Annotated in this window: 53 protein-coding genes, 1 tRNA gene and 2 rRNA genes (2 of these 56 cut by a window edge); 34 read left to right on the forward strand and 22 right to left on the reverse strand. The window is 66.4% G+C overall.

Translation table 11 applies throughout. The annotated features are described in order from the left end of the window. Positions 1 to 330: the 5' end (the start) of a hypothetical protein gene (locus tag IEV87_RS13385; RefSeq protein WP_188478157.1), read on the reverse strand. It extends 795 nt beyond the left edge of the window; the window shows 330 of its 1,125 coding nt (coding positions 1–330); it begins with the start codon at positions 328 to 330; its stop codon lies off the left edge, out of view. An 89-nt stretch (positions 331 to 419) separates the two neighbouring features. Then, on the reverse strand, positions 420 to 1,493 hold the full coding sequence (locus IEV87_RS13390; protein WP_188478158.1) for a hypothetical protein: 1,074 nt from the start codon (positions 1,491 to 1,493) through the stop codon (positions 420 to 422). Between the two features lie 172 nt (positions 1,494 to 1,665). On the opposite strand from IEV87_RS13390, the gene IEV87_RS13395 reads away from it, so the two are divergent. From IEV87_RS13395 to IEV87_RS13405, 3 genes are read left to right on the forward strand one after another with little or no spacing between them, the layout of a single operon-like run. Then, positions 1,666 to 2,223 carry a hypothetical protein gene (locus tag IEV87_RS13395; RefSeq protein ID WP_188478159.1) on the forward strand — a complete coding sequence of 186 codons (558 nt, stop codon included), beginning with the start codon at positions 1,666 to 1,668 and terminating at the stop codon, positions 2,221 to 2,223. Positions 2,224 to 2,227: 4 nt separating this feature from the next. Continuing rightward, the gene (locus tag IEV87_RS13400; protein WP_188478160.1) at positions 2,228 to 2,563 is read left to right on the forward strand and encodes a cupin domain-containing protein; all 336 of its coding nucleotides are present in this window, start codon (positions 2,228 to 2,230) and stop codon (positions 2,561 to 2,563) included. Beyond that, a complete protein-coding gene (locus IEV87_RS13405) occupies positions 2,560 to 3,042 on the forward strand; it encodes a GNAT family N-acetyltransferase (protein WP_188478161.1) in 483 nt (160 codons plus the stop codon). Before IEV87_RS13400 ends, IEV87_RS13405 begins: the two co-directional genes overlap by 4 nt. Before the next feature lie 64 nt (positions 3,043 to 3,106). Here IEV87_RS13405 and IEV87_RS13410 read toward each other — a convergent pair whose 3' ends face one another. Both IEV87_RS13410 and IEV87_RS13415 read right to left on the reverse strand, forming a co-directional pair. After that, on the reverse strand, positions 3,107 to 3,853 hold the full coding sequence (locus IEV87_RS13410; RefSeq protein ID WP_188478162.1) for a hypothetical protein: 747 nt from the start codon (positions 3,851 to 3,853) through the stop codon (positions 3,107 to 3,109). 180 nt (positions 3,854 to 4,033) lie between these two features. Then, complete coding sequence (locus IEV87_RS13415; protein WP_188478163.1) at positions 4,034 to 5,242, reverse strand: aminopeptidase P family protein; 1,209 nt, start codon at positions 5,240 to 5,242, stop codon at positions 4,034 to 4,036. A 196-nt stretch (positions 5,243 to 5,438) separates the two neighbouring features. On the opposite strand from IEV87_RS13415, the gene IEV87_RS13420 reads away from it, so the two are divergent. The 3 genes from IEV87_RS13420 to IEV87_RS13430 all read left to right on the forward strand — a co-directional run bounded on the left by IEV87_RS13420 (position 5,439) and on the right by IEV87_RS13430 (position 8,413). Continuing rightward, entirely contained in the window at positions 5,439 to 5,801 is a 363-nt protein-coding gene (locus IEV87_RS13420; protein WP_373284043.1) for a cupin domain-containing protein, read from the forward strand. Positions 5,802 to 5,881: 80 nt separating this feature from the next. Beyond that, positions 5,882 to 6,871: a P1 family peptidase gene (locus IEV87_RS13425; protein ID WP_188478164.1), complete on the forward strand. Its 990-nt coding sequence runs from the start codon at positions 5,882 to 5,884 to the stop codon at positions 6,869 to 6,871. A gap of 63 nt (positions 6,872 to 6,934) precedes the next feature. Beyond that, on the forward strand, positions 6,935 to 8,413 hold the full coding sequence (locus tag IEV87_RS13430; RefSeq protein WP_188478165.1) for an NAD-dependent succinate-semialdehyde dehydrogenase: 1,479 nt from the start codon (positions 6,935 to 6,937) through the stop codon (positions 8,411 to 8,413). A gap of 96 nt (positions 8,414 to 8,509) precedes the next feature. Here IEV87_RS13430 and IEV87_RS13435 read toward each other — a convergent pair whose 3' ends face one another. Next, a complete protein-coding gene (locus tag IEV87_RS13435) occupies positions 8,510 to 9,676 on the reverse strand; it encodes an MFS transporter (protein WP_188478166.1) in 1,167 nt (388 codons plus the stop codon). A gap of 94 nt (positions 9,677 to 9,770) precedes the next feature. On the opposite strand from IEV87_RS13435, the gene IEV87_RS13440 reads away from it, so the two are divergent. Continuing rightward, positions 9,771 to 10,424, forward strand: a complete 654-nt coding sequence (locus IEV87_RS13440; RefSeq protein WP_188478167.1) for an SGNH/GDSL hydrolase family protein — start codon at positions 9,771 to 9,773, stop codon at positions 10,422 to 10,424. Positions 10,425 to 10,433: 9 nt separating this feature from the next. Here IEV87_RS13440 and IEV87_RS13445 read toward each other — a convergent pair whose 3' ends face one another. After that, on the reverse strand, positions 10,434 to 11,519 hold the full coding sequence (locus IEV87_RS13445) for a CaiB/BaiF CoA transferase family protein (protein WP_188478168.1): 1,086 nt from the start codon (positions 11,517 to 11,519) through the stop codon (positions 10,434 to 10,436). Between the two features lie 132 nt (positions 11,520 to 11,651). On the opposite strand from IEV87_RS13445, the gene IEV87_RS13450 reads away from it, so the two are divergent. The 6 genes from IEV87_RS13450 (at position 11,652) to polA (ending at position 18,921) form a co-directional block, all read left to right on the forward strand. Further along, positions 11,652 to 12,125: a DUF1203 domain-containing protein gene (locus IEV87_RS13450; protein WP_188478169.1), complete on the forward strand. Its 474-nt coding sequence runs from the start codon at positions 11,652 to 11,654 to the stop codon at positions 12,123 to 12,125. A 148-nt stretch (positions 12,126 to 12,273) separates the two neighbouring features. Beyond that, positions 12,274 to 12,462: a zinc-finger domain-containing protein gene (locus IEV87_RS13455; protein WP_188478170.1), complete on the forward strand. Its 189-nt coding sequence runs from the start codon at positions 12,274 to 12,276 to the stop codon at positions 12,460 to 12,462. A gap of 113 nt (positions 12,463 to 12,575) precedes the next feature. After that, positions 12,576 to 13,205, forward strand: a complete 630-nt coding sequence (locus tag IEV87_RS13460; RefSeq protein WP_188478171.1) for a TetR/AcrR family transcriptional regulator — start codon at positions 12,576 to 12,578, stop codon at positions 13,203 to 13,205. Further along, positions 13,202 to 14,707 carry an MFS transporter gene (locus tag IEV87_RS13465; RefSeq protein WP_188478172.1) on the forward strand — a complete coding sequence of 502 codons (1,506 nt, stop codon included), beginning with the start codon at positions 13,202 to 13,204 and terminating at the stop codon, positions 14,705 to 14,707. The genes IEV87_RS13460 and IEV87_RS13465 overlap by 4 nt, the downstream gene beginning before the upstream one ends. Before the next feature lie 146 nt (positions 14,708 to 14,853). Beyond that, the gene (locus tag IEV87_RS13470; RefSeq protein WP_188478173.1) at positions 14,854 to 16,038 is read left to right on the forward strand and encodes an MFS transporter; all 1,185 of its coding nucleotides are present in this window, start codon (positions 14,854 to 14,856) and stop codon (positions 16,036 to 16,038) included. A 78-nt stretch (positions 16,039 to 16,116) separates the two neighbouring features. Next, positions 16,117 to 18,921 carry a DNA polymerase I gene (gene polA / locus IEV87_RS13475; RefSeq protein WP_188478174.1) on the forward strand — a complete coding sequence of 935 codons (2,805 nt, stop codon included), beginning with the start codon at positions 16,117 to 16,119 and terminating at the stop codon, positions 18,919 to 18,921. 178 nt (positions 18,922 to 19,099) lie between these two features. On the opposite strand, the gene IEV87_RS13480 is transcribed toward polA, so the two are convergent. Both IEV87_RS13480 and deoC read right to left on the reverse strand, forming a co-directional pair. Then, entirely contained in the window at positions 19,100 to 21,442 is a 2,343-nt protein-coding gene (locus IEV87_RS13480) for an aldehyde dehydrogenase family protein (protein ID WP_188478175.1), read from the reverse strand. 39 nt (positions 21,443 to 21,481) lie between these two features. Further along, on the reverse strand, positions 21,482 to 22,471 hold the full coding sequence (gene deoC, locus IEV87_RS13485; protein WP_188478176.1) for a deoxyribose-phosphate aldolase: 990 nt from the start codon (positions 22,469 to 22,471) through the stop codon (positions 21,482 to 21,484). Between the two features lie 441 nt (positions 22,472 to 22,912). Here deoC and IEV87_RS13490 point away from each other — a divergent pair, with 441 nt between their 5' ends. Genes IEV87_RS13490 through IEV87_RS13505 form a run of 4 tightly spaced genes read left to right on the forward strand, consistent with a single transcriptional unit; the run spans position 22,913 to position 26,790 of the window. Continuing rightward, the gene (locus IEV87_RS13490) at positions 22,913 to 23,872 is read left to right on the forward strand and encodes a metal ABC transporter solute-binding protein, Zn/Mn family (protein WP_188478177.1); all 960 of its coding nucleotides are present in this window, start codon (positions 22,913 to 22,915) and stop codon (positions 23,870 to 23,872) included. Beyond that, entirely contained in the window at positions 23,872 to 24,687 is an 816-nt protein-coding gene (locus IEV87_RS13495) for a metal ABC transporter ATP-binding protein (protein ID WP_188478178.1), read from the forward strand. The genes IEV87_RS13490 and IEV87_RS13495 overlap by 1 nt, the downstream gene beginning before the upstream one ends. 10 nt (positions 24,688 to 24,697) lie before the next feature. After that, on the forward strand, positions 24,698 to 25,882 hold the full coding sequence (locus IEV87_RS13500) for a metal ABC transporter permease (RefSeq protein WP_188478179.1): 1,185 nt from the start codon (positions 24,698 to 24,700) through the stop codon (positions 25,880 to 25,882). Continuing rightward, positions 25,879 to 26,790, forward strand: a complete 912-nt coding sequence (locus IEV87_RS13505) for a metal ABC transporter permease (RefSeq protein ID WP_188478180.1) — start codon at positions 25,879 to 25,881, stop codon at positions 26,788 to 26,790. The genes IEV87_RS13500 and IEV87_RS13505 overlap by 4 nt, the downstream gene beginning before the upstream one ends. Here IEV87_RS13505 and IEV87_RS13510 read toward each other — a convergent pair. From IEV87_RS13510 to serB, 7 genes are all read right to left on the reverse strand, one after another. Beyond that, a complete protein-coding gene (locus IEV87_RS13510) occupies positions 26,778 to 27,434 on the reverse strand; it encodes a 2-dehydro-3-deoxygalactonokinase (RefSeq protein WP_188478181.1) in 657 nt (218 codons plus the stop codon). The genes IEV87_RS13505 and IEV87_RS13510 overlap by 13 nt on opposite strands. 19 nt (positions 27,435 to 27,453) lie before the next feature. Further along, positions 27,454 to 29,226 carry a SulP family inorganic anion transporter gene (locus IEV87_RS13515; protein WP_229737563.1) on the reverse strand — a complete coding sequence of 591 codons (1,773 nt, stop codon included), beginning with the start codon at positions 29,224 to 29,226 and terminating at the stop codon, positions 27,454 to 27,456. Positions 29,227 to 29,334: 108 nt separating this feature from the next. After that, on the reverse strand, positions 29,335 to 30,420 hold the full coding sequence (locus IEV87_RS13520) for a transglutaminase-like domain-containing protein (RefSeq protein WP_188478182.1): 1,086 nt from the start codon (positions 30,418 to 30,420) through the stop codon (positions 29,335 to 29,337). Positions 30,421 to 30,560: 140 nt separating this feature from the next. Beyond that, a complete protein-coding gene (locus tag IEV87_RS13525) occupies positions 30,561 to 30,878 on the reverse strand; it encodes a hypothetical protein (protein ID WP_188478183.1) in 318 nt (105 codons plus the stop codon). Between the two features lie 34 nt (positions 30,879 to 30,912). Next, the gene (locus IEV87_RS13530; protein ID WP_188478184.1) at positions 30,913 to 31,392 is read right to left on the reverse strand and encodes an SRPBCC family protein; all 480 of its coding nucleotides are present in this window, start codon (positions 31,390 to 31,392) and stop codon (positions 30,913 to 30,915) included. Then, positions 31,389 to 31,721 carry an ArsR/SmtB family transcription factor gene (locus tag IEV87_RS13535; RefSeq protein ID WP_188478185.1) on the reverse strand — a complete coding sequence of 111 codons (333 nt, stop codon included), beginning with the start codon at positions 31,719 to 31,721 and terminating at the stop codon, positions 31,389 to 31,391. Before IEV87_RS13535 ends, IEV87_RS13530 begins: the two co-directional genes overlap by 4 nt. Positions 31,722 to 31,759: 38 nt before the next feature. Next, a complete protein-coding gene (gene serB / locus IEV87_RS13540) occupies positions 31,760 to 32,638 on the reverse strand; it encodes a phosphoserine phosphatase SerB (protein WP_188478186.1) in 879 nt (292 codons plus the stop codon). 211 nt (positions 32,639 to 32,849) lie between these two features. Between serB and IEV87_RS13545 the strand changes: the two genes are divergently transcribed. Beyond that, the gene (locus tag IEV87_RS13545; RefSeq protein ID WP_188478187.1) at positions 32,850 to 34,835 is read left to right on the forward strand and encodes a polysaccharide biosynthesis protein; all 1,986 of its coding nucleotides are present in this window, start codon (positions 32,850 to 32,852) and stop codon (positions 34,833 to 34,835) included. Positions 34,836 to 34,853: 18 nt separating this feature from the next. Here IEV87_RS13545 and hemP read toward each other — a convergent pair whose 3' ends face one another. Together hemP and IEV87_RS13555 are read right to left on the reverse strand one after the other, a co-directional pair. Continuing rightward, positions 34,854 to 35,012 carry a hemin uptake protein HemP gene (hemP, locus tag IEV87_RS13550; protein ID WP_229737638.1) on the reverse strand — a complete coding sequence of 53 codons (159 nt, stop codon included), beginning with the start codon at positions 35,010 to 35,012 and terminating at the stop codon, positions 34,854 to 34,856. Further along, on the reverse strand, positions 35,009 to 35,293 hold the full coding sequence (locus tag IEV87_RS13555) for a DUF2218 domain-containing protein (protein ID WP_188478189.1): 285 nt from the start codon (positions 35,291 to 35,293) through the stop codon (positions 35,009 to 35,011). Before IEV87_RS13555 ends, hemP begins: the two co-directional genes overlap by 4 nt. Positions 35,294 to 35,419: 126 nt before the next feature. Between IEV87_RS13555 and IEV87_RS13560 the strand changes: the two genes are divergently transcribed. The 5 genes from IEV87_RS13560 to IEV87_RS13580 all read left to right on the forward strand — a co-directional run bounded on the left by IEV87_RS13560 (position 35,420) and on the right by IEV87_RS13580 (position 41,074). Beyond that, positions 35,420 to 36,328: a siderophore ABC transporter substrate-binding protein gene (locus IEV87_RS13560; protein ID WP_229737569.1), complete on the forward strand. Its 909-nt coding sequence runs from the start codon at positions 35,420 to 35,422 to the stop codon at positions 36,326 to 36,328. After that, a complete protein-coding gene (locus IEV87_RS13565; RefSeq protein WP_188478190.1) occupies positions 36,329 to 37,273 on the forward strand; it encodes an iron chelate uptake ABC transporter family permease subunit in 945 nt (314 codons plus the stop codon). A 1-nt stretch (position 37,274) separates the two neighbouring features. Continuing rightward, entirely contained in the window at positions 37,275 to 38,240 is a 966-nt protein-coding gene (locus IEV87_RS13570; RefSeq protein WP_188478191.1) for an iron chelate uptake ABC transporter family permease subunit, read from the forward strand. After that, complete coding sequence (locus tag IEV87_RS13575) at positions 38,237 to 38,989, forward strand: iron ABC transporter ATP-binding protein (RefSeq protein ID WP_188478192.1); 753 nt, start codon at positions 38,237 to 38,239, stop codon at positions 38,987 to 38,989. The genes IEV87_RS13570 and IEV87_RS13575 overlap by 4 nt, the downstream gene beginning before the upstream one ends. Before the next feature lie 114 nt (positions 38,990 to 39,103). Next, positions 39,104 to 41,074, forward strand: a complete 1,971-nt coding sequence (locus tag IEV87_RS13580) for a TonB-dependent receptor domain-containing protein (protein WP_188478193.1) — start codon at positions 39,104 to 39,106, stop codon at positions 41,072 to 41,074. 51 nt (positions 41,075 to 41,125) lie between these two features. Here the strand turns inward: IEV87_RS13580 and IEV87_RS13585 are convergent, their stop codons facing one another. After that, entirely contained in the window at positions 41,126 to 41,596 is a 471-nt protein-coding gene (locus IEV87_RS13585; RefSeq protein ID WP_229737571.1) for an Lrp/AsnC family transcriptional regulator, read from the reverse strand. A 129-nt stretch (positions 41,597 to 41,725) separates the two neighbouring features. Between IEV87_RS13585 and IEV87_RS13590 the strand changes: the two genes are divergently transcribed. The 10 genes from IEV87_RS13590 (at position 41,726) to IEV87_RS13635 (ending at position 48,373) form a co-directional block, all read left to right on the forward strand. Continuing rightward, positions 41,726 to 42,229, forward strand: a complete 504-nt coding sequence (locus IEV87_RS13590) for an RrF2 family transcriptional regulator (protein ID WP_188478194.1) — start codon at positions 41,726 to 41,728, stop codon at positions 42,227 to 42,229. Between the two features lie 112 nt (positions 42,230 to 42,341). After that, positions 42,342 to 42,551: a hypothetical protein gene (locus tag IEV87_RS13595; RefSeq protein WP_188478195.1), complete on the forward strand. Its 210-nt coding sequence runs from the start codon at positions 42,342 to 42,344 to the stop codon at positions 42,549 to 42,551. Between the two features lie 19 nt (positions 42,552 to 42,570). Beyond that, positions 42,571 to 43,593, forward strand: a complete 1,023-nt coding sequence (locus IEV87_RS13600; protein WP_188478196.1) for a sulfate ABC transporter substrate-binding protein — start codon at positions 42,571 to 42,573, stop codon at positions 43,591 to 43,593. Next, complete coding sequence (gene cysT / locus IEV87_RS13605) at positions 43,593 to 44,426, forward strand: sulfate ABC transporter permease subunit CysT (RefSeq protein WP_188478450.1); 834 nt, start codon at positions 43,593 to 43,595, stop codon at positions 44,424 to 44,426. Before IEV87_RS13600 ends, cysT begins: the two co-directional genes overlap by 1 nt. Further along, complete coding sequence (locus IEV87_RS13610; RefSeq protein ID WP_188478197.1) at positions 44,419 to 44,688, forward strand: hypothetical protein; 270 nt, start codon at positions 44,419 to 44,421, stop codon at positions 44,686 to 44,688. The genes cysT and IEV87_RS13610 overlap by 8 nt, the downstream gene beginning before the upstream one ends. After that, positions 44,681 to 45,535, forward strand: coding sequence for a sulfate ABC transporter permease subunit CysW (cysW, locus tag IEV87_RS13615; RefSeq protein WP_188478198.1), 855 nt, complete (start codon positions 44,681 to 44,683; stop codon positions 45,533 to 45,535). The genes IEV87_RS13610 and cysW overlap by 8 nt, the downstream gene beginning before the upstream one ends. A gap of 15 nt (positions 45,536 to 45,550) precedes the next feature. Further along, a complete protein-coding gene (locus IEV87_RS13620; protein WP_188478199.1) occupies positions 45,551 to 46,282 on the forward strand; it encodes a sulfate/molybdate ABC transporter ATP-binding protein in 732 nt (243 codons plus the stop codon). Between the two features lie 91 nt (positions 46,283 to 46,373). Continuing rightward, the gene (locus IEV87_RS13625) at positions 46,374 to 46,715 is read left to right on the forward strand and encodes a hypothetical protein (RefSeq protein WP_188478200.1); all 342 of its coding nucleotides are present in this window, start codon (positions 46,374 to 46,376) and stop codon (positions 46,713 to 46,715) included. A gap of 97 nt (positions 46,716 to 46,812) precedes the next feature. After that, positions 46,813 to 47,766 carry a copper chaperone PCu(A)C gene (locus tag IEV87_RS13630; protein WP_229737572.1) on the forward strand — a complete coding sequence of 318 codons (954 nt, stop codon included), beginning with the start codon at positions 46,813 to 46,815 and terminating at the stop codon, positions 47,764 to 47,766. A gap of 10 nt (positions 47,767 to 47,776) precedes the next feature. Continuing rightward, positions 47,777 to 48,373: an SCO family protein gene (locus IEV87_RS13635; protein WP_188478202.1), complete on the forward strand. Its 597-nt coding sequence runs from the start codon at positions 47,777 to 47,779 to the stop codon at positions 48,371 to 48,373. Positions 48,374 to 48,434: 61 nt separating this feature from the next. Here IEV87_RS13635 and IEV87_RS13640 read toward each other — a convergent pair. After that, positions 48,435 to 48,511 (reverse strand) — tRNA-Met (locus IEV87_RS13640). A gap of 110 nt (positions 48,512 to 48,621) precedes the next feature. After that, positions 48,622 to 49,275, reverse strand: coding sequence for a glutathione S-transferase family protein (locus IEV87_RS13645; RefSeq protein WP_188478203.1), 654 nt, complete (start codon positions 49,273 to 49,275; stop codon positions 48,622 to 48,624). A 128-nt stretch (positions 49,276 to 49,403) separates the two neighbouring features. On the opposite strand from IEV87_RS13645, the gene IEV87_RS13650 reads away from it, so the two are divergent. Further along, positions 49,404 to 50,615 (forward strand): polyhydroxyalkanoate depolymerase, encoded by a 1,212-nt coding sequence (locus tag IEV87_RS13650; protein ID WP_188478204.1) that lies wholly within the window; start codon positions 49,404 to 49,406, stop codon positions 50,613 to 50,615. A gap of 104 nt (positions 50,616 to 50,719) precedes the next feature. Here IEV87_RS13650 and rrf read toward each other — a convergent pair. Together rrf and IEV87_RS13660 are read right to left on the reverse strand one after the other, a co-directional pair. Beyond that, positions 50,720 to 50,834: ribosomal RNA gene (gene rrf, locus IEV87_RS13655) — 5S ribosomal RNA — on the reverse strand. Positions 50,835 to 50,934: 100 nt separating this feature from the next. Beyond that, positions 50,935 to 53,453: ribosomal RNA gene (locus tag IEV87_RS13660) — 23S ribosomal RNA — on the reverse strand (it continues 927 nt past the right edge of the window).

The following is a 53,453-nucleotide window of genomic DNA, read 5'->3' on the forward strand; positions in this document are numbered from 1 at the left end:
GGCCTGCTGCGCGTCGTTGGCCATGACCATCAGCTCCTGCGCCGCCGGAAACCCGCTTTCGTGGTTATCGATGGTGAGCGATCCGAAGAAGCGTCCGGTGTCGCGCCCGGTCAGCAGATACTTCATCGACAGGGCGCGGAAGGTGAAGGTCAGCGCGGTGAGGTGGCGGGTCAGCACCTCGGTCTCGCGGCGGGAGAGCGATTTTTCCGCCTCCATCACTCCGGCGACGCGGGCGAGATGGGCCATGATGCCCTCGAACTTCCGGAAATACCGGCGCGAAGAATAGGTATCGGAGAGGCCGACGTGATCGTTGGCGGGGGCGTCAGGCATGGGCGGACACTAGCGTAGCAAGGTACAGAGACGGCCCTCTCGCGGTTGCCTTGGCAACCGCTGCCGGGCGCAGATTGCTGTGCAATCTGCTATCCATACAAATTCTTGTCGTGCTTCTCGACGATCTGTTGGAACCGCCGGGCAAAGCGTTCGTCGGCCTTGGCCTTTTCCTCGAGAATTTTGCGGGCGAAGACCATGTGGCCCTCGTGCGCCTCCAGCATGTCGGCCATCCGGGCGTTGGTGGCCGCGCCGATCTGGGCCATGGCCTGCTGTGCCTGCTTGTCCGTCTCGGTCCCGATCTCGTTGATCTTGTGGGCGATGTCCTGCTGCTGCGCAGTCTTCAGCGACTTGGTCAGCGCGTCGTACAGCACGACCCGCTGCTTGGTATCGGTCTGCAGCTTGTTGATCAGGACCATCTGCGTCGCCGCCTGGTTCTGAAGGCTGTCGACCCAGCTCTTGCCCTTCTCGATATAGCGCTCCAGCGTCTGGGATTTGGCCAGCTTGACCTGTTCGTCCTGCACGAGTGCGTTGTATGTCTTGTTGAGGTCGGCCAGCTGCGTTTCCAGCTTGGTGCGCGCGGCGGCGTCCTGTTCGACACTGATCCTGTTCTCCAGCTCGATGATCTTCGGGTCCATCGCGAGGATCTCCGCGCGCACGGCCTCAAGCTCTCCGACGGTGAATTCGCGTTCGTCCAGGGTGCCGGTGAGGTTGGTTTCCACCTTCTCCTTCTGGTCGTTCAGCACGGCGAGCTGGCCTTCCAGCAGCCGGGTGATGACGTCGGACTTGGCGATCAGGTCCTGAAGCTTGTCGTCGATGGAGGCGGTGCGGATGCGCTCCTGCCGCATCGAATCCGCCTTGGCCGAGGCGAAGATCCCGACGAAGCTTTCCCAGCCCGTCTTGGAGCGCATCTCGTCGAAATCCTTGGAGAACGCGGCGGTCACGTCGTCCAGGCCCATGATGAGTTCGGCGATGTTGGCGTTCATCACCTCGGTATGAGCGTGCACGTCCTGGAGCGTGGCGTTTTCGATGTCGATCGTCGCGTCCTCGCCGGCGGCCATCTTGGCCCGCGCGGTCTCGATCCGGCTGGTCAGTTCGGCGATCTTGCTCTGGGCCTCGGCGACCTGCGCCTGGCTTTCCCGAACCTGGGTTTCGAAATCGGACATCGCTGTCTCCGTGTTGAAATGCCTCACCGATATGGGGGCAGTTAACGCGATTTGCACGGTTTCGTCATCGGTTTTCGCAGTCATGATATCCGGACTTTCAAGATCCGGGACCTTGCGGCACTGTTGCCGCGATTGACTCCGGATGAATTTCCGGCCGGAAGGGAGAGCATTGATGAGAAAAGAGATTTTTGCGGTTGCCGTGACATTGTCCGCCATAGGCCTGTCGGCAAGCGCCGATGAGGTGACGGATACGCTGCAGAGTTCGCTCAAGGCCTATGAGGAAGGCGACCTGCAGTATGCGCTGGAGGAACTGGAATACGCCAAGCAGCTGATGCTGTCGATGAAGACGGAAGCGCTGACCGTCTTCCTGCCAGAGGCACCCGACGGCTGGACCCGCGAGGTGAACACGGAAATGAACGCCGGGCTTGCCATGATGGGCGGCGGCGTCGGGGCGGAGGCGGAGTATTCCGGCGGCGGCGACAGCTTCACGATCACCATCCTTGCCGACAATCCAATGGTCGGTGCCATGGGCGCGATGATCACCAACGCCGCCGCTTACGGAGCAAAGGTGGAACGCGTGGGCCGCGAGAAGTTCATGGTGCAGGACGGCACGGTGCAGGGCCTGATCGACAACCGCATCCTCGTGAAGGCCGAGGGCGGGGATGTGGCAGAGATGCTGAAGGTCGTGGAGACCATCGACTTCCGCGAACTCGGCAGGTTCGGGAACTGATCCGGTGGCGCTGATCCCCGTCAATCCCTCGGGCGCGCCGGAAACGGAACGGCCAGACCCCGCGAAGGTGCTGGCGGGCGACCCCGTATTCACGACCTGGAACCTCGAGGACCGCGACGGACTTTACTGCGGCATCTGGGAATCGGCGCCGGGCAAATGGCGGATTTCCTACGACGAATGGGAATACTGCCGCATCCTCTCGGGCCGGTCCGTGATCGCGGAGGACGGCGGCGCGGCAGTGACCGTGACGGCGGGAGACAGTTTCGTCATCCCTCCGGGGTTCCGCGGGACGTGGGAGGTGCTGGAAACCACCCGGAAGGACTATGTGATCCGGCTATGACCGAGGTGTTCCGGCAGGCAGAGGAACGGGATGCAGCGGCCATTGCCGCGCTCTGGCATTCCGGGTGGATCGACGGGCACGGGCATTTTGCGCCGCCGTCGCTCTGGGCCGTGCGGACGGAGGAGTCGTTTCTCCTGCGGACCAACCGGCATCTGAGTCAGTTCCGGGTCGTCACCGGCGGCGACCGGCTGCTTGGCTTTCACCTGTGCAAGGGGGACGAGGTCAACCAGTTCTACCTTGCGCCGGAGGCCCGCGGTTCCGGTCTCGCCGGGCGGCTGATGACGGATGCGGAGACGCAGCAGCGCGCGGCCGGGCACAGCCTGATCTGGCTGGCCTGCGGGATCGGCAACGACCGCGCCCGGCGGTTCTACGAGAAAGCCGGGTGGCGCATGGCCGGCACCCGTCAGGTCGAGGCCGAAACGGCAGAGGATCCGGTTACGCTGGAGATCTGGCGGATGGAAAAGGACCTCGTCCCTTAGGGCACCGATGCGCCGTTCGCCCTGGTTGCTGGCAAACGGCCTCTTTTGGCAGGTGCCGGCCCGGTCAGTCGCGGGGACGGCGGCGCAGGGCCAACAGACCAAGCGCTCCGGCCAGAAGCGGCAGGCCCGCGGGAAGCGGAACGGCGGGGGCGGTGCCTCCGTTGCCGTTCTCTTCCTCCTCGACGAAGGGGGTCATCGTGCCGGAGAAGTAGGCGCATTCCAGTGCACGGTCATAGCTGGCCACAAGACCGCCATAGACCGAGTTGTAGGCCCACCAGGTGTTGTGGCAGGTGGCCGCGTTCGCAGTCAGGGTTTCATCCCCGGAATACAACCGGCTACCGTAGAAGCCGATGTAATCCAGGAACTGCGCGCCGGAGGTGTAGGCGCTGACGAACGTATTTCCGATGGTGTATCCGTGCTGTTGTAACGGACCGCTGTAGATGCCGATTTCGGTGATCGTGTTGTTGCTGAACTGGAAGCCGGTTCCCGTGTAATAGGAACTGAACCCGTAGTAGTTGGTGGTGGGATAGGTCGGCCCCGGACGGATCGCGAGGCTGCCCGGCGCCACCGAATATCCCGGCGCGCCATGGGCGGAACGGTCGAAGTCCACGGCGAGCCCGGAGGGGCTGAATACCAGTTCCAGGTCAAAGTCCACGATCGTCTTCGCAGTGAGGTCGAATTCGACAAACCCCTTCAGCGTGCTGCTGGTGTCGGGCGTCACGGAGACCCAGTCGAGGGAATATTTCGCGGTGGCGGACAGGGCAGGCTGGGCTGCGGCGACAAGGGCGGCGGCAATAAGGACAGTCTTCAAGGTCTTCTCCGGAATGCGTTATCCGGCGAAATCTCAATGCCGGTGCGAAACATACGCATCAGTTCGGAGACGGAGTCAAATCCGTTTCACATGCCTGTACACCTTTTGCGAAGAAACCTGTCCGGCGGAATCATGACTGTTGCCGAAGGGCGGACAATCCGACCGACAGACAGGAATTATTCAGAGCGGGATGACATTATGTTCAGGCCCGTACGGGAACCCTGTGATGTTCTCGTTCGCCTCTGCCGTGATGACAAGGATGTCATGTTCGCGATAGCCCCCTGCCCCGGGCATGCCCTGCGGCAGGGTCAGCATCGGCTCCATCGAGATGACCATTCCGGGCTCCAATACCGTGTCGATGTCCTCACGCAGTTCAAGTCCTGCCTCGCGCCCGTAGTAGTGGGACAGCACCCCGAAGGAATGACCGTATCCGAAAGTGCGGTACTGCAGCAGATCGCGTCCCGCGAAGAAGTCATTGATCGCATGGGTGACCCCGGCGCAGGAGGCACCGGGTTTCAGCAGACTCATCCCGAGTTCGTGGGCGGCGACATTGGCCTCCCATATCGCCAGCGAGGCCGGGTCGGGGTCACCCAGGAACAGGGTCCTCTCAAGCGCGGTGTAGTAACCCGAGATCATGGGAAAGGTGTTTAGGGACAGGATGTCGCCCGGTACCAGCCGCCGCGCGGTGACGGGATTATGAGCGCCGTCGGTGTTCAGCCCGGACTGGAACCAGACCCAGGTGTCGCGATATTCGGCGTCGGGAAAGCGCGCGGCGATCTCAAGCTCCATCGCGTCGCGTCCGGCCATGGCGATATCGATCTCGCGCGCGCCTTCGCGGATCACTGCGCGGATGGCTTCACCGCCGATGTCCGCCACCTGCGCGCCCTGCCGTATCAGGGCGATTTCGGCCGGGGACTTGTGCATCCGCTGACGCATGGTGGCCGGGGCGATATCGATCATGGCGAGGGGCGAGAGGAAGTCCTCCATCCTTTCGCGCTGCGTGACGGTCAGGTGGTCGCCCTCGTAGCCGATGACCTGCCGCTCCCCCGCGACATGGGCAACCGCGCGCCAGAAATTGTCCCGCGCCCAGTCAGTGTAGGTAAGGCTGTCGCCATGGCTCCTCCGCCCCGGCTGCCCGGCGTCGATCCCGGCACTGATGGTCACGCAGTCCGTCGCGGTCACGACCAGCGCGTAGGGCCGACCGAAGGCACAGTAGAGGAAGCCCGAGTGATAGGCGATATTGTGCATCGAGGTCAGGACGGCGGCGTGCAGGTTCTGTTCCGACAGGATGCGGCGCAGGCCCTTGAGGCGCGCTTCGTATTCGATTTCGGCAAAGGGCAGCGGGGCCTTGTCCCCGTTCACGATGCGGGAATGGGCTGGTCGGGTCATGGAGGTCTCCTGTTCGGCCCCGGCGTACAGGGCGGCAGTCCCGATACGGGAGGCCGGAGAGTCGGACGACGCCATCGTCCGGGCCATGGCCACCGCTAGCACGCGGTGCGGAGTCTGTGGAGCGGAATTTTCCGGTTGCACCGGCTGCACGGCGCAGGTCAGGTGTCGGCGGTTCCGCAAGGTTGAAAGGTCCGCCATGGTCAAGCTGAAGCGCGTCAATATTCCCGATAAGCTCGGGATGTTCTCCTCTCACTGGGATCCGCATGTCGTTGCGCAGTACAACGGCAATGACATCATGGTTGTGAAATTCGCCGGCGAGTTTCCGTTCCACAAACACGACGACAGCGACGACTTCTTCCTGATCCTGTCGGGGGAGGTGGTTCTGGACGGGGAAGACGGCGACTCCGTCACGCTTGGACCCGGCGAACTCTGCGTTGTGCCGAAGGGGATGATGCACCGGCCGCGCGCAAAGCAGGAAGCGCAGGTCCTGCTGATCGAACCCGCGGGAGAGCCTAACACCGGCGATCCGGCGACGGCGGCGAAGAAACCGCATATCTGACGGGGAAAAGGGGCGCTGCCCCTCGGCGCGTGCCGCGCCTCACCCCGGAGTATTTCCGGCAAGATGAAGCAGGGGACGGAATGAAGATCGGAGCGCGCAACCTGATTACCGACGTGCCGGGGCTGCGGGTCGGCAACGCAACGGACCCGTTGGTGAAGACCGGGGCGACGGTGATGGTGGCGGATGCGCCATTCACCGCCGGGGTGCATGTCATGGGCGGCGCACCCGGCACGCGGGAGACGGATCTGCTGGCGCCGGACAAGACGGTGGAACAGGTGGATGCACTTGTGCTGTCGGGCGGGTCGGCCTTCGGGCTCGACGCGGCCTCGGGCGTGGCAGACGGGCTTCGCGGGATGGGGCGCGGCTATGATGCCGGGGGGATCAGGGTGCCGATCGTGCCCGCGGCGATCCTGTTCGATTTACGCAACGGCGGCGACAAGGACTGGGCAGAAAACCCCTATCGCGATTTGGGACGCGCGGCGCTGGATGCGGCGGCAGAAAGGTTCGGCATCGGCACGGAGGGTGCCGGAACCGGCGCGAACACCGCCGGGCTGAAGGGCGGGCTGGGCTCCGCCTCGGTCGTGCTGCCATCGGGCGTGACCGTGGGAGCGCTGGTGGCGGTGAACGCCATCGGATCAGCCGTGGTCGGCGAGGGGCCGGAGTTCTGGGCGGCACCCTTCGAGGTCGGGGAGGAATTCGGCGGGCGCGGCCTGCCGACGGTCTGGCCGGACCCGCATGTCGCCGTCACCAAGCTCGGCACGCACCGGCACACCACCATCGGCATCGTCGCCACCGATGCGGCGCTGAGCCAGGCGCAGTGCACCCGCCTGGCCGTGGCGGCGCATGACGGCTATGCCCGCGCGCTGGTGCCAAGCCATACGCCGCACGACGGCGATCTGATCTTTGCCGCCGCGACGGGCGCGCACGTGCTGGATCAGCCGGCGCTCGATACCCTCGTGATCGGTCATGCGGCGGCGGTCTGCGTGTCGCGGGCCATCGCGCGGGCAGTCTTTGCCGCCACCCCGGCACCCGGCGATCCCTTTCCGACATGGGCACAGAGGTTCGGCTGAGGGGTGGCACTGGACAGCGCCTACGCTAAGTGGTCTGTCTGGGCCAACTCAACGGAGGCTGCCATGCTTGACCAAACCACCGATCTCAAATCCCTGCTCAAGGATCCCTCGCTGCTTGTCGAGGCCGCGTATCTGGCCGGAGAGTGGGTCCAGGGCGACGAGGGCACGTTCGACGTCACCAACCCGGCGCGTGGCGATGTCATCGCCAAGGTCGCGGACCTGAGCCGCAAGCAGATCGCCGATGCCATCGACAAGGCCTATGCCGCGCAGAAGGACTGGGCTGCCTGGACGGGCAAGGAGAGGGCCGCCGTGCTGCGGAAATGGTTTGACCTGATGATGGAAAATCAGGAGGATCTGGGGACCATTCTGACCGCCGAACAGGGCAAGCCGCTGGCCGAGGCGAAGGGCGAGATCGCCTATGGCGCCTCGTTCATCGAATTCTTCGCGGAAGAGGCCAAGCGGATTTATGGCGAGACGATCCCGGGCCATCAGCGCGACAAGCGGATCATGGTGCTGAAGCAGCCGATCGGTGTCGCGGCCTCGATCACGCCCTGGAACTTCCCGAACGCGATGATCACCCGCAAGGCCGCCCCGGCGCTGGCGGCGGGCTGTTCGTTTGTCGGGCGCCCGGCGAAGGAGACACCGCTGTCGGCCCTTGTCATGGGCGTGCTGGCTGAGCGTGCGGGGATCCCGAAGGGCGTGTTCTCCATCGTGACGTCGTCGAAGTCCTCCGACGCGGGCAAGGAGTTCTGCGAGAACCCCAAGGTGCGCAAGCTGACCTTCACCGGATCGACCGAGGTGGGGCGCATCCTTTTGCGGCAGGCTGCCGATCAGGTGATGAAATGCTCCATGGAGCTGGGCGGGAACGCGCCCTTCATCGTGTTCGACGACGCCGATCTGGATGCGTCGGTCGACGGCGCGATCATGTGCAAGTTCCGCAACAACGGGCAGACCTGTGTCTGCGCCAACCGGATTTACGTGCAGGCCGGGGTCTATGACGCCTTTGCGGAGAAGCTGAAGGCGAAGGTCGAGAAGATGAAGGTCGGCGACGGGCTGGAGGCCGGGACGGACCTTGGCCCGCTGATCAACTCCGACGCGATCGTGAAGGTGCAGGAGCATCTGGCGGATGCGACCTCCAAGGGGGCGAAGGTCATCCTCGGGGACGGTCAGCCGATGGAAGGCGCGGGGCACTACCTGTCGCCGACGATCATCACCGGCGTCACGCAGGAGATGCAGGTGGCCACGGACGAGACCTTCGGCCCGCTCGCGCCGCTGTTCAAGTTCGACACGGTCGATGACGTGATCGAAATGGCGAACGACACGATCTTCGGGCTGGCGTCCTATTTCTACGCCAAGGACCTGAGCCGCGTGTACAAGGTGGCCGAGGCGCTGGAATATGGCATCGTCGGGGTGAACACCGGTATCATCTCGACGGAGGTGGCCCCGTTCGGCGGCGTGAAGCAGTCGGGTCTGGGACGCGAGGGATCGCATCACGGGATCGAGGACTATCTGGAGATGAAGTACGTCTGCATGAGCGTCTGAGCCGTCTGAAGTCAAAAAATAGCGCCGCGCCCGATGCTGGTCGGGCGCGGCGTTTCGTTTGTGCGGGTGCGGCGCGGGCTGATCGCCCGCGCTGCCCTATGATTTCCGACGCCGGGCCGCCGCGTGCAGGTGGACCGCTGCGCAGCCGGCATAGGCCAGCAGCGCAAACAGGATCGCGCCGTCGAACCCCAGGGGCGCGGTCATCGCCAGCAGGACCGGCGTGCCAAGCAGGTTGCCGAGGTTGCCCATCTGCGCCAGCGCCCCGTTCGCGAGGGCCTGATCCGCCGGGTCGGGGTTTAGCTGCGGGATGGCGGTGAAACTCGCGCCCTGCACGAGGCCGAGGGCTCCGAAGACGAGGATCGGGGCGGCGAAGGCCGCAGGTGCCAGCCACATTACGACGAGGCCGAGGGAGGCGAGCGCGAGGCCGATCAGGACGATGCTGACCGCGGGCATCCGCCGCAGGAGCTGCGCGCCGAGGGTGAGGGAGACGAGGATCCCCGCCAGCGGCATCCAGAAGGTCAGGGTCGCGCGGGTTGTCTCGGGAAGGTAGGGCGGCAGCACCGTCAGCAGGGCGACGAAGGTCAGCGTGTAGAAGAACCAGCCAAGCGCCGGAGCGGCGATATGTGGCGAGGCGTAGATCCTCGGGTGCGCGGCAAGCAGACCCCTGAAGTCCGGCAGGGGCGCGTCCTTTCGCGGGATCAGCCCTTTCGGCAGGGCGAGGGCCAGCGCGACGGCGAAGATCACCATGATGGCGGCGTGGACCTGGAACAGCAGCGCGGGGCCATGAACACGGGCCAGCGGCGCGCCGATCCAGGCGACCAGCGCGAAGGTGACGCCGAAATAACTGCCCCAGAGGGTCATTGTGTAAGGCCGGTGACGTTCGGCGCTGAGCTGGGCGATCAGGGTCGGCAGGGCGACGACCAGCGCGATATGGCTGATGCCCTCCAGCGCGCGGGTCGCGATCATCAGCGGCAGCGGCAGCATGGCCGACTGGATGAGGGACAGGGCCGCGCCGATCAGCAGCCCTCCGGTCACCACGCGGCGCAGACCGATGCGCGCGACCAGCATGCCGGCCACAAGGCCGGTGAGCACCCCGGTCAGGGAAAGGATGGAGACGAGGAAGCCGAGGGAGGCACCGGCCTCCGGGTAGACCGCGGCAAGTTCGGGAAAGATGACGGAGACCTTGGCGAACTGCCCCGCCGCGCACATCCCGGCAAGAAGCAGCAGGGCAAGCAGCCCGAAGGGAGAGGTGTCGCGGGTCATGTCCCGGTCAGTGGCGCAATGCGCGGGCCGAGGCAAGTGGCCGGTTCCGGGCAGAGGGGTTGAAGCGGGCGCGATTCGCGTCAGTTCCCTCTTCATGAGACTGACCCTGATCGCCCCGCTTCTGATACTCGCGCTGCTGGCCGCCTGCGGGCGCGGCGTCCCCGACGATGCCCGCGTCGTCGTGGCCGGGGATTCCGTCATGGCCTGGAACCGGACCGGCGGGTCCTCTGTCGCCGATCAGCTGGCCGCGCGGATCGGGGAGCCGGTCGGCGATGTCTCCCTCCCCCTCGCGCGGGTGACGGGCGGGCGCGGGGCGCTGAACATTCCCGACCAGCTGTCGGGGGTCCGTGCCCAGTGGATCGTGCTGAACGGCGGGGCCAACGATCTGAGCGGGGGCTGCGACTGTTCCGCCTGCGGTCCGGTGCTGGACCGGCTGATCTCGGACGACGGGAGGCGCGGGGCGATCCCGGCACTGGTTGCGGACCTCAGGGCGCGGGGATCGCGGGTGATCTGGGCGGATTACTACACCGCGCCGCGCTATGCCGGGACCGCCTGCGAAGCGCCCTACCAGGTGCTCGAGACGCGGCTCGGACGCATGGCGGCCGCGGACCCGGGCGTGACCCTGGCGGACATGGACGACGTGTTCCGGTCCGACGACCTGTCGCTGTTCGCGTCGGACCGGGCCCACCCGTCGCCCGAAGGATCGGCGCGCATCGCGGCCCTCGTCGCGCCGCTGGTCACGCCCTGAGCAGTCCGGTCAGAACCCCAGTTCGCGCCTGATCGCCGCGCTGTCCGCACCCCGTGCCACCGGGTCACGCGGGGCGGGCGGGGTCGCGCCGTCGAACCGCGGCGCGGCGGCGGCCTGCAGGACCTCCCCGGTCCCGTGCCAGATGCCGCGTGCCGCTATATGCGGATCGGCGGCGGAGTCCGCCGGGGGCAGCACGGGGGCGACGCAGGCATCCAGCCCGTCGAACAGGGCGGCCCAGTGGTCGCGGGTCTGCGTGGCGAAAAGCTCCTCCAGCCGGGCCGCCAGTGCGGGCCACAGCGCCTTGTCGTTCTGGCGCAGGAAATCGGGATCCGCAGACAGGCCGAGCCTGTCGAGGAAGATGGCGTAGAACTTGCCTTCAAGCGCCTGCACAGCGACATAGCCGCCGTCGGCGCAGCGGTAGCTGCGGGACCAGTGCGGGCCGTCAAGCCGGCTCTTCCCCCGCTCCGTCACCGTGCCGCCGACCGAGGCCATGGACATCAGCAGGTTCATCATGTGGGCCGACCCGTCGACGATGGCCGCGTCGACGACGGTACCCTGCCCCGTCTCCTTCGCGCGCATCAGCCCGGCGAGCATGCCAATGACCAGATACAATGCGCCGCCACCGATATCGCCGACCAGCGTCGCCGGGGTCATCGGCGGCTGACCGGGCAGCGACCCATACCACAGCGCACCGGACAGGCCGATGTAGTTCAGGTCATGGCCGGCCAGCTTCGCGCGCGGACCGGTCTGGCCCCATCCCGTCATGCGCCCGTAGACCAGCTTCGGGTTGATCGCGGAGAGGTCTTCGGGGCCGAGACCGAGACGCTCCATCACCCCGGGGCGCATGCCCTCGATCAGTCCGTCGGCGGTGGCGATCAGGGCTTTGGCGACCTTCACGTCCTCCGGGTCCTTGAGGTCGAGCGTGATCGACCGCTTGCCCCGGTCCAGCGGATTGGCGGGCTGCGCTGCGCGGGCCTCGGGCGGGTCGGCGCGGTGGATGGTGATCACCTCCGCCCCCAGATCGGCGAGCGTCATGGCGGCGAAGGGGCCGGGGCCGATGCCCTCGATCTCGACGATACGGACGGATTGCAGCATGTTGGTCTCCTCTTCGCGGGTATTTGGGGTGAAACGGCGGCGGGGTGCAAGGCGGGGGAATGCGCAGCTTCCGGGTCGCGCGGGCCGGTCCGGGGCGGGCAGGATGCAGCCAAGTGTCCCAGGAGAACCGACATGACCTTCCAGATCGTCCCGATGCCGACCGACCTTGTCCGCGCGCTGCAGTCCGGCGCGCCCGATGCCAATGGCCAGCCTGCCGAACATGCGGTGTCCGACGGGGGTGCCAATCCCTGCCGCCACTGCCTGTGCAACATTCCCGAAGGACGGGGGATGCTGATCCTCGCGCATCGGCCGTTCGGTGCACTGCAACCCTATGCGGAATGCGGGCCGATCTTCCTCTGCGCCGACGCATGCGAGGCCTGGGACGGCGCGCCGGGGGAGATCCCGCCGATCCTGGGCACCAGCCCGGATTACCTTCTGAAGGGATACCTGCCGAGCGAACGCATCGCCTATGGCACCGGCGCAACCGTGCCCAAGACCGACATGGCCGCGCGCATCGACGGGATCTTCGAACGCGGGGACATCGCCTTTGTCGACATCCGTTCCGCCCGCAACAACTGCTTCCAGGCACGGGCGGTCCGGGCCTGACCCTGCGGCGGAGCGGATCATCCCCGGGACGTCACGTCATACCGGCGCGACGTCCCGCCGCTTGCCCGCTTCGACGGAATGCCGCATATTGCAGCGCAGCAGACGGCCCCGGAGGGGTCCCGCCAGTAAGACCGACAAGGATTTGCCCATGACCATCGAGGCCCCGGAAATCAAGATCGTGGACAGCCGCAAGATCGCCTGCGACGGCGGCGAGGGTGCGCTTGGCCATCCCCGTGTCTGGCTGACCATCCCGGAAGAGACCGGCTTTGTCGAATGCGGCTATTGCGACGCACGCTACGTGTTGCGCGGGTATGAATCGGCTGACGCCAAGGGCTGATACGGCCATTTCCTGAATACCATTCTGAAATCTGCGGCCGTCCCGGCGGAGATCCACTTGACTGCCGCAATTTTTTCAATCAAACGTTTGATTGAAAAATCACAGGACGACTCATGCTGTTCGTTGACCCCGATCCAGATGAAAGCCCCACGGCCAGCCGGCGACGGCGGGAAATCGCACTCGCCGCGCGGGCCGAGGTGATGGAGAAGGGATTCGAGGGGCTGCGCATGCGTTCGGTTGCGGACCGGGCCGGGATCAACGTCGCCACGCTCGATTACCACGCGGGCGGCAAGGACGGGCTGGTGGCGCTGATCGCCCGCTCCATCGCCGAGGATTTCCGGGCCCAGCATCTCAGCACCGACCGCAGCGGCATGACGGGGATCGAGGAACTGGCGCAGGAAATCCGCGACTTCCGCGAAATCCGCCTCGCCTATCCGGACATTCACCCGGTGATGGGCAGCCTCGCGCGGCGCTCCGTCTCGGACCCGGAGATCGCGCGTTACAGCGTGCCGATGAAACAGTTCTGGCATGACAAGCTGACGCAGATGGTCGCCCGCGGGATCGCGGACGGCACGGTGCGGGGGGACATCGACCCGGGCCTGACCGCGCGGCTGCTGATCTGGGCCATGGTCGGCCTCGGATCCCCGGAAAACGCCGGGCTCAGCTTTCCCGCGCACGCGACCGAACTTCTCAGGCTGGTTGCGACCGGCCCCGTTAACCATTTCACAGGAGACTTCAGATGAGTGCCATTGCCGACCCCCAGGCCGTTCCCGCAACGCCGCCGGAGGTGCACGAAAGCATCTCGGACCGGCAGAGATGGGCCGCCATGGTCACCATCCTGATCGCCCAGTTCATGAACCTGATCGACGTGACCATCGTGAACGTCGCCCTGCCGTCGATCCAGGCCGGAATGGGCGCGAGCGAGAGCCAGATCGAATGGATCGTTGCGGGCTATATCCTGGTCTTCGCGCTCGGCCTGATGCCCATGGGCCGGTACGGAGACATCGTCGGGCGCAAGCGCCTGTTCCTGTACGGCGTTGCGGGGTTCACCCTCGCCTCCGTGCTCTGCGGGATGGCGCAGGGCGTGGGGACACTGGTGGCGGCGCGCCTGCTTCAGGGGGCGGCCGGGGCGGTGATGATGCCGCAGGTCATGGCGATTGCGCAGAACCTCTTCGCGCCGGGTCAGCGCGCCGGAGCCTTCGCGCTGTTCGGGCTGACGGCGGGGCTGGCGACGGTTACGGGGCCCGTGCTGGGCGGAACGCTCATCACCGCCGACCTCTGGGGCATGACCTGGCGGCCGATCTTCCTCATCAACCTGCCCGTCGGCGTGATCTGCCTGATCGCGGGCGCCCGGCTGATCCCCGACCTGCCGGGAGATTCCCGCCTGCGCAACGACTGGGGCGGCATCGCGATCGCCGGGGCCGCCATGCTGGCACTGATTTTCCCGCTGGTGGAGGGACGCGCCTTCGGCTGGCCGCTCTGGTGCTTTGCGCTGATGGCGGCCTCGCTGCCGTTGTTCGTCGGGTTCTATCTCTGGGAACAGCGGCAGGCGCGGCTCGGGCGCCCGCAGGTGATCCCGGTCTCGCTTCTGACGACCTGGAACTTCGCGGTCGGCGGGATGACGGCTCTGGTCTTCTTCTCCGCCCTGCCCGCACTGTTCCTGGTGCTGGCGCTGTTCCTGCAGGTCGGCTTCGGACTGGACCCGCTGCAGTCGGGGCTGACGACCATGCCGTTCTCCGTCGGGGTGCTCTGCGGGTCGATCCTGTCGGGCCGGCTTGGCGTGCGCTGGCAAAGGCACCGTATCGTGGGCGGGCTGATGATGCTCTTCGTGGGCATCTTCTGGATGCGCGGCGTGATCCTTGGCACCGGGGACAGCTTTGACCACTGGTCGGTGCTGCCGCCGCTGGCGGTGGCGGGGGTGGGCCTGTCGCTGTCCATCGCGCCGCTGTTCCAGACCATCCTCGCCGGAGTTCCGGTGCGCGATGCGGGGGCGGGGTCCGGCGCGCTGCAGGCGATCCAGCAGGCCGGAGGCGCGCTTGGCGTCGCCGTGGTCAGCCAGATCTTCTTCTCGCGCCTCGCGGCAGAGACCGCCTCGGGCGCGGTGCAGACCGATGCCTTCGCCGGGGCCATGTCGACCGCGATGATCTACAACCTTTGCGCCTACGTCGTGGCGGCGGTCGGGGCGCTGATGCTGCGGGCCACGGTCTACGCGGATGCGCCGCCGCAGCCGGTGGTGGTGGAGTAACGGGGGCGCGGTCAACCTTCAAAGGAGCAGACATCATCCTCGGGCTCGACCCGAGGATGACAGCATCTCTCTACACCTCTTCCGCTCCCCCTCTTGCCGCGCTAGCCTGCCGGGACCCCTCCCGCACAGCCCCCCGCACAGGCCAGATGACCGCTTCCGACCTTCCCGTTCCGGCCCGCGACCGCCTGCGCACGATCTGCGTGCTCGGAATCGTCATGACCTTCTCATGGGGCAGCAGCTACTACCTGCCCGGCGTGTTCTTCGCCCCGATCGGTGCGGACACCGGATGGTCCCCGGCGCTGCTGTCGGCGGGCTTCTCTCTCGGCCTGCTCGCCTCGGGCACCGCCGCGCCGAAGGTGGGCAGCCTGATCCAGCGGCACGGAGGCCGGCGCGTCCTGGCCTGCGGCATGGCGCTGATCGGCTGCGGTCAGGTCCTGCTGGCACTGGCACAGCACCCCGTCCTCTACCTGCTGGCATGGATCGTCATGGGCGCGGGCATGGGCGCCGGGCTTTACGACGCGGCCTTCTCCGCCCTGGGGCGGCTCTACGGCCTCGGCGCGCGCTCAGCGATCACCGCCGTCACTCTTTTCGGAGGTCTGGCGAGCACGGTCTGCTGGCCGATCTCTGCCTCGCTGACCGAATGGCTGGGCTGGCGCGGGGCGCTGCTGGCCTATGCGGGGCTGCATGCGGCGGTGACGATCCCGCTCTGCCTCTACGGCCTGCCCCGAGCGGAGCAACCGCACCCGACCACATCGGCGGACACCGGAACGGCGGGTAGCCTGTTCCGGGACACACGCTTCTGGCTGCTGGCGCTGGCCGCGGCCTGCTATTCCACCATGGCGACGATCCTGACGGTAACGCTGATCCCGATCCTGACCGCGCAGGGGCTGACGCTGGCCGCCGCCGTCGGCCTCGGCGCGCTGTTCGGCCCGGCGCAGGTCGGCGCGCGCGTCCTGGAAATGGCAGGACGGGGGCGGCACCATCCGATCTGGACCATGGGGGTGTCGGCGACGGTGGCGTTCGGCGGGGTCGTCGCGCTCTGGCTCGGCCTGCCCGCGGCGCCCGCCATCATCGCCTTCGGGGCCGGCAACGGGCTCTGGTCCATCGCGCGCGGTGCGCTGCCGCTGGCGGTGTTCGGGGCACAGGACTATCCGCGCATCATGGGCCGGATCGCCCCGGCGGCGATGGTGTCCTCTGCCGCCGGGCCGTGGATCGCGGGGCTGGTAGTTGCGGAGTGGGGACCGGCGGGCACGCTTGGTCTGCTGGTGATCCTCGCCGCCCTGCCGCCGCTGCTGACCGTGGCTCTGGCGGTGCGGCTGCGCCGGGACTGAACGGCGTGCAAAACCGCGCTGGCGGCCCCTGCCCGATCATGGCACAACCTGACCCGTACCCGTGACCCGGAGGCCCCCATGACCCAATTCGGCAAAGGCTGCCACCTGCACCTGATCGACGGATCGGCCTTCATCTTCCGCGCCTATCACGCGCTGCCGCCGCTGACCCGCAAGTCCGACGGGCTGCCGATCGGCGCCGTCTCGGGCTTCTGCAACATGCTGCACCGCTACGTGGAGGGAAACACCGGCCCTGACGCGCCGACCCATGTGGCCGTCGTGTTCGACAAGGGGTCGCACACCTTCCGCAACGACATGTACGACCTCTACAAGGCCAACCGCGAGGCCATGCCCGAGGACCTGCGCCCGCAGATCCCGCTGACCCGCGAGGCGACGATCGCCTTCAACATCGCCTGCAAGGAGATGGAGGGCTACGAGGCCGACGACATCATCGCCACCCTCTCCTGCCAGGCGCGGGACGCGGGCGGTCGGGTGACGATCATCTCCTCCGACAAGGACCTGATGCAGCTGGTCGGCGACGGGGTTGAGATGCTGGATGCGATGAAGAACCTGCGTATCGACCGCGACGGCGTGTTCGAGAAATTCGGCGTCTTTCCCGACCGGGTCGTCGACGTGCAGGCGCTGGCCGGGGACTCGGTCGACAACGTGCCGGGCGCGCCTGGTATCGGGATCAAGACCGCCGCGCTGCTGATCAACGAATACGGCACGCTGGAGGAGCTTCTGGACCGCGCCGGGGAGATCAAGCAGCCCAAGCGACGCGAGACCTTGATCGAGAACCGCGCGCAGATCGAACTGTCCAAGAAGCTGGTCACGCTGGATTGCAACACCCCGCTCGACTTCACGCTGGACGACCTTGAGGTGAAGGACCCCGACCCGGACACCCTGCTGACCTTCCTCAACACGATGGAGTTCCGCACCCTCACCAAGCGCATCGCCGACCAGATGGGGGTGGAACCGCCCGCCCTGCCGGAGGTCAACGTGCAGGGCGGAGAGGACGCGCCGCAGGTGGTGGAGATGCCCGCCATCGACACGGCGACCTATGAGATGGTGACCAGCGCCGACCAGCTCTCCGTCTGGATCGGCCGTATCCGGGAACGCGGCTACGTGGCGCTGGACACGGAGACCACCGGTCTTGACGAGATGCGCGCCGATCTGGTCGGCGTCTGCCTGGCCACCGAACCGGGCCTCGCCTGCTACATCCCGCTGACCCACAAGTCCGGCGAGGGCGAGGGCCTCTTCGCCGACGACACGCTGGCCGAGGGGCAGATGCCGGAGGCGGAGGCGCTGGCGATGCTGAAGCCGGTGCTGGAGGACGACGCGATCCTCAAGATCGGCCAGAACATGAAATACGACGCGAAGATCCTGAAACGTTACGGGATCACCGTCGCCCCCTTCGACGACACCATGCTGATGAGCTACGCGCTGAACGCCGGGCTGCACCAGCACGGGATGGACGCGCTGGCCGACCGCTACCTGGGTCACAGCTGCATCCCGATCAAGGACCTGCTCGGGTCCGGCAAGTCGATGATCACCTTCGACAAAGTGCCGCTGGACAAGGCCACCGCCTATGCGGCCGAGGATGCGGACGTGACCCTGCGCCTCTGGCAGACGCTCAAGCCGCAGCTTCACGCGAAGAAGGTCACGACGGTCTACGAAACGCTGGAGCGCCCCCTCTCCCCCGTGCTGGCAGAGATGGAGATGCACGGTATCAAGGTCGACCGCGACACGCTCTCGCGCATGTCCAACGCCTTCGCGCAGAAGATGGCTGGGCTGGAGGCGGACATCCACGAACTGGCCGGGGAAAGCTTCAACGTCGGTTCGCCCAAGCAGCTTGGAGAGATCCTGTTCGACAAGATGGGACTGGAGGGCGGCAAGAAGGGCAAGACGGGGGCCTATGCCACCGGTGCCGACATCCTCGAAGATCTGGCGACCGAACATGAACTCCCGGCGCGCATCCTCGACTGGCGGCAGCTGTCCAAGCTGAAATCGACCTACACGGATGCGTTGCAGGACCATATCCACCCGGACTCGGGCCGCGTCCATACCTCCTACGTGCAGACGGGGGCGAACACCGGCCGCCTTGCCTCCACCGACCCGAACCTGCAGAACATCCCCGTGCGCAGCGAAGAGGGCCGCCGCATCCGCGAGGCCTTTGTCGCCCCGGAGGGGCGCGTCCTGCTATCCCTCGACTATTCCCAGATCGAACTCCGCATCCTTGCCCATATCGCCGACATCCCCGCGCTGAAACAGGCGTTCGAGGAGGGGCAGGACATCCACGCCGCCACCGCGTCAGAGATGTTCGGCGTGCCGCTTTCAGAGATGACCCCGGATGTGCGGCGGCAGGCGAAGGCGATCAACTTCGGAGTGATCTACGGCATCTCGGGCTTCGGTCTTGCCCGCAACCTCCGCATCCCGAGGGCGGAGGCGCAGGGCTTCATCGACCGCTACTTCGAACGCTTCCCCGGCATCCGCGACTACATGGATGCCACGACCGAATTCGGCAAATCTCACGGCTACGTCCAGACGCTCTTCGGCCGTCGCATCCATACGCCGGAAATCGACGCCAAGGGTCCCCGCGCCGGTTTCGCCCGCCGCGCCGCGATCAACGCGCCGATCCAGGGCACGGCCGCCGACATCATCCGCCGCGCCATGATCCGTATGCCGGACGCCATCGCCAAGCTGCCCGCGAAGATGCTGCTGCAGGTCCACGACGAACTGGTCTTCGAAGTCGATGAAAACGCGGTCGAGGATGTGACCAATGCCGCCCGCGCGGTCATGGAAAATGCCGCCGCCCCTGCAGTGAAGATCGACGTCCCGCTGGTCGTCGACGCCGGCCACGGAAAAAACTGGGCCGAAGCGCACTAGTCGTCCCTCCCGTTTTCATCTTGCCGGAAATATCCCGGGGGAGCCCGAAGGGCGGGGGCAGCGCCCCCTCCCACCTCAGCTGTTTGCACATTCCTTGGGACTGGGAACGATGTACCAACAGGCCGCTGCGTTTCGCGTCGGGGGCACTGCAAACAACCTGACTGGGCCCCCTCCGCCCTCACTCTCCGTAGGGCACCCAGACCGTCTTGATCTCCGTCGCGTGGTCGAGGAATGCGCGCCCCTCGCCCTCCGGCCCGGTCCAGTCGCGTGCGCGGGCGTTATTCACCCAGGTCCGCTTGAGGTTCCCGGCGCTCTTCGCCTCGATCTCCCGCGACAGGTCGGTGGAGGAGAAGCTCCAGACCGCCTCCACATCCAGATGCGACGCCATCGTGCCGGCCAGCTCCGCATGGGACCCGGTGACGATGTTGACCACGCCGCCGGGCACGTCCGATGTCTCGAGCACCTGGTAGAAATCCGTCGCCGCCAGCGGGAAGGGTTCGGAGGGCACCAGCACCACGCGGTTGCCCATGGCAATCGCGGGCGCCATGACCGAGACCAGCCCAAGCAGGGGTGCCTCGTCCGGGCAGAGCGCGCCGATCACGCCGACGGGCTCGCGCACCGCCAGGGCCATGCCCCGGATCGGGACGGAGCGGAGGTCCCCGGCGTATTTGTCGGCCCAGGCGGCATAGGTGAAGAGCCGGGCAATGGTCTGCTGAACCTCCGTCTTTCCTCCCTTTCCGCCAACCATTGCGTCGATCCGAGCGGCGAACTCCGCGGCGCGGGCCTCGAGGTTCTCCGCGATGTAGTAGAGGATCTGCGCGCGCAGGTGCCCGGTTGTCCCGGACCAGCCTTTTGCGCCCTGCGCGGCCTCAACCGCGTTGCGGATGTCCTTGCGGTTGCCGGTGCCGACATGGCCCAGCAACCCGCCCGAGGGGCTGAAGACGGCCTTCGAATATCCCCCGTCCGGACGCGCCTGCTTGCCGCCGACGAACAGCTTGGCGGTGCGGTCCAACCCCTCGCCAAGCGCGTCGACCTTGCCCGACATCGCCGCAACGGGCTTCAGCGCCTTCGGCTTTCCAGCGGGTTTCAGATAGGCCGACAGCCCCTCCCAACCGCCTTCGCGTCCGAACCCGGACTCGCGGACCCCGCCGAATCCCGCGGCGGCGTCGAACATGTTGGTGCCGTTGACCCAGACAACGCCCGCAACCAGCCGGGGCGCGACGCCGAGCGCGAGGTTGATGTTCTCTGTCCAGACCGAGGCCGCGAGGCCGTAGCGCGTGTTGTTCGCCAGCGCCACGGCTTCGTCCGGCGTGCGGAAGGTGCAGGAAACGAGGATGGGGCCGAAGATCTCCTCCTGCATCAGCCGGTCCGCGGGGGCGAGGCCGGTGATCAGCGTGGGCGGATAAAAGCAGCCCTCCGGCAGGTCGCAGGCGGCGCGGTAGACCTCGCCTCCCGATCCCTCGACCAGCGCCCGGATGGTGTCGAGCTGCACGGGATCGACCACCGCGCCGACGTCGATGCATTTGTCCAGCGGATTGCCGACGCGCAGCCTGTCCATGCGCGCCTTCAGCTTGGCGATGAACCGCTCCGCGACGCCTTCCTGCACCAGCAGGCGGGACCCGGCACAGCAGACCTGACCCTGGTTGAACCAGATGGCATCGACCAGCCCCTCGACCGCTGAATCCAGATCGGCGTCGTCAAAGACGATGTAGGGCCCCTTGCCGCCCAGTTCGAGCGTGAGCGACTTGCCCTGTCCCGCCGTCGCCTCGCGGATCTTGCGCCCGACCTCGGTCGATCCGGTGAAGGCGACCTTGTCGACGCCCTCATGCGCGACGATCATCTCGCCGACCCGCCCGTCGCCGGTCACGATGTTCACTACACCCTTCGGCACCCCCGCCTGACGGCAGATGTCGGCGAAGCACAGTGCTGTCAGCGAGGTGTATTCGGCCGGTTTCAGAACAACCGTGTTCCCGGCGGCAATCGCGGGAGCGACCTTCCACGCCAGCATCAGCAGGGGAAAGTTCCACGGGATCACCTGCCCGCAGACGCCAAGCGGTTCCATCCCCGGCGCCTCCGCGTCGATCAGCTGGGCCAGCCCGGCGTGATAGTAGAAATGCCGCGCGACAAGCGGCACGTCGATGTCGCGGCTCTCCCGGATCGGCTTGCCGTTGTCCATCGTTTCCAACACCGCCAGCAGACGCGCGTGTTTCTGCACCAGCCGCGCCAGCGCATACAGCACCCGCGCGCGTCCCGGCCCGCCCAGCTTCGCCCACCGGGGCTGCGCCCTGCGCGCGGCCTTCACTGCCGCATCAACATCCTTTGCCGAGCCCTGCGTGAGATGGGCCAGCACCTCGCCGGTGGCGGGATTGCGGCTTTCGAAGGTCTCTCCGACCTCTGTCCAGTCGCCGCCGATGAAATGACCGAAGCGGTCGCCCTGATCGACCAGCCAGGCAAGCGCCTCCGCCGCGCTCTCGGGGGCAGGGCCGTAGTCCATCGACTCGAAAATCTCTTTCACGCCCATGTCCGATCCCCCTTCATCTTGCCCGAAATACTCAAATCCTCAGCCCGCCGCATGGCGCCACCCCGCGGAATAGGCGCCGCTCACGTGGTGTTCCAGCTGCCGCTCGATATCGCCCAGAAGCGACGAGGCGCCGAAGCGGAAGAGGTCGGGGCGGAGCCAGCGGTCGCCGAGTTCCTCCTTCAGCAGCGACAGGTAGACCAGCGCGTCCTTCGCCTTGGAGATCCCGCCCGCGGGCTTGTAGCCGATGCGGTAGCCGGTGCGGTCGTGGTAATCGCGGATCGCCCGGATCATGACGAGGCTGACCGGAAGGGTGGCATTGACCGTCTCCTTGCCGGTGGAGGTCTTGATGAAATCCGCCCCGGCCATCATGCAGACCAGAGAGGCGCGGGCGACGTTGCGCAGGGTGCCGAGTTCACCGGTCGCAAGGATCGCCTTCACATGCGCCTCTCCGCAGGCGGCGCGGAACTCGCGCATCTCGTCATACAGGGTCTGCCAGTTGCCCTCCAGCACGTGGCGGCGCGAGATCACGATGTCGATCTCCTCCGCCCCGGCCTTCACGCTTTCGCCGATCTCGGCCACCCGCAGGTGAAAGGGGGACAGGCCCGCCGGGAAGCCGGTGGAAACGGCCGCGACCGGGATGCCCGATCCCTGTAATGCGGCGACGGCGGCCGGGACCATCTCGTGATAGACGCAGACCGCGCCGGTGGTGAGACCGCTCACGCCGAGCCGGTCCAGCAGGTCCGCGCGCACCGGCTGGCGGGCCTTTGCGCAAAGCCGCCGGACGCGGGCCTCCGTATCGTCGCCGGACAGGGTCGTCAGGTCGATCAGGGTGATCGCGCGCAGCAGCCAGGCGGCCTGGTAATCCTTCTTGACGGACCGGCGGCCCGGCAGGGTGGCACAGCGGCGTTCGATCGCCGAGGTGTTGGCCTGTGCGCCCATCACCCAGTCCATGTCGAGCTCCATGCCGGGATTGCGCGCCTCCACCGTCTGGGGCAGCTGCGCCGTCGGGCTGTCCACCTTCGTCTGCATCCGCTCCTCCCTCGGGTTGGCTGGCGGCACGGTGGCACGGGCGCGCGCGGCAATGCAAGCGCGCCGCAGGGGAAGGGGCGCGGGCCGGCGGCCTGGGGTGTTGCGCCGAGGGCGGTCTGTGTTCCCTTCACGTGTCTTCGTCCTCCTCGCGGGTCCTTCCCCCCTCACAGGTCTTCGTCCCCCTCACCCTGCCCTCACCGCCGCGGGGGTGAGGGAAACCCGTCGCGCCTATGTGGACCATCCCGCGATGCGTCATCCCCTTGCCCGACCCGGGGATCTCTGCCTCCACAGTCAGTCCCGGCAAGCAACCGCCCGAGAAATCCCCGCCGCACAGCACATCACCGCCCCTAGATGCGAACCGTTCTCATTTCTGTTGACAAACTTGCGAACCATTCGCATCTTCTCCCCAAGAACCGGAAAACCGCCAGAATCAGAGAGATCATGCCCCTCACCCGCCGCCATTTGCTCGCCTCCGCCACCGCCGCCGCGTTGCTGCCCCGTGCCGCCCTGTCGGCAGAGGGGCTGTCCGTGGTCGCCACGACCGGCATGATCGCGGATGCAGCCACGGCCATCCTGGGGGAGGCGGGCACCGTGAATGCCCTCATGGGTGCCGGGGTCGATCCGCACAGCTTCCGGCAGACCCGCAGCGACATCGTGGCGATGACGCGGGCGGAGCTGACGCTCTGGCACGGGCTCTACCTCGAGGCGCAGATGGAGGAATTCCTCACCGCGCTCGCCCGCAAGAACACTGTGGTGGCGGTGGCCGACACGCTCGACCGCGACCGTCTGCTTTCGCACGCCGACTACGAGGGGCGGTTCGATCCGCACGTCTGGATGGCGCCCGAGCTGTGGTCGGACGTGGTCACCGCGATCTCCGCCGCGCTGCAGGATGCCCGGCCGGACCTCGCCGCGACCTTTCAGGCCCGGACGGTGGACTATCAGACCACCATCGCCCGCTTGCACGACTACGCCCGCACCGCCATCGCGTCGGTCCCGGAAGAGGCGCGCGTTCTCGTCACGGCGCATGACGCGTTCAGCTACTTCGGTCGCGCCTACGGGATGGAGGTGCTGGGCATCCAGGGTATCTCCACCGAATCCGAGGCCGGGCTGAACCGCATCCGCGACCTGGTTGACACGCTGGTGGAGCGGAAGATCAGCGCGGTCTTCGTGGAGACGTCCGTCTCAGACCGCAACATGCGGGCGCTGATCGAAGGCGCGGCGTCGCGCGGGCACGAGGTCAGGATCGGCGGAGAGCTCTTCTCGGACGCCATGGGGGAACCCGGCACCTACGAGGGGACTTATCCCGGCATGATCGACCACAACGTCACGACCATCGCAGGCGCGCTCGGCGGCACGGTCCCGGCGCGGGGCATGGACGGGAAACTGGCCGCGGGACTGTGATGACGACGGATCCGACGCCAGCGGCGAAAGCCGCCCCCCTGACCGTGCGCGGGCTGACCGTGTCCTATGGCGCGGCCCCGGCGGTGTTCTCTGCCGACATGACCGTCGCACCCGGCGCGATGACCGCGATCATCGGACCGAACGGAGCGGGCAAGTCGACCCTGCTGAAGGCCGTGCTCGGCATCGTGCCGCGCCTTTCCGGGCAGGTCGAGGTCTTCGGCCAGCCGTTCGATACGCAGCGCGCCCGCATCGCCTATGTGCCGCAGCGCGCCTCCGTCGACTGGGATTTCCCGACCCGGGTGATCGACGTGGTCCAGATGGGGCTCTACCGGCAGCTTGGCCTTCTGGGGCGGGTGACGGGGCGACACCGGCAGCTGGCGCTGGACTGCCTCGCGCGGGTCGGGATGGCGGACTTCGCCACGCGGCAGATCGGCCAGCTTTCGGGTGGCCAGCAGCAACGGGTCTTCCTGGCACGGGCCCTGGCGCAGGGGGCGGACCTGTACCTGCTGGACGAACCCTTCGCGGGGGTGGACGCGGCGACGGAGAAGGCGATCATCGACGTGCTCAAGTCTCTGAAAGCAGAGGGCAAGACGATCCTCGCCGTGCATCACGACCTGTCGACCGTGCCGGACTATTTCGACCGGGTCTTCATCATCAACAAGTCCCCGGTGGCCGAGGGTGCGGTGGCGCAGGCCTTCACGCAGGACGCGCTGCAACGCGCCTATGGCGGGCGGCTGGCTGCGGGGCTGCTGGACCAGCTTTTCCCGCAGGCGCAGACCGCCGTGCCCCCGGCCTTCCCGGCGCGGCCGGCGTGACTGTCGCGGCATGCTAGGGCTCGGGTACAATACGCTGCTGGTGGCCACCGGGGCCGGGCTGCTTGGCCTCGCCGCAGGGGTGGCCGGGGCATTCCTGTACCTGCGCAAGCGGTCGCTGATGAGCGATGCGATTTCCCATGCCACCCTGCCCGGCGTCGCGGTCGCCTTCCTCGTTATGGTGGCACTCGGCGGCGAGGGGCGGGCGCTGGTCGGGCTGCTGACCGGGGCGGCGCTGTCCTCTCTCGCCGGGCTGGCGATCGTGCACTGGCTGAACCGGCACACGCGGCTTGGCGAAGACGCGGCGATCGGGGCGGTGCTTTCCGTCTTCTTCGGCTTCGGCATCGTACTGCTGACGGTGATCCAGACCATCGGCGCGGGGCGGCAGGCGGGGCTGGAGAGCTTCCTGCTCGGCTCAACCGCGGGGATGCTACGCGCGGATGCCTGGGTGATCGCGGCGGGCGGGGCGCTGGCGCTCGCGGCCTGCGTGGTGCTGCGCCGGCCGATGACGCTGGTCAGCTTCGATCCGGAATACGCGGCAACTCAGGGCCTGTCCCCGGCGCGCGTGGACATGGCGATGATGGCACTGGCGCTGGCGGTGACGGTAGTGGGGCTGAAGATCGTCGGACTGATCCTGATCGTGGCACTGCTGATCCTGCCGGCGGTCGCCGCGCGGTTCTGGACCGAGAGGAGCGAGGCCGTCGCGCTGCTCGCCGGGCTGATCGGCGGGGTGTCCGGCAGCGCGGGGGCGATCCTGTCCTCCCTCGCCCCCGACCTGCCGACGGGGCCGATCATCGTGCTGGTGGCGGCGGCGATTTTCACCGTGTCGCTGCTGCTGGCACCGACGCGCGGGGTGCTGGCCGGGGTGCTGGCACAGCTCAGCTTCCGCCGCCGGGTCCACCTGAGGCAGGGGCTGCTGGCGCTCGCCCACGGGCACCGCATTCACGAAGCGTATACACAGCGCCTGCTGCGCCGGTCGGGCCTGATCCGCGCCGACGGCGTGGCGACGGAGGCGGGACAGCGCGCCGCCGCCCGCGCGGCGCTGGACGAACGGCGCTGGCACGTGCTGCGCGGGCTGCCTGATGCCGCGCCGGTTTCGGCGCGCTATGACGGGCTGACCCCGGTGGACACGCTGCTGACCGCCGACCAGATCGCCGCGCTCGACCGGCGGATGGCGGGACCGGGGGGCACGGCATGAGCGGCGCGGAATTCGTCCCTCTGTCGCTGCCTCCGATCGTGATCGGCGTGCTGGCAGCGCTGGCCTGCGCGCTGCCAGGAAACTTCCTGCTGCTGCGGCGGCAGGCGCTGATCGGGGATGCGATATCCCATGTCGTGCTGCCGGGAATCGTGGCGGGGTTCCTGCTGACTGGTGCGGTGACGACCTGGCCGATGATGCTGGGCGCTGCGGGGGCCGCCGTGCTGGCCGTCGCGCTGATCCAGCTTGTGCAGCGGGTCGGGCGGATTGAACCGGGCGCGGCCATGGGCGTGATCTTCACCACCATGTTCGCAGGGGGCGTGCTGCTGCTGGAACAGTCAGACACATCCTCCGTCCACCTCGACGTAGAACATGCGCTTTATGGCAACCTCGAAAGCCTGATCTGGCTGGACGCGACGGGATGGGCCAGCCTGACCGACCCGGAGGCGCTGGTCTGGCTGCCCCCGGAACTCGGACGAATGGCGGTGGCGCTGGCTGTGGTCGCGCTGTTCATCGCGATCCTCTGGCGGCCGCTGGCAATTTCGACGTTCGACGAAGGGTTCGCGCGCACCCTCGGCATTCCGGTGACGGCGCTTGGCCTCGCGCTGGTGATCGTCGCGGCGATTGCCGCCGTGGCCGCGTTCGACGCGGTCGGGTCGATCATCGTCATCGCCATGTTCATCTGCCCCCCCGCCGCCGCCCGACTGATGACGGACCGGCTGGCGGTGCAGGTCGGGTGGAGCGCGGTCTTCGCCACGCTTTCGGCTGTGCTTGGCTACGTGCTAGCGGGATATGGGCCGCTCTGGCTCGGCTATCCGGACTCGGTCAGTGCGGCGGGGATGATCGCGACGGTGTCGGGGCTGATCCTCGGCGCGGCGGCGCTGTTCGGGCCGCGGCGTCAGAGGGTCTGAGCCGCGAGCGCCGCGAACCCCTTGTCGAACAGTGCGGTGCGGTCGGTCTCCGTTACCGGCACATGCGCCTCTCTCAGCGCGGTGACGTAGGCTTTCGCCAGCGCGCCTGCCCCGATCACCACCGCCTGCTGCCCCAGCCAGAGCGTGCGCGTCGCCCCGATCTCGGCCCCGAGCAGGGTGCCGATCTTCGCGCTGGCGCTGCGGGCATCGTGCAGCAGCAGGGGCAGGCGTTCGGGCCGGTCGCGCGCGGTGTCCATCCCGACGGGTGCGGCGTCGTCCAGCCCAAGCGCACGGGCAATCTCCGGGGTTGCGCTGCCCTGCTGGTGGATGATCTCGCGCGCCGAGAGGGTCGCCCAGACGGCGCTGTCCCCGACCACCACGGCGACGCCGTCCCAGTGCGGATTGAGCGCGAGGAACCCGATCAGCGCCAGCCGGTCAGGCGCGGGAATCGCGCCCATGGCAGGCAGATGGAATCCGGAGGGGGTTTCGGGCAGGCTTTCGGGACAGACCCTGCCGGTGCCCGGCCCCGCCGCGATGTCCGGCGCGCCGACGACGAACAGCCGGGATGCGCCGTCCGCGCCCCAGATCCGGTCGCTGCCAAAGATCCTGCCCTGCCAGTCCATGCCCGCGAGATAGGCGGGCACGGGGGCCGGGTCAATCGCGCTATTCCGCCGCCTGCGCCTGCGCGGTCAGGGCGGTATGGGCGTCGTACTGGGACAGGAAGACCTCTCCGCTCAGTTCGACGAGGAAGTGGGACCGTTTCAGCCGGTCCATCACCGGCCCCTTCACCTCGGACAGGTGCAGCTTGATGTCCAGTTCCGAGAGGCGGGTGTTGATCGCCTCCAGGCTTTCCAGCGCGGACATGTCGATTTCGTTTACCGCAGAGCACATGAGCACGACATGGCGGATCGGCTGGTCGCAGACGATACGGTCGTAGATCAGGTCCTGCAGGAAGGCGGCGTTGGCGAAGTAGAGGCTTTCGTCGATCCGCATGGTGACGACTGCGGGGTCGGTTTCGACGCGATGCCGCCTGATGTTGCGGAAGTGCTGGGTGCCGGGAACCAGCCCGACCTCCGCCACGTGGGGGCGGGAGGTCTTGTAGAGAAACATCAGGATCGACAGGGCGACACCGGCAGACACGCCGATTTCCACCCCGGCGAGCAGGGTCAGCAGGATGGTGGCGGCGACGGCGGCAAAGTCGACGCGATTGTAGGTCCAGGTGCGGCGCAGGATCGACAGGTCGACGAGGCTCAGCACCGCGACGATGATCGTGGCGGCCAGCACGGCCTTGGGCAGGAAGAACAGCAGCGGGGTCAGCAGCAGCGCGGCAAGGCTCAGGCCGACGGCGGTGAAGGCCCCGGCGGCGGGCGTCTCCGCCCCCGCGTCGAAGTTCACGACAGACCGGGCAAAGCCGCCGGTGACCGGGTAGCCGCCCGAAAAGGCCGCCGCGATGTTGGAGGCACCGAGGCCGACAAGCTCCTGATCCGGGACGATGCGCTGGCGTCTCTTCGCGGCAAGGGTCTGGGCGACAGAGACGGATTCCACAAAGCCGATGACGGAGATCAACAGTGCGGAGACGAAGAGGTCGCTCCAGAGCGAGGGGGCGAAGGACGGCAGGGTGAGCGGCGGCAGGCCGGTCGGCACGTCTCCGACCACCGCGACGCCCCTGTCCGCGAGGCCGAAAGCGCGGACGGCGAGTATCGACAGCGCCACCGCCATCACCGGGCCGGCCTTGGCCAACAGGTCGGCGAGGCGCGGCGGAAGGCCGGCGGAACGCAGCAGGGGCTTCAACCCCCTGCGCACCCAGAAAAGGAAGGCGAGAGAGGCCGCGCCGATCGCCAGTGTGGTCAGCTGAGTGTCGCCAAGGTGCGCCACGATGCCGCCGATCATGCCGATCAGGTTCGATCCGCCCGCCTGGATGCCGAGGATATGCTTGACCTGCGAGGTCGCGATCAGGATGCCGGAAGCAGTGATGAACCCGGCGATGACCGGATGGGACAGAAAGTTCGCCAGAAAGCCGAGCCGGAACAGGCCCATGGCCAGCAGCATCACCCCCGACAGGAAGGCCAGCGTGATCGCCGCCGCGATATATTCGGGCGTGCCCTGCGCCGCGATCTTGCCCGCCGCCGCCGCCGTCATCAGCGACACCACCGCCACCGGGCCGACCGCCAGCGCGCGCGATGTGCCGAAGACCGCGTAGGCCAGCAGCGGCAGGATGGAGGCATAGATCCCCATCTCCGGCGGCAGTCCCGCCAGCAGGGCGTAGGCCAGCGACTGCGGGATCAGCATGATCGTGACGATCACCGCCGCCACGAGGTCCGAGGTCAGCGTGGTCCGGTCATAGCGGCGCGACCAGTCGAGGATCGGGACATGCCGCCGGAGGCGGTCCGTCGAGAACTGGCGCTTTGACCGGGGGGTGGGCAGGGGCGACGACACGGGGAACGACCTTGGGCGGACTCGGGGCTGCCCTACACATAGTATATTATGAATGTGTTTTGCAAGCCCCGGGACCGCCCGTATCCGAACCCGGCATCAGTACCCTGTTCAGCCGGCGATTTCCCGCGCCGTGATCGTGTAGGCAAAGCTGTCCGGCGCCAGTTCGTCCTGCCGCACGCCACCGATTTCGGCCTGCGGATACATCAGGAAGGGCACCGGGCCGTCCTCTGCCCCCGGGAGGGTCACGTCATGGGCAGTATTGAGGGCGATCCAGTTGCCCTCTGCCGCGCCGAAGAGCGCCGCGCGAACGTCCTGAACCGCGGGATCGGCAAGGGTGAGGGTCTTCGGAGGTTCCTCCAGCACGACCTTGCGGACATCGGCCGGATCGGCGGGGACCCAGCCGAAGCCGTCGACGAAGACCTCCGCCCGGCAGTGCTGCGCCTTGGTGACCACCTCCGACCCTGCGCCGAGGCTCTTGTAGCCGAAGGCAGAGGGCGCGACGCGCAGGCCGTAGAGGTCGCGCGCCGGAAGCCCCGCCGCCCGCGCCAGTCCGACAAACAGCGCGTTCAGATCGGCGCATTTGCCGGTCAGGTCGCCGGAGTGCAGCATCGTGGCCACGTCGCCCAGGCCACAGCCGCGGGTCTCGGGATTGCGTTCGGTGCTGTCGACCACCCAGTCGTAGATCGCGCGGGCCTTTTCGAGATCGCCGGACATGCCGGCGGTAATGATTTCGGCGGTGTCGCGCACGATGCCGTCGGTCGGGATCAGCCGGGTCGAGGCGGTGTGGGCGGCACGCTCCTCAGCGCTCAGGGTCGCGGTGCCGGGGGCGGTCAGGTCGACCGCGCGGCTCTGCGTGCGGACATCTGTGAAGAGGTCGAGCGTGGCGGGGGTGTCGCCCGCGCTCCACCGGGCGTGCACGAAACGGGCGCCGGTGTTCACGTCGGTCACAAGTTCGGCGCTGTCGGCAGTGGTGGTCCAGGTCGCGTCGCCGGGGACGGACCAGTCGGCATCGGCGTGGGCGGGTACGGGAACCCAGAGCTGCGCGGGCTTGCCGCCGCGGGGAAGGTCGACGTGAACGGTCAGTTCAAAACGTCGCCACCCCTGCGGGCGGGGGTTGTAGGCGGCGAGAAGCGGCTGTCCGAGGAAGGCGGCGGCCGTACCGGCGGCCAGGAACGTGCGTCTGTCGAGGGTCATTCTATCCGGGTCCTGCGTTGCGTTCGCCCCGCGATACCCGAGCCGCGGGGGAACCTGCAAGGGCAGGACCGGGGGCGCTCCCCCCGGCCGCGCCGTGCGGCGTTCCCCCAGGATATTTCAGCAGACCAAAGAGGGGGGCGTCACATGGGCATCGGCATGATTTCGGCCACCTCGACGGCGCCGCCGCCCTCGACCATGGGATTTCCCTTTGCCATGTCGCAGGCCTGCTCGATGCTGGCGGCTTCGACCACGGACCAGCCGAAGGCGGCGTTCGGAACGGTGTCGGTGACGCCGTCGCGTTTCACCAGCTTCGACAGGCCGACGGGTTCGCCGGGTTCGATCAGCGCGGGGCCGAGGCTTTGCATCCACTTGCCCCACTGTTCGATCGCAACGGCGGCGTCTTCGGGCGACATGTCGATCGGGGCATCGGCGTGGTAGACGTAGAGGAACTTGGGCATGGGTCCGTCCTTTCGGAGCCTGTGGCGCGGCGCATCATTCCTGAAGCGACGCATCGGGGTTGAGGAAGAAGTCGAGCTTGCGGAGAGAGGAGAGCCAGCCACGGGTATGGCTCTGCGCGGCCTCCACGTCGGCCAGATCGCGATGCGACAGGGTGAGGCGGGCGCCCTCGGCGGTTTCCTCGACCGTAAAGGTGACGTGGCTTTCGGGGCCGCGCCTGCCTTCCGGGTCGCGCCAGGCCCAGGTGAAACCGACGGAGCCCCTGCCCTGTTCGGGCGGAGAGACATGGGTGATCTGGCCCGAGACGTGGTAGGTGTCGCCGCTGCCCTTGCCGATCATGGTGCAGGACCACGGGCCCGGACGGCGCAGGTCCATGTCGCAGGAGTCGAGGTAGACGCCCTCGGGTCCGAACCACTGGATCAGCTGTACCGGTTCGGTCACTGCGCGCCAGAGCCGGGAGAGGCTGACATTGTAGTGCCGGGTGAAGTCCACGTCGGCGGTTTCGGCGTCCTTCATTCTTCCTCTCCCTCCGGGTCGAGCGCCAGCAGCGTGTCCAGCCGGTCGAGGCTGGAGGCCCAGAAGGCGCGGTGGTCCATGGTCCAGCCGTTCACCGCGCGCAGGGCATCGGCGTTGGCGGAATAGTAGCGGTGTGTGCCTTCGACCCGCTGGCGGATCACTCCGGCCTCGCGCAGAACCTTGAGGTGGCGGGAGATCGCGGGGGCGGAAATCGTGGCCTCTGCCGCCAGGGTTCCGGCGGGAAGTTCACCCCGGCGGAGGAGCTTTTCCACCAGGTCCAGGCGGGTGTCGTCAGCCAGGGCGGCAAAGGTTCGGGTCAGCTGTGTCATGGGCACAGACTGGCGCGATTCGTTATTTAACGCAACCGTTAAATATGAGTCGGTGCCGTGGCGAAGTCATCTTGCGCATAGCCCTGCAGATAAAGCAGCGCCGTCAGGTCGCCGTGGTTGATGCGGATGTCGCACTGGGCGGCGACCGCCGGCTTGGCGTGCAGCGCGACCCCTGCCCCGGCGCGGCCCAGCATGCCGAGGTCGTTGGCCCCGTCGCCAACCGCGATCACGTCGCTTTCGGCGATGTTTAGCCTTGCCGTGATCTCCTCCAGCGCCTGCACCTTGGCTTCCCGGCCGAGGATGGGGCGGGCGACCTCTCCGGTCAGGCTGCCACCGGCGGCAAGCAGGGTGTTGGCACGGTTCTCGTCAAAGCCGAGCGTGGCGGCGATGCGCGCGGTGAAGGCGGTGAAGCCGCCGGAGACAAGCGCGCAGTAGGCCCCGTTCGCTTTCATCGTCGCGATCAGTTCGGGACCGCCGGGCATCAGGGTGATGCGATTGGCGATGACACTGTCGATCACCGTTTCGGGCAGTCCCTTCAGCAAGGCGACACGTTCGGTCAGCGCACCCTCGAAGTCGAGCTCGCCGTTCATGGCGCGGGCGGTGATGTCCTTGACGCGGGCGCCGACGCCGGCCTCTTCGGCCAGTTCATCGATGCACTCCTGCCGGATCATGGTCGAATCCATGTCGGCGAGCAGCATCTTCTTCTGCCGCCGCTCTGCCGGCTGGATATTGAGATCGGTCCGCATCTGCTGAAGATCCGCCCAGACCTCGCGAAAATTGCCGGGGCGGGCCGGCAGCGGGAACTCTGCCGCCACGCCCCGGGCCAGCCAGCGCAGGGGGCCGCCACCCCAGGCATTGCGCAGGGATTCTGCGGTGACCTGGTCGAGGGCGGGGGCGGTCAGGGTGACGATCTGCATGGCGTTTCCCGGTCGGAGCGTGTCTTTCGGCTGCGGTTATGACCGCCCTTGCCGGGGTTGGCCAGAGCCGTCGGACCCCGCCTATGCCGATGCCTTTGCGGGGAATTTCGCCGGTCGGGCCCGTTAACAACCTTGTCGTTGTGAAATAGGAACGCATGGTCTAACGATTCAATTGAGCTGTCGCGGCGCCGTAATTGAAGTGACTTAGTAAATGATGTCCCTGCTACACCGGATCAGTGATCTGTCGCGGCACAACAAGATCTTCGTCCAGATCCTGTCGGACTGCCTGTTTATCTCTCTCTGCTTTTTCATGGCCATGGCTCTGCGCCTGGACGGGTTCTATTTCACCGAGGATGCGACGATCTGGCTGCCCATGCTGGTTGTCTTCCCCGTCACCATCGTCAGCTTCGTGCGGCTCGGGCTGTACCGGGCCATCGTGCGCTACATCACGTCAGAGGCGCTTGGCGCGGTGGCGATCGGGGTGGTCGTGTCCTCCATAACGCTGGCGGCGGCGAGCGCGATGTTCGACGTCAGCGTGCCGCGGTCGGTACCGGGGATCTACGCGATCCTGCTGCTGTTCACCGTCGGCGGGTCGCGGTTCATCGTGCGCAGCGTGTTCCGGCGCAGCATGAAGAGTTCGCGCAAGCCGGTGATCGTCTATGGCGCGGGGGACGCGGGGCGGCAGCTGGTCAATGCGCTGACGCATTCCAAGGATTACCGCCCGGTCGCCTTTGTCGACGATGACGAGCGGCTGCATCAGACCTCCATCGCCGGGTTCCGGATCTATGCGTCGGACAAGGTGCCGAACCTGATCGTGCGGACCGGGGCGCGGGCGATCCTGCTGGCGCTGCCCTCGGCCTCCCGCGCGCGGCGGCGGGAAATCGTGCAGGCCCTGTCGCCACACAAGATCGAGATCAAGACGATCCCGGGGGTCGAGGACATCGTCAACGGCAAGGCCAAATTCTCCGACATCCGGACGGTCACGCCGGAGGACCTGCTGGGTCGCGACCCGGTGCCGCCGCGGCCGGAGCTGATGCGGCGCAACATCTCGGGCAAGGTCGTGCTGGTCACCGGCGCGGGCGGGTCCATCGGCAGCGAACTGTGCCGGCAGTTGATCGAATATGCCCCGAAGGCGCTGGTGCTTTACGAGCTGTCGGAGTTTGCCCTCTATTCGGTTGAAGCCGACCTGCGGGAGATCGCGGCGCGGACGGGCATGAAGATCGACATCTTTCCGGTGCTGGGGTCAGTGCAGAACCCGGAGCGGACGCGCGCGGTCCTCCGCTCTTTCGAGGTGCAGACAGTCTATCACGCCGCCGCCTACAAGCACGTTCCGCTGGTCGAGGAGAACGTCGTCGAGGGCGTGCGCAACAATGTCTTCGGGACGCTGAACCTCGCGCGGCTGGCGATCGAGACGGGGGTGGAGCAGTTCATCCTGATCTCAACCGACAAGGCCGTGCGGCCGACGAATTTCATGGGCGCATCCAAGCGGATGGCAGAGCTGATCTGCCAGGCGCTGGCGGCCGACCAGGACCGCACCGCGTTTTCCATGGTGCGTTTCGGCAATGTGCTGGGGTCTTCCGGATCGGTGATTCCGAAGTTCCAGGCGCAGATCGACCAGGGCGGGCCCGTGACGGTGACTCATCGCGAGATCAACCGCTATTTCATGACCATCCCCGAGGCCGCGCAGCTGGTGATCCAGGCCGGGGCCATGGGCAAGGGCGGCGACGTCTTCGTGCTGGACATGGGGGAACCGATCAAGATTCTCGACCTCGCCCTGTCGATGATCCGGCTACACGGGCTGACGCCCTACGTGGTCGACAGCATGGAAGAGGTCGACAAGACGCGCGGCGACATCGCGATCTGCATCACCGGCCTGCGCAAGGGCGAGAAGCTCTACGAGGAACTGCTGATCGGCGACAACTCCTCGGGCACGGATCACCCGCGGATCATGACGGCTTCCGAGGTGTTCCTGCCATTCGACAGGCTGAACGGGCTGCTCGACCGGCTGGCGGGGGCCTGCAAGGCGTTCGACGTGCAGGCAATCCGCAACATCTTCCTCGAGGCGCCGCTGGCCTATGCGCCGAACGGCGATGTCATCGCCGACCTGATGTGGGCCGAACGCCGCGCAGCCGTGCTGCCGGTCGATCCGAAGCCTCTGCGGGTCGTGGAGATGGCGCAGGGCAAGAAGCGCTCCTGAGGAGCGCTTCGACAAGACTTACTTGGTCAGGATCAGCTTGCCCGCGCGGGTGATGCGCAGGGTGTAGACCTGCCCCTCCAGGTCGATTTCCGCCTTGTTGCCGTCCCCGGTCAGGTCGCGCGCCTGATGCAGGGGGACATGGTCGTTCGCGGGCTGTTGCCGGGTCTGGCGCATCATGCCGTCCATGTCAGCGCCTCCGGCTTTTCGCGGAAGGCGAACCGCAGCAGGTGGTCTTCGACGATGAACTTGGCGCGGGCCAGTCCTGCGTCGTCCGGACCGGTGACCTCGACCGTCAGCGCAGCGGCGTCGGCCTGCATTTTCGCAGGTCCCGGCGGCAGATCGGCGCGGCCCGAGGTTTCGTCATAGCTGACCGCAACCTTGTGGCCGAAATGCTTGCAGAGGGCCTGAAGATAACGCGAGGCGTTCGGGGTTTCGAATCGTGTCGAAGCTGACAACATCGGCGCGTCCTTTCTGATTCTTTTAGTAAGGTATTTAATTGACCCAGATTTGGCAAGGGTCTAGAGGTCGACGGAACAGCCGGCGGGGATTTCCAAGCCGGCCCCCTTCCCGATCCGAGGTTCCGCATGACCCTGACCAGACTGCTCTGTTTCGCCGCCGCGCTTGGCCTTGCTGACCCAATGACCGGATTCGCCGATCCGGTCATTTTTGACGGGGCGCAGGGTTCGGTGACGCTGGAGGCGGTGCCGGACCGGATCGTGGCGCTGGATGTCGCGGCGGTGGACACGCTCGCGGCGCTTGGCGTCACGCCTGTCGGTGTCTCCGTCCCGCTCTACGTGCCCTATCTCGACGCGGTGGCAGAACAGGCCGCGCCGGTCGGGTCCTTCTTCGAGCCGGACATGGAGGCGATTGCCGCCCTCGCCCCCGACCTGATCGTCGTCGGCCCGCGCGCGGCGGCGATGGCGGACGGGCTGGGCCGGATCGCGCCGGTTGCGGACATGAGTGTCGGCGTTGACGCCTATCGCGACGGGCTGGCGCGGCTGGCGGCCTATGGCACGATGCTGGGGCTCGAAGAGCGTGCGACCGAAATCGCGGAGACGCTGGAAACGCGGCTGGCCGAGGTGCGCGCGATGGTCGGGTCGCAGGGCGGTACGGCGCTGATCCTGATGACCAACGGGCCGAAACTGTCGGTCTTCGGTCCGGAGAGCCGGTTCGGCTGGCTGCACACGGAGGTCGGCTTCCGCCCCGCGGTCGACGGCATCACCGACAGCCGGCACGGGGAGGCGGTGTCCTTCGAATATATCGCGGAGGCCAACCCCGACACGCTGCTGGTCGTCGACCGTGGCGCGGCGATTGCCGACGGGACGCAGGCGGCTGCCGCCACGCTCGACACGCCGCTGGTGCAGGGTACCAAGGCGGCGCAGGCGGGGCGGATCATCTACCTCTCCCCGGCGGAGCTTTATATCGCCACCGGCGGCGTCATGTCCCTGATCCGGACGCTGGATGAAATCGCGGCCGCGCTCGGGGCGATGTGAATGCGGCTGGCGGGCCTCGGGCTTCTCGCGCTGCTGATCGTCGCCTCGCTGCTCATCGGGGCGGCGGACATGTCTGCGCAGGGCCTGCTCACCACGGCCGAGGGGCGGGCGCTGCTGTTCGAAAGCCGGCTGCCCCGGACCCTTGCGGCCGTGCTGGCGGGGGCCGGGCTGGCCGTGTCGGGGCAGGTGATGCAGGTTCTGGCCCGCAACCGTTTCGTGGAGCCGATGACCGCCGGGGCCGGGCAGAGCGCCGCGCTTGGCCTGCTGATCTGCCTGCTGCTGCTGCCGGGCGCGTCGATCGGGGCGAAGATGGCTGCGGCCTCGGTCGCTGCGCTGGCGGGCAGCCTTGGCCTGATGGCGCTGATCCGTCCCCTGCCTCCGTCGCAGCCGCTGCTGGTACCGCTGGTGGCGCTGGTCTACGGCGGAGTGATCGGCGGGGTCGTCACCTTCATCGCCTGGCAGGGCGACCTGATGCAGCTGCTCGGCACCTGGCTGACCGGAGAACTGTCGGGCGTGCTGCGGGGGCGCTATGAACTGCTGTGGATCGCGGCCGGGGCCTCTGCCCTGACCTATCTGATCGCGGACCGGCTGACCCTGCTGACCCTGGGCGAGGATGCGGCGCGGGCGCTTGGCCTCAACGTCGGTCTGGTGACGGCGGCGGCGGTGGCGGCGGTGTCGGTGGTGACGGCGATGGTGGTGGTGACCATCGGGTCGCTGCCCTTCGTCGGGCTTGTCGTGCCGAACCTCACCGCGCGGCTGGCCGGGGACAACCTGCGCCGCGCGCTTCCCCTGACCGCGCTGGCCGGAGCTGGGCTGGTGCTGGCGGCGGACCTTCTGGGCCGGGTGGTGCGCGCGCCCTACGAAGTGCCGGCCGCCACCATGATCACGGTGATCGGCGCGGCGGCGTTCGTCGTCCTGCTGAACCGGGGGACGGCACGTGTCTGACATGGGGCGACGACTGGCCCTGATCGCGGGGGTGCTGGGGGTCTGCGCATGCGCCTACATGCTGGTCGGGCTGACCGGACCGCTTGGCTTCGTGCTGCCCTACCGCGGTGGCAAGCTCGCCGCGCTGGCTCTGGTCGCGGTGGCGCTATCGGTGGCGACGGTGCTGTTCCAGACCATCACCGCGAACCGGATCCTCACGCCGTCGCTCATGGGGTTCGACGCGCTCTACGTGCTGGTGCTCACCGTCATGGTGCAGGCGCTTGGTGCATCCGGGTTCGCCGCTTTGTCGCCGCCGACCCTGTTCGCGGTAAACCTCGCCGGGCTCGCCGGGTTGGGGCTGGTGCTGTTCGTCGTTCTGATGCGGCTGGCGAAGGGCGACATGGTGCGGCTGTGCCTGACCGGGGTCGTTCTGGGGCTGCTGATCCGGTCGGCGACGCACCTGCTGCAACGGCTGATCGATCCGGGCGATTATCAGGTGGTGCAATCGCTGTCGGTGGCGCGATTCACACAGGTTGACGGCACCCTGCTGGCGATCGCCGCGGCCGCGGTCGGCGCGGGGGTTGCGCTGGCGTGGCGTCTGCGGCACCGGCTGGACGTGCTGGATCTGGGCGAAGCGGCGGCGACCGGGCTGGGAGAGCCGCCTGCGCGGCTGCACCGGCAGGCGCTGCTGCTGATCTGCCTGATGGTCGGGTCGGCCACGGCGCTGGCGGGGCCGATGGCTTCGGGCGGGTTCGGCCCGTCGAGCTTTTTCGGGCTGGTGGTGGTTGCCTTCGCCCGGCTCGTCACGCCGACGCACCGGCATGCGGTGCTGATCCCCTCGGCCGTGCTGATCGGGGCGGTGGTGCTGATCGGCGGGCAGCTTGTGCTTGAACGCCTGCTCTCACTGTCCACGCCGCTGATCGTGGTGATCGAGCTGATCGGCGGCGCGACATTCCTCATCCTCCTGCTGAAAAGGCGCGCCGCATGATCCGGATCGAAGGCCTTCACCACCAGATTGCCGGGGCGGAGGTGCTTCGCGGCATCGACCTGACCCTGCCCGAGGGCGGGGTGACGGCGCTGATCGGACCGAACGGTGCGGGCAAGTCGACGCTGCTGTCGCTGATCGCACGCCTGATCCGGGTGCAGCGCGGCCGGATCGAGATCGGCGGCCATGTCGTCGGGCAGACCCGCGACCGGGACCTTGCCCGCGTGGTCGCGGTGCTGGCCCAGGGGGCGCATGTTTCGGCCCGGCTGCGGGTGGCGGAGCTGGTCGGCTTCGGACGCTACCCCTGGCATCTGGGCCGTCCCGGTGCGGCGGATCATGCGGCGGTCGACGCGGCGCTGGAGCGGTTCGACCTGACCGGGCTGCGCCACCGATTTCTCGATGAGCTGTCGGGCGGGCAGCGGCAGCGGGCCTTCGTCGCGATGGCCTTTGCCCAGGACACGCCCTACCTGCTGCTGGACGAACCTCTCAACAACCTCGACATCGCCGCCGCGCGGGACCTGATGACACTGGTGCGCGGGCTGGCGGACGAGGCCGGGCGGACCGTGGTGATCGTGCTGCACGACATCAACTATGCCACGGCCTTCGCCGACCGACTGGTGGTGCTGAAACAGGGCCAAGTGGTGGCGCAGGGCGCCCCGGGAGAGGTCGTCTCTGCCCCACTTCTGGCCGATGTTTTCGGCACTGCGGCCCGCGTTGAACAGATCGACGGACGGCCGGTCGTTCTCGTCTGAGGTCAGTAATTGACAATTTTTGTCTGATTTACTATCGCGGAGCGGACAGCCAGCCAGACCGCCGCACATCGCCGTCCCGCCAGCCCGCAGAAAATATCATTACGGGAACGGGACATGACATTCACGACACGGGCACTTCTGCTTACCGGCGCGGCGATCTGCACGGGCTGGGGCGCGGCCCCGGTTCTGGCGCAGGAGGCGGTGGAACTGGATACGATCCGGGTCGAATCCGATGCGGCGCAGGACGTGCTGGGGAACACCCAGATCTCCGAGGAGGAGATCGAGGAGCGCAACGCCCAGACCATCGCGGACGTGTTCGACGGACAGACGAAAATCACCGCCTCGGGCGGCGCGCCGATTGCCCAGAAGGTCTTTGTCCACGGGATCGAGGAAAGCCTTCTGAACGTCACCATCGACGGTGCTCGGCAGAACAAGTCGGCCTTCCACCATGTCGGCAACGTGCTGATCGACCCCTCGCTGCTCAAGCAGGTGGACATCACCTCGGGCCTCGCCCCCGCCGACCAGGGTCCGGGCGCGCTGGCCGGGTCCATCGCCTATGAAACGAAAGACGCGCGCGATCTGCTGGAACCGGGCGACGCCTTCGGCGGGCAGGCGACGCTGAGCTATGGCAGCAACGCCGAAACCTTCCGCCGCAGTCTTACCGTCTATGGCATGCAGGGCGGGTTCGAATATCTGCTGAGCGGAACCAAATCGACCGGCGACGCCTACAAGGACGGGTCGGGCGCGACGGTGCCCTACACCGGTGCGGGGCTGACGAATTACGTGGCCAAGGTCGCCTATACCTCGGACACCGGGAAGCGGCTGGAATTCTCGGTCGACCATACGGAGGACTCCGGTCCCCGTGCGGGGCAGCCGCGGGGCGGGCTGGTCTATATCCGGCCCGACTTCAACAACGTGGGCGGCACGGTGATCCCAGTTCAGGCGGTTTCGACGCGGCGGTCCTACGCCTTCACCTACACGGACGAGGCGCCGGACGGCATCTGGGCCCCGACGATCCAGCTGGCTTACAACGAGCAGGAACTGGACGGCGCTCAGGTCACCAAGGGTCTGAACACCAGCCTCAGCGGTACCGTGAAGAACGACTTCACGATCGGTGGCGGGGTGCTGACCGCGGGTCTCGACTTCTTCCACGACACGGCCGAAAACACCGGTGCCCCGGCAGCCGGGACCGGCGCGAAGGAGACGATCGACAATATCGGCGTCTTTGCCCAGATGCGGCAGGACGTGGGTGCGCGGGTGTCCCTGTCCTACGGGGTGCGGGCGGATTTCCAGCGGTTCCATACGGCGGACGGGCAGAGCTTTGACAGCTCCGGCATCAGCGTGAACGCCGCCGCCGACGTGGTACTGACCGACCGGCTGACGCTGAACATCGGCGTGGCCTCCGTCTGGGGCGGGTATGAGCTGAGCGAGGCGTCGCTCATCAATACCACGTCCGGCGCTGCGGTGGTCTCGCCCTGGGTCTATTCCAACATCAAGCCGTCGCGCGCCAACAACGCGCGGATCGGGCTGCGCTACGACTCCGGTCCGTGGACCGCAAGCGGCGCGCTGTTCTACACCGAGGTGAAGGATGCGCCCTACCTGTTCAACGCGTCGCGGACGGACGGCACCTCGCCCTATCCGACCATCGTGACCAAGGGGGTCGATGCCTCCCTCCGCTACACCACGGCGACGGGCTATGTTCAGGCGAACTACACCTATGCCGACGTGACGCTGAACGGATCGCAGATTTCGTCCACCTCCTACTACTGGGGCCGTCCAATGGGGCACCTGTTCGGCCTGTCCGCCGCGTTCGAGGTCGCGCCGGGCGTGATGCTGGGCGGGTCTGCCGAGATCGCGCTGAAGAACGACAAGGGCACCACAACCCTGCCGGGCTACGAGGTGGTCAACGTGTTTGCCACCTACACCCCGCGGCAGTTCAACAATCTCGAGGTCCGGCTCGACGTGCGCAATGTGTTCGACGAGACCTACAGCCGCCGCAGTTCGGACGGTATCGACTTTGGTGCGGTCACCCCGCTGACAGAGCCGGGACGGACCATCGCGCTGACGGTCAACACCAAGTTCTGACCGTATGGGGGCGCTGCGGCGCCCCCTTACCGTTCCGCCACCCTGCCCGGTTCACGCCACGCGGGTGTCGATCGGCAGGGTCGTCGCGCATTTCAGCCGCTTCATCGCAAAGCTTGGCGAAAATTCCCGCACCGGGAGCGCGCTGACGATCAGGTCGCGGATGCGGTCATAGTCGGCCATGTCGCGCGCCACGATGCGGATGACATAATCGTCGCGGCCTGCAAGCTGATAGGCCTCCATGATCTCGGGCAGTTCCGCGACCACCTGTTCGAACTTCGCCAGCCACTCCGCCGTCTGTTCCGTCGCGACGATACCGACGAAGACGGTAAGGCCCAGTCCGATGCGTTCGGGGTCAACCAGCGCGACACGGGCGCGGATGATCCCGGTTTCGGTCAGGCGGCGCACACGCTTCCAGCAGGGGGTCTGGGACAGCCCGACCTCCTCGGCCAGGCGCACCAGCGGCAGGGTCGCGTCCGCCATCAGGCAGGCGATGATCTTGCGGTCGATCCGGTCCAGTTCCATCCGATCCTCCGGCGAGTCGTCTCGCTTTCCCGTGAGAATGGCGCGAATCCACAAAAAATCTACTGTCTTTATCGTGTATAGGCGAAATCCCGACTTCTCCCGGCGGGAATTCGGTGATTTAATACTCTGATGATCACCCAGAAGACCAAATACGCCCTGAAATCGCTGATGGCACTCGGGGCGGCCGGGCCCGGTGTCGCGATGACCATCGAGGAGGTCGCGCAGAGGTCCGGTGCGCCCAAGCGGTTCCTGGAGCATATTCTGCTTGAATTGCGCAAGGCGGGCTATCTGGGGGCGCGGCGCGGGCGGGCCGGGGGATACTTCCTGATCCGGTCGCCGGAAAAGGTGTCGCTTGGCGAACTGCTGCAACGGATCGACGGACCGATCGCCCCCCTTCCCTGTCTGTCGCGCCGAGCCTACCGTCGCTGCGACGACTGCCGGAACGAGGAAACGTGCCAACTGCGGCGGGTTTTCGGAGAGATTTTCTGGAGCTACCTGCTGCTGATCGAATCGCTGACGCTGCAGGATCTACTGCAAGGTCATGATTTTCTGTCCGAATCCCTGGAGGATCCCGCCGTGGACCTGTCCGGCACAGTGGAGTCCCTGTCGCCCGACACCCCTGCCAGAGAATAATTTTCTCTCCGGCGCGACAAGAACGGCAAATCTGCACTCTGTAAAACACGACAAAGACAGTGGATATTTGTGGCATTGGGCCATCGTGCCCGTCATTCGTCAGGAGGCCAGAATGTCCGACGCCGCTGCCAAGTCCCGGTCGCCCCGCGTTCACGCGCTGAACCTTGTCGACCGACACACCGGAGAACCTCTCCGCATTTCGGGGAGGGTGCTGACCATCCTCGCCCGTGACCCCCGTATCGCCGCCCGCGATCTCATGCAGGACCGTGACCCGGCCCGCTGGTTGGTCCGCGCGGCGGAACCTGAAATTGCTTCTCTCTGACCCCACAAGGAGACCGATCATGTTGCAGACCCTTCTCAGAACTCCCGCAGCCACCGCCCTTGCCGCTCTGCTTGCCGGCAGCGCGCTGTTCACGCCGTCGCTGGCCGTGGCGGAGATCAAACTGCTCAACGTGTCCTATGACCCGACACGCGAATTCTACCGCGATTACAACGCGCTGTTTGCGAAGTGGTGGGAGGCGCAGGGCAAGGAGCCGGTGGTCATCGAACAGAGCCACGGCGGATCCGGCGCGCAGGCCCGCGCGGTGATCGACGGGCTGGAAGCGCAGATCGTCACGCTGGCACTTGCTTCCGACATCGACGCGATTGCGCAGAACAGCGACCTCGTCGCGAAGGACTGGCAAGCGCAGTATCCGCACAACTCCTCGCCTTACACCTCGACCATCGTGTTTCTGGTGCGCAAGGGGAATCCCAAGGGCATCCAGGACTGGAACGACCTGATCAAGGACGACGTGCAGGTCATCACGCCGAACCCCAAGACATCGGGCGGAGCGCGGTGGAATTTCCTTGCCGCCTGGGGCTGGGCCGAGAAGATCACCGGCGACGAGGCGAGCGCGAAGGACTATGTCTCGCAACTGCTGCGCCATGTGCCGGTGCTGGACACCGGAGCGCGCGGGGCGACCACGACTTTCGTGCAACGGGGCGTCGGCGACGTGCTGCTGGCATGGGAGAACGAGGCCTTTCTCGCGCTCAAGCAGATGGGACCGGATGCGTTCGACATCGTGGTGCCCTCTGTCTCGATCCTCGCGGAGCCGCCGGTGGCGCTGGTCACGGGCAACCTGAAGGACGAGGCGCAGAAAGAGGCGGCGGAGGCCTATCTCAGCTACCTCTATTCGCCCGAGGCGCAGGCGCTGGCGATCGCGCATTACTACAGAAGCTGGGATCACAGCCAGGCAAAGCCGGAGGACGTGGCGCGGTTTCCCGAGACGGAGCTTGTCACCATCGCCGACTTCGGGGGCTGGAGCGAGGCGCAGCCGCGGTTCTTCGGCGACGGCGGCGTGTTCGACCAGATCTACGGGGAGTGATCCGCATGCTGCGCGCGCCCTCCCCCCTGCCGGGTTTCGGGCTCGGCCTCGGCGTCCTGCTGTCGGCGCTGACGGTGATCGTGCTGGTGCCGCTGGCCGCGCTGCTTGGCCGGGGCGTGGTGATGGGCCCGGCAGAGATGGCCGGGCACCTGTCCTCCGGCCGGGTGCAGGCGGCGCTGTTGCTGTCGTTCCGCGCGGCTTTCATCGCCTCGGCCTTCAACCTCGTGTTCGGGCTGGCGCTGGCCTGGGTGCTGACGCGCTACCGGTTTCCGGGGCGCAGGCTGATCGACGCGGCGGTGGACCTGCCCTTTGCCCTGCCGACTGCGGTGGCGGGGATCGCGATGACCGCACTTTACGCGCCGAACGGGGTCTTCGGGCAGCTGCTCGCCCCGCTCGGCATCCAGATCGCCTATGCGGAGGCCGGGATCTGGGTCGCGCTGATCTTCGTCGGCCTGCCCTTCGTGGTTCGGACCGTCCAACCGGTGATCGACGAGATCGACCCGGAGTGGGAGGAGGCCTCGGCCACGCTCGGCGCGTCCCGCCTGCGCACGCTCCGGCGGGTGGTGCTGCCGACGCTCGCGCCATCGCTGATGACCGGCTTCGCCATGGCGCTGGCGCGGTCGGTCGGGGAATACGGGTCGGTGATCTTCATCGCCGGCAACATCCCGAAGATGACGGAGATCGCGCCGCTGCTGATCGTGATCCGTCTCGAGGAATTCAACTACGACGCCGCCGCAGCGATCGGCCTGGCGATGCTGGGCATCTCCTTCGCCATGCTGCTGGTCATCAACGCCATGCAAATCTGGAACATCAGGAGGATCGGACATGTCTGACACGGTTTTTGACGACCTTGATCACCCGCAGGACCGCATGCTGCCCGCCGGGGGCGGGATCGTGATTGCGGCGATCTTCGGATCGCTCGGCATCGGGGCCGCGCTGGCGGTCTGGCTGGCGGGCGCGGGGCTGGTGGCGGCGCTGGCGGTCTATCTCAGCCTGCCCGCCATGCTGACGGTGATCTTCGCGGCGACGCTTCCGGCGCGCCGCAGGCCGGTCCGGCGGGTCCGTCGCCTTTCGACGGAGAGTCGCCATGCATGACGCCGCCCTGTCCCCGGTCCGGACCGAATCCCGGCCCTGGCGCACCGGATTGATTATCGGTGTCATGGCCCTGACCTTCGTTCTGCTGCTGGCGCCGCTGGCCGTGGTCTTTGCCGAGGCGCTGCGCAACGGCCTGTCCGCCGCCGTCACCAGCCTGAGCGAACGCGACGCCCTGTCCGCAATCCGCCTGACCCTGCTGGTCGCCGCTGTTGCAGTGCCGCTGAACGCGGTGATCGGGCTGGCGGCGGCCTGGGCCATCGCCAAGTTCGATTTCCGTGGCAAGGCGGTGCTGATCACGCTGATCGACCTGCCGTTTTCGGTCTCTCCCGTGGTGGCCGGGCTGGCGCTGGTGCTGCTTTACGGGTCACACGGGCTGCTTGGCAACTGGCTGGTGGCGCAGGACGTCAAGGTGGTCTTCGCCCTGCCGGGTCTGCTGCTGGCGACGCTGTTCATCACCTTCCCCTTCGTCGCGCGGGAACTGATCCCGGTCATGACCGAACAGGGAAGGGCAGAGGAGGAAGCGGCGCTGACGCTTGGCGCGTCGGGCTGGCACATGTTCCGGACCGTGACGCTGCCGAACGTGAGATGGGCGTTGCTCTATGGCGTGCTGCTCTGCAACGCGCGGGCCATGGGGGAATTCGGCGCGGTCGCGGTGATCTCGGGCAAGATCCGGGGGCAGACGACAACCATGCCGATCATGATCGAGATGCTCTACAACGAATATCTTTCCGTGGCGGCCTTTGCCATGGCCGCCCTGCTGGCCGCGCTGGCCCTTCTGACCCTTGCCCTGAAATCCGCGCTGGAATGGCGGCACGCCGATTTCCTTTCCGCCACCCGCCGCCACTGACACAGGAGACCTGACATGCATATCGAGATCGACGAAATCGCCAAGTCCTTCAACGGCACACAGGCGCTGCACCCGGTGTCGCTGTCGATCCCCTCGGGGGCGATGACGGCGCTGCTCGGCCCCTCCGGTTCGGGCAAGACAACCCTGCTGAGGATCATCGCGGGGCTTGAGACTGCAAGTTCGGGTCGCATCCTGCTGGACGGGAAGGATGCGACCTTCACGCCGGTCCAGCAGCGGCGCACCGGCTTCGTGTTCCAGAGCTACGCGCTGTTCCGGCACATGACCGTGCAGGAAAACATCGCCTACGGCCTGCGGGCCCGCCCCCGGCGCGAGCGTCCCTCGGGCGAGGAAATCTCGCGGCGGGTGGAGTGTCTGCTTGCCTTGATCCAGCTGCCCGAGATCGGCCGCCGCTATCCGTCGCAGCTGTCTGGTGGCCAGCGCCAGCGGGTCGCGCTGGCCCGCGCGCTGGCGACGGAGCCGCGGATGCTGCTGCTCGACGAACCTTTCGGGGCCCTGGACGCCCGGGTGCGGCGGGACCTGCGCGCCGGTCTGCGCGAGATTCACGATGCGACCGGGCTGACGACCGTCTTCGTGACCCACGACCAGGAGGAGGCGCTGAGCCTCGCCGATCAGGTCGCGGTGATGTCCATGGGGCGGATCGAACAGGTCGGCCAGCCGCGCGACGTGCAGGAACGGCCGGCGACGGAATTCGTGAAGAGTTTCCTGGAAACAGCCCCGGCGCTGTGACCGCAGAGGACACGGGGCGCGTGCGGACAATTTGACGCTGGCTCCGAGAGGGCTGGCTCTGCCCCGCCTGCGGGTCTAGAAACGAACCGTGATGTCTGTTGTCCGGTCCCTTCTGGTCACACTCTGCGCCGTGGTCATTCTGGCGTCGGGAAGTGTCGTGTCTTCGGCGCTCATGGCGCCGGACCGCGGCGATGCCGCCATGGAACAGATCGGCCTGATCGGAATGGATGCCGGCGACATCTGCGGCGATGTCGCCCACGATCATCGCTGCCCGTTCTGCCACATGGTCGCGGCGCCCTCCTTGCCCGGCCCGGCCGACATCGAATCCCGGCTTCTGCCGCATTCCGCGTGGCGACGTGCGACGGACCTTCACCGCGCGGCGCAGGCGCGGGATCATGCCCGCTCTCCCAGGGCGCCCCCCTCCATCGGCTGACACCGCCCCCTGCCGGGGCTGAGACACCCGTTGCGGCCACGGTCGCATAACGGCGCAAGCAGCGGTGCGTCCGCGCGCGCCCACGATGGAGAGACACATGAGACCGATCATCCTTGCCGGAGCGTTCGCAACGCTTGCCGGCTCCGCACTGGCCCATGCCACGCTTGAACAGAAAGATGCCGCAGCCGGCACGACCACCAAGATCACCCTGCGTGTGCCGCACGGCTGCGCCGGAGAGGCCACGCATACCGTCCGCCTGACCCTGCCGGACGGGTTCTACGCGGCCAAGCCGATGCCCAAGCCGGGCTGGACGCTGAGCACCGCGAAGGGGGACTATGCGGTGCCCTACGACAATCACGGGACCGAGATGCGCGAAGGTCTGCGCGAAGTCGTCTGGTCCGGCGGGCACCTGGAAGACGGCTGGTACGACGAATTCACCGTGCGTGGCACCTTCGGCGCGGCTATCGAACCGGGCACCGTCCTGTACTTCCCGGCGCTGCAGGAATGCGCGGGCGGCACGGCGGACTGGACCGACACGACCGGGTCCCACGACGTGCCGAACCCTGCGCCCAGCATCACGATCAGCGCGGCGGCGGGCGAACACGGTCACGGACACGGGCATGGCGCAGCTTCCATGGATGAAACCGTCCGGGCCGGAGCGCTGGAAATCTCCGGCGCCTTCACCCGCGCCACCCTGCCGAACGCGCCGGTCGCGGGCGGGTTCATGACCATCGCGAACACGGGCCAGAACGAGGATCGTCTGCTCTCCGCCACCTCACCAATCGCGGGCCGGGTCGAGATCCACGAAATGGCGATGGAGGGCGACGTGATGCGGATGCGTGCCCTGCCGGACGGACTGGCGCTGCCCGCCGGAGACACGGTCACGCTTGCCCCCGGCGGCTATCACCTCATGTTCATGGAGCTGAAGCAGGCGCTGCCCGAAGGTGACAGCGTGCCGGTGACGCTCCGGTTCCGGGATGCCGGCGAGGTGGACGTGACCCTGACGGTCGGGCCGACGGATGCGGGCGCTCATGCCGGCATGAAGCATTAGGGGCGGCGAAATGACGATGCATCGCCGACAGGTCCTGACGATTGCTCTCTGGACCCTTGCGCTGGCGGCCCTTGCCGCCGTCGCCTGGCTGCGCCTCATCGCTCCTCTTATGGAACGCGGCATGGCCGAAACGATCGGGCCGGGCGACTATCGCCTGGCCACCACCAGCGGGGAGGCCTTTACCGCGGAGACCCTCAAGGGGTCTCCGAGTGCGGTCTTCTTCGGCTTCACCCACTGTCCAGAAGTCTGTCCCACCACCCTGGGCGATATCGCGGCCTTTCAGGAAGCCCTGGGGGAGGACGACCGGCTCCGCGTCTACTTCGTCACCGTCGATCCGAAACGCGACAGCGTGGAACAGTTGCGCGACTATGTCTCATGGGCGCCCGGCGTCGCCGGCGTCTCCGGCCCGCGGGAGGAGATCGACAAGGCCATCCAGGCCTTCCGCATCTACGCGCGCCGCGTGCCCCTGGACGAGGGCGGCTACACGATGGACCATTCCGCCAACATCCTACTGTTCGACCGACGCGGGCGGTTCTTCGAACCGATCGGGTATCAGGAGCCGTTGGAGCGTGCGGTCGCGAAGATACGGCGCCTGAACGCGATCTGAGGCGTAACTGCTGGAAACGAAAAAGCCGCGTCCCCATGGGGCGCGGCCTTTTCGGTGTATTTGGTTGCGGGAGTAGGATTTGAACCTACGACCTTCAGGTTATGAGCCTGACGAGCTACCGGGCTGCTCCATCCCGCGCCAAGTCCGGGTGGAATATTCGGATCGGGCGCGGACCGCAAGGGATTCGCGCCGGTTTTTGTAACATTTTTTTGGTCACTGTTTCGTGCGCCGGTGACCGCCGGCGCGGGTCAGAATTCGACCTCGAGTTCGACCACCTCGTCCGGCTCCTCCTTCGCCGCTGCAACCCATTCCGCCATGGGTTCCCAGGCGTAGATCGTGTCGCAATAGGCGGCGTGGTCCGGGTCCAGTTCGACGGCGTATGTGCGGAACCGCGTGCAGACGGGGGCGTACATGGCATCGGCGACGGTCGGTTCTCCGAAAAGGAAAGGGCCGCCGTAGGTGGTCAGGCAATCACTCCAGATCTCTTTCACGCGCTGCACGTCCGGGCGGGCGCCGGAGAAGATCTTGAAGGCCGCGTGCTGCGCCTTGATGTTCATCGGCAGGGCGGAGCGAAGGTTGTAGAAGCCTGAATGGATTTCTCCGGACACCGCGCGGCAATGGGCGCGGGCCTTCACGTCCTTGGGCAGAAGTTGCGCCTTGGGTTTGGTTTCGTTGAGATATTCGGCGATGGCGAGCGTGTCCCAGACCTCGACCCCATTGTGCGACAGACGCGGCACGCGGACCGAGGGGGACAGCAGCAGAAGCTCCTGCCGCGTGTCGGGATCGTCGACATCGACCGGCTTTTCGGTGAACTCCAGCCCCGCCATGCGGCAGAGCAGCCAGCCCCGCAGGGACCAGGAAGAGTAGTTCTTGGATGTGATCGTGAGTGTTGTTTGTGCCATCGCGCCCTCTGTCGCCGCGCTTCGTGCTGCGATGCAGATAATTCTGTCGCACCGCGGAATGAGTTGCACTAGCGTTTTCTCATCCCGAGGCCGGAAACCCGGTCCGGCGCACAACAAAGGACCAGATCTTGCTCTATCAACTGTATCAGATGCAGGACGACATGTGGGCTCCGATCCGGAGCGTGGCCTCGCGGGCACGGCTTGGCCTGCTGACCGGCGCGGGGATGTTCAACGGGACCGGGCAGAAACTGGATGCGATGTTCGAAATGATCTCGCGCTTTCAGCTGACTCACGTCAGCCCCGGGTTCAAGATCGACAGCGTCGTCAGCGGCGGGCGGAACTGCGCCGTCACGGAGGAGGTGGCGATGGAGCTGCCTTTCGGCCAGCTGCGCCACTTCGTCAAGGACACCGACGCGGTCCAGCCCAAGGTGCTGGTGGTCGCCCCGCTCTCGGGACATTTCGCGACGCTTCTGCGCAACACCGTGGAAGTGCTGCTGCGCGACCATGACGTCTATATCACCGACTGGATCAACGCGCGGGACGTGCCGCTGTCGGACGGGCCCTTCGGTGTCGAGGACTATGTCGAATATCTAATCCGGTTCATGGAGCACCTCGGTCCGGGCTGCAACGTGCTGGCCGTCTGCCAGCCCTGCGTGCAGACGCTGATCGCCGTGTCGGTGATGTCGGAGGAGAACAACCCCGCCACCCCGCGCACCATGACGCTGATGGCCGGCCCGATCGACGTGCGCGAAAGCCCGACGGAGGTGAACGCGCTGGCCAACGACAATCCGCTGAGCTGGTTCGAGAAGAACGTCATGGCGACGGTGCCGGCGCGGTATCCGGGCGCGGGTCGGAAGGTCTACCCCGGATTCGTGCAGCTGTTCGCCTTTCTGTCGATGAATATGGACCGGCACCGCAAACAGCATCAGCGTCTTTACGATCTGCTGGCGGCCGGCGAGGTCGAGGAAGCCGCGAAGATCAAGGATTTCTACGACGAGTATTTCGCCGTTCTGGATCTGGCCGGGGAGTTTTACCTGGAAACCATCGACCGGATTTTCCAGCGGGCGGAACTCGCGAAGGGAGAATTCATGTATCGCGGCAAGCTGGTCGATCCCGGCGCGATCCGGAAGACCGCCCTGCTGACGGTCGAGGGCGGGCGGGACGATATCTGCGCACTTGGCCAGACGACGGCGGCGCATGATCTGTGCCGGTCCTTGCGGCCGCATCTCAAGCGGCACCACCTGCAGGCTAATGTGGGGCACTACGGCGTATTCAGCGGGCGGAGATGGGAGAAGGAGATCTATCCGGTCGTGCGCAACATGATCCTGGCTATGGAGTAGCTTCGGATCGACTGGTCCCGAAAACGCCAAAAGCCGGTCCCTTGCGGGTCCGGCTTTTGTGTATCTGATCATCGTACGAGAGAAATCTGCAGGAACCTTGCTAGGTCTGGCGATGACCTACTCTCCCACGTCTTGAGACGCAGTACCATTGGCGCGACAGCGCTTAACGGCCGAGTTCGGGATGGGATCGGGTGTTTCGCTTGTGCTATTATCACCAGACCAAGAAAAGTTCCTGCTGTCCAAGTCAGTACACGTTCGGTGTGTATGCTTCTGATTGTCCGTAGCTTCCTGACGCGTCTGCGTCTGGCTTCTACTGGATCAAATCAAGCCTATCGGGCAATTAGTACTGGTCAACTGAACGCGTTGCCGCGCTTACATCTCCAGCCTATCGACGTGGTGGTCTACCACGGCCCTCAGGGATACCTTGTTTTGAAGGGGGCTTCCCGCTTAGATGCCTTCAGCGGTTATCCTGTCCGATCATAGCTACCCAGCACTGCCGTTGGCACGACAACTGGTCCACCAGTGGATCGTTCACCCCGGTCCTCTCGTACTAGGGGCAACTCTTCTCAAGTATCCTACACCCACGGCAGATAGGGACCGAACTGTCTCACGACGTTCTAAACCCAGCTCACGTACCTCTTTAAACGGCGAACAGCCGTACCCTTGGGACCTGCTCCAGCCCCAGGATGAGATGAGCCGACATCGAGGTGCCAAACACTGCCGTCGATATGGACTCTTGGGCAGTATCAGCCTGTTATCCCCAGCGTACCTTTTATCCGTTGAGCGATGGCCCTCCCACTTGGGACCACCGGATCACTATGGCCGTCTTTCGACTCTGCTCGACTTGTCAGTCTCGCAGTCAGGCTGGCTTATGCCATTGCACTCAACGAGCGATTTCCGACCGCTCTGAGCCAACCTTCGCGCGCCTCCGTTACGCTTTAGGAGGCGACCGCCCCAGTCAAACTACCCGCCACACAGGGTCCCGGATCCCGATAAGGGACCGCGGTTAGACATCAAGCGAAGCAAGGGTGGTATCTCAAGGAAGGCTCCACCGAAACTGGCGTTCCGGTTTCAAAGCCTACCACCTATCCTGCACATGCTTGGCCTGATGCCAGTGTGAAGCTGTAGTAAAGGTGCATGGGGTCTTTCCGTCTAACCGCGGGAAGCCTGCATCTTGACAGGCAATTCAATTTCGCTGAGTCGATGTTGGAGACAGCGGGGAAGTCGTTACGCCATTCGTGCAGGTCGGAACTTACCCGACAAGGAATTTCGCTACCTTAGGACCGTTATAGTTACGGCCGCCGTTTACTGGGGCTTCAATTCAAAGCTTGCACCTCTCCTTTTAACCTTCCAGCACCGGGCAGGCGTCAGACCCTATACGTCGTCTTGCGACTTCGCAGAGCCCTGTGTTTTTAGTAAACAGTCGCCACCCCCTGGTTTGTGCCCCCGGGCATCACTTGCGTGAAACCCGGGCCTCCTTCTCGCGAACTTACGGAGGTATTTTGCCGAGTTCCTTCAACATCGTTCTCTCAAGCGCCTTGGTATTCTCTACCAGTCCACCTGTGTCGGTTTAGGGTACGGTCCTATGGAGGGCTATTTCCAGGGACTGCTGAACGGCCCGACCAATCCGATAAGGTCGAACAATCTTCGCAATCCGTCACCATCTCCTGGCCCAGGAATATTAACCTGGTTCCCATCGACTACGCCTTTCGGCCTCGCCTTAGGGGCCGGCTTACCCTGCTCAGATTAGCTTTAAGCAGGAACCCTTGGACTTTCGGCGACAGGGTCTCTCACCCTGTTTGTCGCTACTCATGTCATCATTCTCGCTAGTGATCTCTCCACCGGATCGCTCACGCGCCGGCTTCATCGAAAGCCTCTCTCCTCCAATGTACCCGAAGGTACTAAGGAGGAATGAGACTATGTCACACTACGCTCTGCTACCATGCACTACGTGCATCCTCGGCTTCGGCTCATGGCTTGAGCCCCGTTACATCTTCGCCGCAAGACATCTTGATTAGACCAGTGAGCTGTTACGCTATCTTTAAAGGATGGCTGCTTCTAAGCCAACCTCCTGGTTGTTTTGGACGTCTCACCTGCTTTCCCACTTAGCCATGAATTGGGGGCCTTAGCCGGAGGTCAGGGTTGTTTCCCTCTTCACGACGGACGTTAGCATCCGCCGTGTGTCTGCCATCTAGTACTCCCGGGTATTCGGAGTTTGGTTAGGATCAGTAAGCCTGTGGGGCCCCATTACCCATCCAGTGCTCTACCCCCCGGGGTATTCGGATGACGCTCTACCTAAATAGATTTCGCAGAGAACCAGCTATCTCCGAGTTTGATTGGCCTTTCACCCCTAGGCACAACTCATCCCGACCTTTTTCAACAGGTGTGGGTTCGGACCTCCAGTAAGTGTTACCTTACCTTCATCCTGGTCATGCCTAGATCACTCGGTTTCGGGTCTGATCCATCTAACTCGACGCCCTATTAAGACTCGCTTTCGCTGCGCCTACACCTAACGGCTTAAGCTTGCTAGATAGACCAAGTCGATGACCCATTATACAAAAGGTACGCCGTCACAAGACTGGACACTAATGACAACCTTGAAGGTTGATCCGCTACTTGAGCGGTATGCTGACACGGAACTGCACCGTTTCGATGCCCGGGTTCTGGTTGTAGATACCGGCGTTGGACCGGTGATCGTAGGCCAGACCAAAGCGCCACCCGGCGCGGTTCTCAAATCCGACCTCGATACCCGATCTGAATTCGATCGGGCCGCCCAGGTCGAACCCGCCATTGTCGAAGTATATCCCCGGCATGGCGTGCAGCTGTACGAAAGCCGGT

Origin of the sequence: Primorskyibacter flagellatus (assembly GCF_014638275.1) — a bacterium.
Lineage (GTDB): Bacteria > Pseudomonadota > Alphaproteobacteria > Rhodobacterales > Rhodobacteraceae > Pseudooceanicola > Pseudooceanicola flagellatus_A.

What these genes read in the sequence shown, in the direction of transcription:
- serB (WP_188478186.1), bottom strand. Translation starts at nt 32,638, where the DNA reads ATGCAGATCGTCACCCTGACCGCCCCCGCCCTCGACCAGGTCACCGCA.
- IEV87_RS13465 (WP_188478172.1), top strand. Translation starts at nt 13,202, where the DNA reads ATGAGTGCCATTGCCGACCCCCAGGCCGTTCCCGCAACGCCGCCGGAG.
- IEV87_RS13440 (WP_188478167.1), top strand. Translation starts at nt 9,771, where the DNA reads ATGAGACTGACCCTGATCGCCCCGCTTCTGATACTCGCGCTGCTGGCC.
- IEV87_RS13420 (WP_373284043.1), top strand. Translation starts at nt 5,439, where the DNA reads ATGGTCAAGCTGAAGCGCGTCAATATTCCCGATAAGCTCGGGATGTTC.
- IEV87_RS13535 (WP_188478185.1), bottom strand. Translation starts at nt 31,721, where the DNA reads ATGACACAGCTGACCCGAACCTTTGCCGCCCTGGCTGACGACACCCGC.
- IEV87_RS13490 (WP_188478177.1), top strand. Translation starts at nt 22,913, where the DNA reads ATGCCCCTCACCCGCCGCCATTTGCTCGCCTCCGCCACCGCCGCCGCG.
- IEV87_RS13570 (WP_188478191.1), top strand. Translation starts at nt 37,275, where the DNA reads ATGGGGCGACGACTGGCCCTGATCGCGGGGGTGCTGGGGGTCTGCGCA.
- IEV87_RS13435 (WP_188478166.1), bottom strand. Translation starts at nt 9,676, where the DNA reads ATGACCCGCGACACCTCTCCCTTCGGGCTGCTTGCCCTGCTGCTTCTT.
- IEV87_RS13645 (WP_188478203.1), bottom strand. Translation starts at nt 49,275, where the DNA reads ATGGCACAAACAACACTCACGATCACATCCAAGAACTACTCTTCCTGG.
- IEV87_RS13500 (WP_188478179.1), top strand. Translation starts at nt 24,698, where the DNA reads ATGCTAGGGCTCGGGTACAATACGCTGCTGGTGGCCACCGGGGCCGGG.
- polA (WP_188478174.1), top strand. Translation starts at nt 16,117, where the DNA reads ATGACCCAATTCGGCAAAGGCTGCCACCTGCACCTGATCGACGGATCG.
- IEV87_RS13635 (WP_188478202.1), top strand. Translation starts at nt 47,777, where the DNA reads ATGACGATGCATCGCCGACAGGTCCTGACGATTGCTCTCTGGACCCTT.
- IEV87_RS13525 (WP_188478183.1), bottom strand. Translation starts at nt 30,878, where the DNA reads ATGCCCAAGTTCCTCTACGTCTACCACGCCGATGCCCCGATCGACATG.
- IEV87_RS13575 (WP_188478192.1), top strand. Translation starts at nt 38,237, where the DNA reads ATGATCCGGATCGAAGGCCTTCACCACCAGATTGCCGGGGCGGAGGTG.
- IEV87_RS13560 (WP_229737569.1), top strand. Translation starts at nt 35,420, where the DNA reads ATGACCCTGACCAGACTGCTCTGTTTCGCCGCCGCGCTTGGCCTTGCT.
- IEV87_RS13495 (WP_188478178.1), top strand. Translation starts at nt 23,872, where the DNA reads ATGACGACGGATCCGACGCCAGCGGCGAAAGCCGCCCCCCTGACCGTG.
- IEV87_RS13390 (WP_188478158.1), bottom strand. Translation starts at nt 1,493, where the DNA reads ATGTCCGATTTCGAAACCCAGGTTCGGGAAAGCCAGGCGCAGGTCGCC.
- IEV87_RS13405 (WP_188478161.1), top strand. Translation starts at nt 2,560, where the DNA reads ATGACCGAGGTGTTCCGGCAGGCAGAGGAACGGGATGCAGCGGCCATT.
- IEV87_RS13505 (WP_188478180.1), top strand. Translation starts at nt 25,879, where the DNA reads ATGAGCGGCGCGGAATTCGTCCCTCTGTCGCTGCCTCCGATCGTGATC.
- IEV87_RS13630 (WP_229737572.1), top strand. Translation starts at nt 46,813, where the DNA reads ATGAGACCGATCATCCTTGCCGGAGCGTTCGCAACGCTTGCCGGCTCC.
- IEV87_RS13625 (WP_188478200.1), top strand. Translation starts at nt 46,374, where the DNA reads ATGTCTGTTGTCCGGTCCCTTCTGGTCACACTCTGCGCCGTGGTCATT.
- IEV87_RS13530 (WP_188478184.1), bottom strand. Translation starts at nt 31,392, where the DNA reads ATGAAGGACGCCGAAACCGCCGACGTGGACTTCACCCGGCACTACAAT.
- IEV87_RS13565 (WP_188478190.1), top strand. Translation starts at nt 36,329, where the DNA reads ATGCGGCTGGCGGGCCTCGGGCTTCTCGCGCTGCTGATCGTCGCCTCG.
- IEV87_RS13585 (WP_229737571.1), bottom strand. Translation starts at nt 41,596, where the DNA reads ATGGAACTGGACCGGATCGACCGCAAGATCATCGCCTGCCTGATGGCG.
- deoC (WP_188478176.1), bottom strand. Translation starts at nt 22,471, where the DNA reads ATGCAGACGAAGGTGGACAGCCCGACGGCGCAGCTGCCCCAGACGGTG.
- IEV87_RS13480 (WP_188478175.1), bottom strand. Translation starts at nt 21,442, where the DNA reads ATGGGCGTGAAAGAGATTTTCGAGTCGATGGACTACGGCCCTGCCCCC.
- IEV87_RS13590 (WP_188478194.1), top strand. Translation starts at nt 41,726, where the DNA reads ATGATCACCCAGAAGACCAAATACGCCCTGAAATCGCTGATGGCACTC.
- IEV87_RS13460 (WP_188478171.1), top strand. Translation starts at nt 12,576, where the DNA reads ATGCTGTTCGTTGACCCCGATCCAGATGAAAGCCCCACGGCCAGCCGG.
- IEV87_RS13620 (WP_188478199.1), top strand. Translation starts at nt 45,551, where the DNA reads ATGCATATCGAGATCGACGAAATCGCCAAGTCCTTCAACGGCACACAG.
- IEV87_RS13395 (WP_188478159.1), top strand. Translation starts at nt 1,666, where the DNA reads ATGAGAAAAGAGATTTTTGCGGTTGCCGTGACATTGTCCGCCATAGGC.
- IEV87_RS13430 (WP_188478165.1), top strand. Translation starts at nt 6,935, where the DNA reads ATGCTTGACCAAACCACCGATCTCAAATCCCTGCTCAAGGATCCCTCG.
- IEV87_RS13445 (WP_188478168.1), bottom strand. Translation starts at nt 11,519, where the DNA reads ATGCTGCAATCCGTCCGTATCGTCGAGATCGAGGGCATCGGCCCCGGC.
- IEV87_RS13470 (WP_188478173.1), top strand. Translation starts at nt 14,854, where the DNA reads ATGACCGCTTCCGACCTTCCCGTTCCGGCCCGCGACCGCCTGCGCACG.
- IEV87_RS13545 (WP_188478187.1), top strand. Translation starts at nt 32,850, where the DNA reads ATGATGTCCCTGCTACACCGGATCAGTGATCTGTCGCGGCACAACAAG.
- IEV87_RS13450 (WP_188478169.1), top strand. Translation starts at nt 11,652, where the DNA reads ATGACCTTCCAGATCGTCCCGATGCCGACCGACCTTGTCCGCGCGCTG.
- cysW (WP_188478198.1), top strand. Translation starts at nt 44,681, where the DNA reads ATGCATGACGCCGCCCTGTCCCCGGTCCGGACCGAATCCCGGCCCTGG.
- IEV87_RS13600 (WP_188478196.1), top strand. Translation starts at nt 42,571, where the DNA reads ATGTTGCAGACCCTTCTCAGAACTCCCGCAGCCACCGCCCTTGCCGCT.
- IEV87_RS13425 (WP_188478164.1), top strand. Translation starts at nt 5,882, where the DNA reads ATGAAGATCGGAGCGCGCAACCTGATTACCGACGTGCCGGGGCTGCGG.
- IEV87_RS13455 (WP_188478170.1), top strand. Translation starts at nt 12,274, where the DNA reads ATGACCATCGAGGCCCCGGAAATCAAGATCGTGGACAGCCGCAAGATC.
- IEV87_RS13555 (WP_188478189.1), bottom strand. Translation starts at nt 35,293, where the DNA reads ATGTTGTCAGCTTCGACACGATTCGAAACCCCGAACGCCTCGCGTTAT.
- IEV87_RS13610 (WP_188478197.1), top strand. Translation starts at nt 44,419, where the DNA reads ATGTCTGACACGGTTTTTGACGACCTTGATCACCCGCAGGACCGCATG.
- IEV87_RS13580 (WP_188478193.1), top strand. Translation starts at nt 39,104, where the DNA reads ATGACATTCACGACACGGGCACTTCTGCTTACCGGCGCGGCGATCTGC.
- IEV87_RS13415 (WP_188478163.1), bottom strand. Translation starts at nt 5,242, where the DNA reads ATGACCCGACCAGCCCATTCCCGCATCGTGAACGGGGACAAGGCCCCG.
- hemP (WP_229737638.1), bottom strand. Translation starts at nt 35,012, where the DNA reads ATGATGCGCCAGACCCGGCAACAGCCCGCGAACGACCATGTCCCCCTG.
- IEV87_RS13520 (WP_188478182.1), bottom strand. Translation starts at nt 30,420, where the DNA reads ATGACCCTCGACAGACGCACGTTCCTGGCCGCCGGTACGGCCGCCGCC.
- IEV87_RS13595 (WP_188478195.1), top strand. Translation starts at nt 42,342, where the DNA reads ATGTCCGACGCCGCTGCCAAGTCCCGGTCGCCCCGCGTTCACGCGCTG.